At 51.4% G+C, this 51,297-nt stretch carries 48 protein-coding genes (1 of these 48 running past the window's edge); 32 read left to right on the top strand and 16 right to left on the bottom strand.

Annotated features, from left to right (window positions below; all coding sequences use genetic code 11):
• The 5 genes from Q4E40_RS15545 to hisB all read left to right on the top strand — a co-directional run.
• On the top strand, positions 1 to 1,617 hold a 1,617-nt coding region (locus Q4E40_RS15545; protein ID WP_303413449.1), incomplete at its 5' end, for an HYR domain-containing protein.
• A 365-nt stretch (positions 1,618 to 1,982) separates the two neighbouring features.
• Positions 1,983 to 2,834 (top strand): ATP phosphoribosyltransferase, encoded by an 852-nt coding sequence (hisG, locus tag Q4E40_RS15540; RefSeq protein ID WP_303413448.1) that lies wholly within the window; start codon positions 1,983 to 1,985, stop codon positions 2,832 to 2,834.
• Positions 2,834 to 4,123 carry a histidinol dehydrogenase gene (gene hisD / locus Q4E40_RS15535; protein ID WP_303413452.1) on the top strand — a complete coding sequence of 430 codons (1,290 nt, stop codon included), beginning with the start codon at positions 2,834 to 2,836 and terminating at the stop codon, positions 4,121 to 4,123. Before hisG ends, hisD begins: the two co-directional genes overlap by 1 nt.
• A complete protein-coding gene (gene hisC / locus Q4E40_RS15530) occupies positions 4,116 to 5,165 on the top strand; it encodes a histidinol-phosphate transaminase (protein WP_303413447.1) in 1,050 nt (349 codons plus the stop codon). The genes hisD and hisC overlap by 8 nt, the downstream gene beginning before the upstream one ends.
• Before the next feature lie 219 nt (positions 5,166 to 5,384).
• The gene (gene hisB / locus Q4E40_RS15525; RefSeq protein WP_303413446.1) at positions 5,385 to 6,479 is read left to right on the top strand and encodes a bifunctional histidinol-phosphatase/imidazoleglycerol-phosphate dehydratase HisB; all 1,095 of its coding nucleotides are present in this window, start codon (positions 5,385 to 5,387) and stop codon (positions 6,477 to 6,479) included.
• A gap of 75 nt (positions 6,480 to 6,554) precedes the next feature.
• Here the strand turns inward: hisB and Q4E40_RS15520 are convergent, their stop codons facing one another.
• Positions 6,555 to 6,812, bottom strand: a complete 258-nt coding sequence (locus Q4E40_RS15520; protein ID WP_303413444.1) for a hypothetical protein — start codon at positions 6,810 to 6,812, stop codon at positions 6,555 to 6,557.
• 720 nt (positions 6,813 to 7,532) lie between these two features.
• Here Q4E40_RS15520 and Q4E40_RS15515 point away from each other — a divergent pair.
• From Q4E40_RS15515 to Q4E40_RS15480, 8 genes are all read left to right on the top strand, one after another.
• Positions 7,533 to 8,942 (top strand): anthranilate synthase component I family protein, encoded by a 1,410-nt coding sequence (locus tag Q4E40_RS15515; RefSeq protein WP_303413442.1) that lies wholly within the window; start codon positions 7,533 to 7,535, stop codon positions 8,940 to 8,942.
• A 1-nt stretch (position 8,943) separates the two neighbouring features.
• The gene (locus Q4E40_RS15510; RefSeq protein WP_303413441.1) at positions 8,944 to 9,507 is read left to right on the top strand and encodes an anthranilate synthase component II; all 564 of its coding nucleotides are present in this window, start codon (positions 8,944 to 8,946) and stop codon (positions 9,505 to 9,507) included.
• Between the two features lie 43 nt (positions 9,508 to 9,550).
• Positions 9,551 to 10,561 (top strand): anthranilate phosphoribosyltransferase, encoded by a 1,011-nt coding sequence (gene trpD, locus Q4E40_RS15505; protein ID WP_303413440.1) that lies wholly within the window; start codon positions 9,551 to 9,553, stop codon positions 10,559 to 10,561.
• A 45-nt stretch (positions 10,562 to 10,606) separates the two neighbouring features.
• Positions 10,607 to 11,431 (top strand): indole-3-glycerol phosphate synthase TrpC, encoded by an 825-nt coding sequence (gene trpC, locus Q4E40_RS15500; RefSeq protein WP_303413439.1) that lies wholly within the window; start codon positions 10,607 to 10,609, stop codon positions 11,429 to 11,431.
• A gap of 18 nt (positions 11,432 to 11,449) precedes the next feature.
• Complete coding sequence (locus Q4E40_RS15495; RefSeq protein ID WP_303413438.1) at positions 11,450 to 12,091, top strand: phosphoribosylanthranilate isomerase; 642 nt, start codon at positions 11,450 to 11,452, stop codon at positions 12,089 to 12,091.
• 88 nt (positions 12,092 to 12,179) lie between these two features.
• Positions 12,180 to 13,370: a tryptophan synthase subunit beta gene (gene trpB, locus Q4E40_RS15490; protein ID WP_303413436.1), complete on the top strand. Its 1,191-nt coding sequence runs from the start codon at positions 12,180 to 12,182 to the stop codon at positions 13,368 to 13,370.
• On the top strand, positions 13,360 to 14,148 hold the full coding sequence (gene trpA / locus Q4E40_RS15485) for a tryptophan synthase subunit alpha (RefSeq protein WP_303413435.1): 789 nt from the start codon (positions 13,360 to 13,362) through the stop codon (positions 14,146 to 14,148). Before trpB ends, trpA begins: the two co-directional genes overlap by 11 nt.
• Positions 14,145 to 15,155 (top strand): bifunctional 3-deoxy-7-phosphoheptulonate synthase/chorismate mutase, encoded by a 1,011-nt coding sequence (locus Q4E40_RS15480; RefSeq protein ID WP_303413434.1) that lies wholly within the window; start codon positions 14,145 to 14,147, stop codon positions 15,153 to 15,155. Before trpA ends, Q4E40_RS15480 begins: the two co-directional genes overlap by 4 nt.
• 736 nt (positions 15,156 to 15,891) lie before the next feature.
• On the opposite strand, the gene Q4E40_RS15475 is transcribed toward Q4E40_RS15480, so the two are convergent.
• Positions 15,892 to 17,940, bottom strand: coding sequence for a S9 family peptidase (locus tag Q4E40_RS15475; protein WP_303413433.1), 2,049 nt, complete (start codon positions 17,938 to 17,940; stop codon positions 15,892 to 15,894).
• 511 nt (positions 17,941 to 18,451) lie between these two features.
• On the opposite strand from Q4E40_RS15475, the gene hisH reads away from it, so the two are divergent.
• The 4 genes from hisH (at position 18,452) to hisIE (ending at position 21,223) form a co-directional block, all read left to right on the top strand.
• Complete coding sequence (gene hisH / locus Q4E40_RS15470) at positions 18,452 to 19,033, top strand: imidazole glycerol phosphate synthase subunit HisH (protein ID WP_303413431.1); 582 nt, start codon at positions 18,452 to 18,454, stop codon at positions 19,031 to 19,033.
• Entirely contained in the window at positions 19,030 to 19,752 is a 723-nt protein-coding gene (hisA, locus tag Q4E40_RS15465; protein WP_303413429.1) for a 1-(5-phosphoribosyl)-5-[(5-phosphoribosylamino)methylideneamino]imidazole-4-carboxamide isomerase, read from the top strand. Before hisH ends, hisA begins: the two co-directional genes overlap by 4 nt.
• Complete coding sequence (gene hisF / locus Q4E40_RS15460; RefSeq protein WP_303413428.1) at positions 19,746 to 20,504, top strand: imidazole glycerol phosphate synthase subunit HisF; 759 nt, start codon at positions 19,746 to 19,748, stop codon at positions 20,502 to 20,504. The genes hisA and hisF overlap by 7 nt, the downstream gene beginning before the upstream one ends.
• Before the next feature lie 113 nt (positions 20,505 to 20,617).
• Complete coding sequence (gene hisIE / locus Q4E40_RS15455; RefSeq protein WP_303413427.1) at positions 20,618 to 21,223, top strand: bifunctional phosphoribosyl-AMP cyclohydrolase/phosphoribosyl-ATP diphosphatase HisIE; 606 nt, start codon at positions 20,618 to 20,620, stop codon at positions 21,221 to 21,223.
• Positions 21,224 to 21,274: 51 nt separating this feature from the next.
• Here hisIE and Q4E40_RS15450 read toward each other — a convergent pair whose 3' ends face one another.
• The 3 genes from Q4E40_RS15450 to Q4E40_RS15440 all read right to left on the bottom strand — a co-directional run bounded on the left by Q4E40_RS15450 (position 21,275) and on the right by Q4E40_RS15440 (position 23,377).
• Entirely contained in the window at positions 21,275 to 21,874 is a 600-nt protein-coding gene (locus Q4E40_RS15450) for a hypothetical protein (protein ID WP_303413425.1), read from the bottom strand.
• Positions 21,875 to 21,939: 65 nt separating this feature from the next.
• Positions 21,940 to 22,797, bottom strand: a complete 858-nt coding sequence (locus Q4E40_RS15445; protein ID WP_303413423.1) for an alpha/beta fold hydrolase — start codon at positions 22,795 to 22,797, stop codon at positions 21,940 to 21,942.
• A 25-nt stretch (positions 22,798 to 22,822) separates the two neighbouring features.
• A complete protein-coding gene (locus Q4E40_RS15440; RefSeq protein ID WP_303413422.1) occupies positions 22,823 to 23,377 on the bottom strand; it encodes a TetR/AcrR family transcriptional regulator in 555 nt (184 codons plus the stop codon).
• A gap of 309 nt (positions 23,378 to 23,686) precedes the next feature.
• On the opposite strand from Q4E40_RS15440, the gene Q4E40_RS15435 reads away from it, so the two are divergent.
• Both Q4E40_RS15435 and Q4E40_RS15430 read left to right on the top strand, forming a co-directional pair.
• Positions 23,687 to 25,390, top strand: coding sequence for a DUF748 domain-containing protein (locus tag Q4E40_RS15435; RefSeq protein ID WP_303413420.1), 1,704 nt, complete (start codon positions 23,687 to 23,689; stop codon positions 25,388 to 25,390).
• Positions 25,391 to 25,561: 171 nt separating this feature from the next.
• Positions 25,562 to 26,368 (top strand): metallophosphoesterase, encoded by an 807-nt coding sequence (locus Q4E40_RS15430; RefSeq protein ID WP_303413419.1) that lies wholly within the window; start codon positions 25,562 to 25,564, stop codon positions 26,366 to 26,368.
• Positions 26,369 to 26,382: 14 nt separating this feature from the next.
• Here the strand turns inward: Q4E40_RS15430 and mnhG are convergent, their stop codons facing one another.
• The 7 genes from mnhG to Q4E40_RS15395 are packed head-to-tail and all read right to left on the bottom strand — an operon-like array spanning position 26,383 to position 32,292.
• Complete coding sequence (mnhG, locus tag Q4E40_RS15425; protein ID WP_303413418.1) at positions 26,383 to 26,784, bottom strand: monovalent cation/H(+) antiporter subunit G; 402 nt, start codon at positions 26,782 to 26,784, stop codon at positions 26,383 to 26,385.
• A gap of 3 nt (positions 26,785 to 26,787) precedes the next feature.
• A complete protein-coding gene (locus Q4E40_RS15420; protein ID WP_303413416.1) occupies positions 26,788 to 27,057 on the bottom strand; it encodes an MrpF/PhaF family protein in 270 nt (89 codons plus the stop codon).
• Positions 27,054 to 27,551, bottom strand: a complete 498-nt coding sequence (locus tag Q4E40_RS15415) for a Na+/H+ antiporter subunit E (RefSeq protein ID WP_303413414.1) — start codon at positions 27,549 to 27,551, stop codon at positions 27,054 to 27,056. Before Q4E40_RS15415 ends, Q4E40_RS15420 begins: the two co-directional genes overlap by 4 nt.
• A gap of 1 nt (position 27,552) precedes the next feature.
• The gene (locus Q4E40_RS15410; RefSeq protein WP_303413413.1) at positions 27,553 to 29,061 is read right to left on the bottom strand and encodes a proton-conducting transporter transmembrane domain-containing protein; all 1,509 of its coding nucleotides are present in this window, start codon (positions 29,059 to 29,061) and stop codon (positions 27,553 to 27,555) included.
• Positions 29,062 to 29,070: 9 nt separating this feature from the next.
• The gene (locus Q4E40_RS15405) at positions 29,071 to 29,433 is read right to left on the bottom strand and encodes an NADH-quinone oxidoreductase subunit K (protein ID WP_303413411.1); all 363 of its coding nucleotides are present in this window, start codon (positions 29,431 to 29,433) and stop codon (positions 29,071 to 29,073) included.
• A 4-nt stretch (positions 29,434 to 29,437) separates the two neighbouring features.
• Positions 29,438 to 29,980, bottom strand: coding sequence for an MnhB domain-containing protein (locus Q4E40_RS15400; RefSeq protein ID WP_303413410.1), 543 nt, complete (start codon positions 29,978 to 29,980; stop codon positions 29,438 to 29,440).
• Entirely contained in the window at positions 29,977 to 32,292 is a 2,316-nt protein-coding gene (locus Q4E40_RS15395) for a putative monovalent cation/H+ antiporter subunit A (RefSeq protein WP_303413408.1), read from the bottom strand. Before Q4E40_RS15395 ends, Q4E40_RS15400 begins: the two co-directional genes overlap by 4 nt.
• A 143-nt stretch (positions 32,293 to 32,435) precedes the next feature.
• Here Q4E40_RS15395 and Q4E40_RS15390 point away from each other — a divergent pair, with 143 nt between their 5' ends.
• The gene (locus Q4E40_RS15390; protein ID WP_303413406.1) at positions 32,436 to 33,377 is read left to right on the top strand and encodes a universal stress protein; all 942 of its coding nucleotides are present in this window, start codon (positions 32,436 to 32,438) and stop codon (positions 33,375 to 33,377) included.
• Between the two features lie 51 nt (positions 33,378 to 33,428).
• On the opposite strand, the gene Q4E40_RS15385 is transcribed toward Q4E40_RS15390, so the two are convergent.
• The 3 genes from Q4E40_RS15385 to Q4E40_RS15375 all read right to left on the bottom strand — a co-directional run bounded on the left by Q4E40_RS15385 (position 33,429) and on the right by Q4E40_RS15375 (position 37,059).
• Positions 33,429 to 34,775: a Na+/H+ antiporter NhaA gene (locus Q4E40_RS15385; protein WP_303413404.1), complete on the bottom strand. Its 1,347-nt coding sequence runs from the start codon at positions 34,773 to 34,775 to the stop codon at positions 33,429 to 33,431.
• A gap of 753 nt (positions 34,776 to 35,528) precedes the next feature.
• Positions 35,529 to 36,602, bottom strand: coding sequence for an alanine racemase (locus Q4E40_RS15380; protein ID WP_303413403.1), 1,074 nt, complete (start codon positions 36,600 to 36,602; stop codon positions 35,529 to 35,531).
• Between the two features lie 4 nt (positions 36,603 to 36,606).
• Complete coding sequence (locus tag Q4E40_RS15375) at positions 36,607 to 37,059, bottom strand: GNAT family N-acetyltransferase (protein ID WP_303413401.1); 453 nt, start codon at positions 37,057 to 37,059, stop codon at positions 36,607 to 36,609.
• Positions 37,060 to 37,665: 606 nt separating this feature from the next.
• Here Q4E40_RS15375 and Q4E40_RS15370 point away from each other — a divergent pair.
• The 7 genes from Q4E40_RS15370 (at position 37,666) to Q4E40_RS15340 (ending at position 45,700) form a co-directional block, all read left to right on the top strand.
• Positions 37,666 to 38,025 (top strand): DUF4180 domain-containing protein, encoded by a 360-nt coding sequence (locus Q4E40_RS15370; protein ID WP_303413400.1) that lies wholly within the window; start codon positions 37,666 to 37,668, stop codon positions 38,023 to 38,025.
• 36 nt (positions 38,026 to 38,061) lie between these two features.
• Positions 38,062 to 38,790: a hypothetical protein gene (locus tag Q4E40_RS15365; protein WP_303413399.1), complete on the top strand. Its 729-nt coding sequence runs from the start codon at positions 38,062 to 38,064 to the stop codon at positions 38,788 to 38,790.
• Positions 38,733 to 39,296 (top strand): DUF4256 domain-containing protein, encoded by a 564-nt coding sequence (locus Q4E40_RS15360; RefSeq protein ID WP_303413398.1) that lies wholly within the window; start codon positions 38,733 to 38,735, stop codon positions 39,294 to 39,296. Before Q4E40_RS15365 ends, Q4E40_RS15360 begins: the two co-directional genes overlap by 58 nt.
• Before the next feature lie 85 nt (positions 39,297 to 39,381).
• The gene (locus Q4E40_RS15355; RefSeq protein ID WP_303413397.1) at positions 39,382 to 40,449 is read left to right on the top strand and encodes a DUF5700 domain-containing putative Zn-dependent protease; all 1,068 of its coding nucleotides are present in this window, start codon (positions 39,382 to 39,384) and stop codon (positions 40,447 to 40,449) included.
• A 36-nt stretch (positions 40,450 to 40,485) separates the two neighbouring features.
• Positions 40,486 to 41,220, top strand: coding sequence for an acetolactate decarboxylase (locus Q4E40_RS15350; protein ID WP_303413396.1), 735 nt, complete (start codon positions 40,486 to 40,488; stop codon positions 41,218 to 41,220).
• A gap of 329 nt (positions 41,221 to 41,549) precedes the next feature.
• Positions 41,550 to 44,171: a DUF5686 and carboxypeptidase regulatory-like domain-containing protein gene (locus Q4E40_RS15345; RefSeq protein WP_303413394.1), complete on the top strand. Its 2,622-nt coding sequence runs from the start codon at positions 41,550 to 41,552 to the stop codon at positions 44,169 to 44,171.
• Positions 44,172 to 44,452: 281 nt separating this feature from the next.
• Positions 44,453 to 45,700 carry an aspartyl protease family protein gene (locus Q4E40_RS15340; RefSeq protein ID WP_303413392.1) on the top strand — a complete coding sequence of 416 codons (1,248 nt, stop codon included), beginning with the start codon at positions 44,453 to 44,455 and terminating at the stop codon, positions 45,698 to 45,700.
• Here Q4E40_RS15340 and Q4E40_RS15335 read toward each other — a convergent pair.
• Complete coding sequence (locus Q4E40_RS15335) at positions 45,697 to 45,975, bottom strand: hypothetical protein (protein WP_303413390.1); 279 nt, start codon at positions 45,973 to 45,975, stop codon at positions 45,697 to 45,699. The genes Q4E40_RS15340 and Q4E40_RS15335 overlap by 4 nt on opposite strands.
• A 553-nt stretch (positions 45,976 to 46,528) precedes the next feature.
• Between Q4E40_RS15335 and Q4E40_RS15330 the strand changes: the two genes are divergently transcribed.
• The 5 genes from Q4E40_RS15330 to Q4E40_RS15310 form a co-directional block, all read left to right on the top strand.
• A complete protein-coding gene (locus Q4E40_RS15330; RefSeq protein WP_303413388.1) occupies positions 46,529 to 47,197 on the top strand; it encodes a GNAT family N-acetyltransferase in 669 nt (222 codons plus the stop codon).
• Between the two features lie 7 nt (positions 47,198 to 47,204).
• Positions 47,205 to 48,401, top strand: a complete 1,197-nt coding sequence (locus tag Q4E40_RS15325; RefSeq protein ID WP_303413386.1) for an argininosuccinate synthase — start codon at positions 47,205 to 47,207, stop codon at positions 48,399 to 48,401.
• Complete coding sequence (gene argC, locus Q4E40_RS15320; RefSeq protein WP_303413384.1) at positions 48,401 to 49,402, top strand: N-acetyl-gamma-glutamyl-phosphate reductase; 1,002 nt, start codon at positions 48,401 to 48,403, stop codon at positions 49,400 to 49,402. Before Q4E40_RS15325 ends, argC begins: the two co-directional genes overlap by 1 nt.
• 145 nt (positions 49,403 to 49,547) lie before the next feature.
• The gene (locus Q4E40_RS15315; protein WP_303413383.1) at positions 49,548 to 50,696 is read left to right on the top strand and encodes an aspartate aminotransferase family protein; all 1,149 of its coding nucleotides are present in this window, start codon (positions 49,548 to 49,550) and stop codon (positions 50,694 to 50,696) included.
• Positions 50,696 to 51,297, top strand: partial view of an N-acetylornithine carbamoyltransferase gene (locus tag Q4E40_RS15310; protein WP_303413380.1) — the 5' portion only. 349 nt of this gene lie beyond the right edge of the window; only the first 602 of its 951 coding nucleotides appear in the window; the start codon lies at positions 50,696 to 50,698; its stop codon lies beyond the right edge, outside the window. Before Q4E40_RS15315 ends, Q4E40_RS15310 begins: the two co-directional genes overlap by 1 nt.

Below are 51,297 nucleotides of genomic sequence, written 5' to 3'. Positions count from 1 at the left end.
ACTGACGGTGCTGGTCTGACCGCGACCGCGACTCAGACCGTGACGGTCGTTGACGAGACTAATCCAACGATCACGGCAGCCAACGACCAGAGCTTAGGTACCGATAAAGGGTCATGTACTGCTAGCCTTCCAGTTTCTGATGCTACTTTCGATGACAACTGTTCAGGAAGCCAATTAATTTGGGTAATGACAGGTGCAACTACGGGAAGTGGAGATGGTCAGGTTGGAACATATACTTTCAATCAGGGTGAAACCACCATTTCCTATACCGCAACAGACGCTGCTGGTAACACAGCGAAAGATCAGATGAAGGTATCTGTGAAAGACAGTGAAGCTCCAGTTGTTACAGTTCCTGGTAATATAGTAGTTCGAACAGCTACTGATAAATGCGGAGCTGTTGTAAATTATAATGTATCCGCATCTGACAACTGCTCAAATGTATCTCCAGAAATGAAAGTTGGTCTTGCTTCTGGCGCTGTGTTCCCAGTGGGTACAACCACCGTGACCTACACAGCTACTGACGAAGCGGGCAACAAGACAGAAGCTAGCTTCACAGTAACCGTTGAAAATGCTAAGCCATCTAACTTAGTTGTTTCTGGCCCGGCTTCCCCTGTTCAGCAAGGAGCTGAAGTTACGCTGACTGCAACGTTTGACGATGACAACATACGTTCAGCAGTTTGGAATTGGGGAGATGGAGAATCAACGACAACACCTATTAGTGGCACTTCAATAACAGCCACTCACAAATATTCTGAACCTGGAGTATACTCTGTTGTGGTGACAATTGAAGATCATTGTGGAGAGAAAACATCTACCCATTACAACTATGTTGTTATTTTCGATCCAAATGGTGGCTTCGTGACAGGTGGTGGCTGGATTGATTCACCTCCAGGCGCCTATGTAGCTAATCCTTTGATTGTAGGTAAAGCCAATTTTGGATTCAACGCCAAATATAAAAAGGGTTCTAACCTGGTAGATGGTAACACTGAGTTCCATTTCAAAGCTGGTGATCTGGACTTCAAGAGTTCAGCACATGATGCAATGTCTTTAGTTGTAGCTGGGCATAAAGCGATCTATAAAGGTATTGGAACCATCAACAATAGAGGTGATTATGCCTTTATGGTTTCTGTTGTAGATGGTGATTTGAAAGGTAAAGCAGAAGCTGACAGATTCAGGATCAAGATTTGGGATAGAAAAGATGGTGCTATTGTTTATGACAACCAATTAGGTGCAGCTGATAACGCAGATGCTTCCACAGCTATAGGCGGCGGCTCCATCGTAATCCACGAGAACAAAGCACTTACTGCGAGTACCGGCAAGAAGCTTGAAGTAGCTGATCAATTGGAAGGTTTATCAATAGCCCGCTTCGACAACTATCCGAACGCATTCTCTGACAGAACGACGATTCGTTTCGCCTTCGATACGGAGCAGAGCTTTGCGCTGGAGGTATACGATGTGAGAGGCTCGCTAATCAGAAAGGTGGCGACTGGCAAGGCCGATGCAGGACAGGTATACGAGTACGAACTGGATGCCCGTCACCTGGCAGAAGGCGTGTACCTTGCCCGTCTGATCACCGGTTCTAAAGCACAAACCATCAAGATGATTCTCAAAAAGTAAGCTGACGCTTGCAGGGTCTTTTGGCCCTTACCTAAAAAGGCACCTGTCGTAACTGATGGGTGCCTTTTTAGGTAAGGGCCAAATTATGCCTCATACAAAACAATATTGGCGCTTGTTTGTATAAACCAAAATCAACTGTACCTTTGCAACAGCAGATGAGCAAAACCACGCTACATATCATTTCCTTCATTTCTACGGCAGCGCCTGTTGCCTGTGGTTCTGCTGCGCATCACCATCATTTCCATCATTCCTCGTAAGAGGAATCATACAATCATATAGCCCCCGGTAGGGTCTTTGCACCCTTTTTATACTTTGCCTCCGGCAAGGTCATTTGTATTTGTACCCATTTAATACATTCAACATATATGCTACGTTTAGCAATACAGAAATCCGGCAGGCTGAGTGAAGACTCGCTCAAACTGATCCGTGAGTGCGGCATCTCGTTTATCACCAGTTCGCTGAAACTCAAAACCGAATCAACCAACTTCCCGCTCGAAATTCTATACCTGCGCGATGACGATATACCAGGCTATGTGGCCGATGGCGTGGCCGACATAGGTATAGTCGGGGAGAATGTGCTGGTTGAGGAGGGAATGCAGCGCCTGGCAGTCGAGCAGCTCGGTTTTTCCAAATGCCGTTTGTCGCTGGCTGTACCAAAGGGCGACCCATACGAAGACATCAGCGACCTGCAGGGCAAAAACATTGCGACCTCCTATCCCAAATTGTTACAGGCATACCTCGACGAAAAAGGCGTGCAGGCCAACATCCATACCATCAGTGGTTCCGTGGAGATCGCCCCCAGCATCGGACTGGCGGACGCCATATGCGACATCGTGAGTTCGGGCAGTACACTGATCAGTAATGGTTTACGGGAGGTGGAGCGCGTGTTCAAGTCGCAGGCAGTGCTGATCGCGAATGGCCATCTGAATGCTGAGAAGCAAGAGATTCTGAATAAACTTTTGTTCCGCATCCACGCCGTACAGCGCGCTCAAAAAGCCAAGTACATTTTGCTGAACGCACCGAACGAGAAGATTGCTGAAATTAGCCTGCTGCTGCCGGGCGCTAAATCGCCTTCCATCTTACCGCTGGCCGAAGAGGGCTGGAGCTCGTTACATTCGGTTGTGAATGAAGACGATTTTTGGGAGATCATTGAGAAGCTGAAAGAGGCAGGTGCTCAGGGCATTTTAGTTGTACCTATTGAAAAGATGATCATATGATGCGCAAAATAGAATATCCGGCCCAGGCAGACTGGCAGGAGTTGGTGAAGCGGCCCACTCAAAATTATGATGATCTGGAAGCAGGTATAGCCCGGACTTTCCAATTGGTGCAGGAGCAAGGCGATGCTGCTCTGAAGGAGCTAACGCAAAAGTATGACGGTGTGAAACTGACCAGCCTCTTTGATACTCAGGAAGAGATCGCGACGGCAGAAGCGGAACTGTCCGCTGAGCTGAAAGAAGCCATTCTGCAGGCCTATAGCAACATACAGCTTTTTCATGCGCAGCAGGCCGAGCAGCCTAAACAAGTGGAAACCATGCCGGGCGTGACTTGCTGGCGTAAGAGCGTGCCGATCGATCGGGTGGGCTTATACATACCTGGCGGCACAGCGCCTCTGTTCTCTACTTTGCTGATGCTGGGTGTACCCGCCAAACTGGCTGGTTGCCCGGAAGTCATTTTGTGTACGCCACCGGCAAAGGACGGATCCATCCATCCGGCCATACGCTATACGGCCTCACTGCTAGGTATAGATCAGATCGCCAAGGTAGGCGGTGCGCAGGCCATTGCCGCCATGGCCTTTGGCACGGAGTCTATACCTGCCGTGAACAAGATTTTCGGACCGGGAAACCAGTATGTGACCGTGGCTAAGCAGATGCTCAGCAAGACGGGCGTTGCCATTGATCTGCCGGCCGGACCATCGGAGGTGCTGGTAATGGCGGATGATTCAGCTAATCCAGCTTTCGTGGCGGCTGATCTGCTTTCGCAGGCAGAACATGGCGCTGACTCGCAGGTGGTGCTCTTGACCACTTCTGCTCAGCTGCTAAACAGCGTAGCGCAGGAGCTTCAGGCACAACTGGACGTTTTGCCCCGTAAAGAGTTTGCCGCCAAAGCCTTACAAAACAGCTTGGGCATACTGCTTGGCAGCGTAGATGAGATGCTGCGCTTTTCAAACCTATACGCTCCGGAGCACCTGATCCTGTCTATCAGCAATTTTGAAGAGGTGCTGGACGAGATCACCAATGCAGGTTCGGTTTTCCTGGGCAACTACAGTCCGGAATCGGCGGGCGACTATGCTTCAGGCACGAACCACACCTTACCCACTAACGGCTATGCCCGGGCTTACAGTGGCGTGTCGCTCGACAGCTTTGTGAAGAAAATCACGTTTCAACACATCACCCCGGCAGGCTTGCGAAACATCGGTAAAACGATTGAGGTAATGGCTACCGCGGAGGGTTTGGAAGCCCACAAAAATGCCGTAAGTATCAGATTGAAGGAGGTGCAAAATGTTTAACCTGGAGAGAATCGTACGTCCGAACGTACTCAAAATGAAAGCCTATTCTTCAGCTCGGGACGAGTTTAAGGGGGCTGCCAGCGTCTTTGTGGATGCCAACGAGAATAACCTGGGAAGTTTGGCCGGAGAAGGATACAACCGCTACCCTGACCCGCACCAGAAAAAGCTAAAGGAGAAAATTGCAGGTATAAAAGGTATAAAGCCATCCCAGATTTTCCTGGGCAATGGATCTGACGAAGCCATCGATTTGCTATTCCGGATGGTATGCCGACCGGGACAGGACAGCATGCTGCACCTGCCGCCAACTTACGGTATGTATGAAGTGTCGGCCAATCTGAACGAAGTGCAGCTGGACGCGGTGCAGCTGACGCCAAACTTTCAAATTCCGGTGCTGGAAGTGCTGCGTCAGGTAAAGGCTACGACCAAGCTGATCTTCGTCTGCTCACCTAACAACCCGACAGGTAACCTGATCGAAGCGGAAAGTATCGAAACCCTGCTGGATAATTTCGACGGACTGGTGGTAGTAGACGAAGCCTACATCGACTTTGCTGATGCGCCGAGTTGGACTACCCGATTAGCAGACTACCCGAACCTTGTCGTGCTGCAAACTTTCTCCAAAGCCTGGGGTATGGCTGGCCTGCGACTGGGTATGGCCTTTGCCTCGGAAGAGATCGTCGCGCTGCTCGACAAGATCAAACCACCCTATAATATAAACGAAGCCACCCAGGAGCTGGCATTAAAGGCATTGGAACAAACGGAGCAACTGGCCTACATGATCGAGGAGATCGTGCAGGAGAGGGAAATGCTCGTGCAGGCGCTTCCGACTCTCGACGCCGTGGAAAAGGTATACCCATCAGACGCCAACTTCCTGCTGGTGAAGGTAAAAGAGGCCAACCGACTCTATACCTATTTGCTGGAGCAGGGTATTGTGGTGCGCAACCGTTCCAGTTTGCCCGGTTGTGAGGGCTGCCTGCGGATATCCATTGGCACCACAGAAGAGAATCAACAGCTGTTTCAGGCTATAGCAAGTTTTAAAATTTAATAGCAAGACACACGTATCAAGTAACAGGATGCCTTCAGTGATGACCAGATAAAGGACTTAAGACAAGGGAATTAAGGCTTTTGAGTTGCTGCCAGACTGTTTGTTCGGATTTGCAATCTGATGCCTCGTTTGTAAATGATCATTTGTCGGGTAGTCTAAAGTGCAGTTAATTCTGATGATATCGAGATACATGTGTCGCGAAACGTGATACGAAAAAATATGAAAAAAGCATTATTCATAGACCGGGACGGCACCATACTGGTAGAGCCGAAAACGGATTTCCAGGTTGACTCTTTTGAGAAATTCGAGTTCTTGCCAAAAGTGATCCGCAACCTCCACAGGATCTACACGGAACTTGATTACGAGTTGGTCATGGTAACCAACCAGGATGGACTCGGCACCGATTCCTACCCGGAGCACACTTTCTGGCCATATCAAAACAAGATGCTCGATATACTGAAAGGAGAAGGTATAGCATTCGCGGACATCCTGATTGACCGGAGCTTTGAGCATGAAGGTTTGGAGACCAGAAAGCCAGGTATAGGTATGATGAAAAAATACCTGTCGGGGGAGTATGATCTGGCAAACTCTTACGTGATAGGAGACAGGCTGACGGATGTGCGGCTGGCTAAAAACTTGGGAGCTAGGGCTATATTTATAGGTGAGAACACGGTAGAAGAAGCTGCCCTGAGCACCAGCGACTGGGACGAGATCTATACTTTCCTGAAACTACCGGCGCGACGTGCCATGATCAGGCGCCAGACAAATGAGACGGATATTGCCATTGAGCTGAACCTGGATGGAACGGGCAAAATGGACATTCACACCGGCCTTGGTTTCTTTGACCACATGCTGGAGCAGCTTGCCAAGCACGGCAAACTGGACCTGAGCATACAGGTGAAAGGCGACCTGCACATCGATGAGCATCATACCATCGAAGACACCGGCCTAGCCCTGGGAGAAGCCTTCCTGGTAGCCCTGGGTGATAAAAAAGGGATTAGCCGCTATGGGTTCCTGCTGCCGATGGATGATGTGCTGGCCCAGGTGGCCATTGATTTTAGCGGAAGGCCCTGGATAGTTTGGGAGGCTGATTTCAGGCGCGAGAAGGTAGGGGACATGCCGACAGAGATGTTCTTTCACTTTTTCAAGTCGTTCAGCGACGCGGCCAAGTGTAACCTCAACGTGAAAGCCGAGGGGCAGAATGAACACCACAAGATCGAGGCGATCTTCAAGGCGTTCGCCAAAGCGATACAGGTAGCTGTGAAGCGCAATCCGGATGACAACTCTATACCTAGCACCAAGGGGACTTTGTAAATGCACTGTAAATAAAAAGGCTGACTGTAAGTTAACAGTCAGCCTTTTATCTGGTTGTAAGCGGTTGGTTGCTATTCAGCAGGCGCGCAACCAGTCGCTGGCTGCCTCTATGTCATCAAAAGTTCTGATAAAGCTTTGGTCTTCTGTGCAATTGAGTGTTTTGTCAGCAGAAAGTCGGCTAAATGCGCTGGGAGAGTATACCCAGGCAAAGCACTCCAGCCCGGCAGCCTGCATCCTCGGGAGCCAGTCCTGGCCCACCCACCGGGATGCCCCTGACCAGATCCCTTCCACGTTCGTATTGTCGTTTAGTACTTTGGTGCAGTTCAATTCCATCAGAATTTCCAGAATTCTTTCACAGCCAGCCACCACGGTGTCATAATTTTGGTAGCCGCGCCAATTAACATACAGCCAACCCTCTATATGGTTGAATTCAATGAGAATATTACTTTGTCGATGTAAAATTTCGTTTCTAATCAATTTCATAAACTCTCTCAGATACATTCCGCTCTATCCCTGTTTGCTCCATCCAGGTGCCATACTAAACCATTGACCAGGGACAAATACATACAAGTGGAATTGATACTTCTCAAAAACCAGACCCAATCAACGTCAGCTTGGTAAGATGCTCCAAATAACTGGCAAACAAAGGTTAATTGCAGAGGATGCCTCCGGTGAGGATTGCCTTGATTCCCAAATATGGAATACTTTCTCCCAATGCCCGACTCCGTGCACTTGGTCTGGCAACCTACAGTGCTTGTTCAGAGACTCTGGAGGGGTATCCTGGACCATACGATCAGAAAAATATTGCCGAAAGAATTTGTATTCCTCGCTTTAGCCTTTACCTTTGCAACACAGGGTTTTTGTCCCTGCTTTCAAAAAAGCACATGATCCAAAATTTTCTTCATACTGCATGGTGGTGGCACGTTACGCAAAGTTCCGTGAACAGCCCTGCTATGTATATTATGAAGAAATAGTATAGTCTATAGCCAAAGGTATAAAAGCCTGCTGTTCGCCTGAACAGCAGGCTTTTTTGTTTTTAATTCTATCTGAAAGATGACAAAGTATAAGATCACAACGACGCATAAACGCCTTTTGGCCGACACGCTCACACCGGTGAGTGTATACCTGAAGCTGCGCGACCGTTTCCCGAATAGCATTCTGCTGGAGAGTTCAGACTACCACGGGGCGGAGAACAGCTTCTCTTACATCTGCTGCAGTCCAATGGCGAGCATTAAGGCGGAGAATGAAGTCCTGACGGAAGCATTTCCTGATGGCCAGCTCACCTCCACGCCAATCGACAAGGATGTAAACATACCTGCCAGGCTATCGGATTTTGCCTGTAGATTTGAGACCGGCCAAAATAGCTTCAACTTTATCAGCAATGGCTTGTTTGGCTACATGAACTATGATGCCGTGCGCTATTTCGAAGACATCAACCTTGATTTGAGAGCCGACCGTCAGCAGATGCCCGACCTGTACTATGCCGTTTACCGCTACATTATTGCCATCAACCATTTTACCAACGAGGCCTTCATCTTCTCGCATACCTATGGGACGGAAGAAGAGCATGGCATCGCACAGTTGGAGGCATTGCTCAACAGCCGCAACATTCCGAGCTATACCTTTAGGTCGATAGGCGAGGAGGCTTGTAACATCAGTCGGGAAGGTTTTTTGCAGAACATCAAGCGGGCAAAGTCGCATTGTTTCCGAGGCGATGTTTTCCAACTGGTGCTTTCCCGCCGCTTTGAGCAGGCCTTTCAGGGCGATGACTTTAACGTCTACCGGGCGCTCCGCTCTGTTAATCCCTCGCCTTACCTGTTTTATTTTGACTACGGCAGCTTCAAGATATTCGGCTCCTCGCCAGAGGCGCAGCTGGTGATCAAAGACGGCAAGGCCAGTATTTTCCCGATAGCGGGCACTTTTCGCCGGACCGGTGACGATACTGCCGATGCTGCCCTGGCTGAAGAGCTTTTAGCCGACCCGAAAGAGAATGCCGAGCACGTGATGCTGGTGGACCTGGCCCGCAACGACCTGAGCCGAAACGGCCATCAGGTAGAGGTAGAAACTTTCCGGGAGATACAATTTTACTCGCACGTCATTCACCTGGTGTCAAAGGTGTCCGGGCAGCTGCACAAACAGGAAGATTCGCTCCGGATGGTAGCCAGCACTTTCCCGGCAGGTACGCTTTCGGGTGCCCCCAAGTACAAGGCCATGCAACTGATCGATCAGTACGAAACCACCAACCGCTCTTTTTACGGAGGCTGCATCGGTTTCATGGACTTCAACGGCAATTTCAACAGCGCCATCATGATCCGGTCCTTCCTCAGCAAGGACTACAAACTCTTTTACCAGGCCGGAGCCGGTATTGTGGCGGCATCAGACGAAAACAGCGAATTGCAGGAAGTGGACAACAAACTAATGGCTTTGCGAAAAGCCCTCACCTTAGCACAGGAGATCAACTAATATGAATGTTCTGGTAATCGACAACTACGACTCCTTCACCTACAACCTCGTGCACCTTTTGCAGGAACTTGGCGCTGAGGTGACCGTGCGACGAAACGACAGGATTAGCCTGGAGGAAGTGGCTCAATTCGAGAAGATCATGCTCTCACCGGGCCCCGGTATACCGGACGAGGCCGGTTTACTGAAGGAGATCATCCGGGAGTTTGGCCCAAACAAAAGCCTGTTCGGAGTATGTCTCGGGCATCAGGCAATAGGTGAGGTGTACGGCGGCAAATTACTTAACAGCAACCAGGTATGGCACGGCATCGCTACGCCTGTTGAAGTAGTTTGCAAGGAAGAGGCGCTCTTCCAAAACCTCCCTCAACAATTTAACACGGGTCGCTATCATTCCTGGCTGGTTGCGCAAAACCTGCCCGACTGTCTGGTGCCAACGGCTGTGGATGAAGCCGGCAACATCATGGCGCTACGCCACCGCGACTTTGATGTGCGTGGCGTGCAGTTTCACCCGGAATCAGTACTCACAGAATACGGGCGGGAGATGATTGAGAACTGGTTGAATAGTTAAAAGTTAAGAGTTGAAAGTCGAGCTACTTGATAGGCAAAGAAAAATGAAAGAAATACTAAACCACTTATTTGAACATAAAACGCTGAGCCGGGAGCAGGCGCGGGAGGTGCTGAAGAACATTGCCGCGGGCAGGTATAACCAAAGCCAGATATCGAGTTTCCTGACAGTCTACATGATGCGCAGCATTACAGTGGAGGAATTGGAGGGTTTCCGCAATGCCTTGCTGGACCTCTGCCATCGGGTGGAGCTGGACGCCTACGACCCGATTGACCTGTGCGGTACGGGTGGCGATGGCAAGGATACCTTTAACATTTCTACGCTATCTTCCTTTGTGGCAGCGGCCAATGGTGTTGCGGTGGCCAAGCACGGCAACTATGGTGTCTCTTCTTCCTGCGGCTCATCCAACGTGCTGGAGGCCTTGGGTATACAGTTCACCACCGACACCGATAAACTGGAGCGCAGCATTGCCGAGTATAACATTTGCTTTTTGCATGCACCCCTTTTCCATCCGGCCATGAAGAGTGTCGGCCCGATCCGCAAGGACCTCGGCGTGAAGACGTTCTTCAATATGCTTGGTCCGATGGTGAATCCTGCTTTCCCAAAGAAACAGCTGGTGGGCGTGTTCAGTCTGGAGCTGGCCCGCATGTTTGGCTACCTCTACCAGCAACAGCCCGACATCAGGTATAGCATCCTCCATACCCTGGACGGTTATGACGAAATCTCCCTCACAAGTCCCTTCAAAGTGATCGCAGACAGCAAAGAGCAATTGCTTGATGCCAGCGATCTGGGACTTGGCCGTCTGGAGCACAGCCAGATCAAAGGGGGAGCAGGTATAGCAGAGTCCGCTGAGATCTTCCTAAAGGTGCTGAAAGGCGAGGGCACAGCTGCCCAAACCGATGTGGTAGCCGCTAACGCAGGTATGGCCATCAACTGTGCGCGTCCGGAAACAGCTATACCTGATGCCGTAGCGCTGGCTAAAGAAACACTGCAATCAGGCAGGGCCTATACCTTATTTAGCAAGCTGATAAACGACCAAAAGTTGGTGACGGCCTGATCGTTTTAACTTCAATAAATACCCAAATCTGTAAATCTGAAAAACATGAACATACTCGACCAGATAATCGCCCATAAATATAAAGAAGTTGAGGAACGCAAGGCGCTTTACCCGGTGAAATTGCTGGAAAAAAGCCTCTACTTCGAAACACCTTGTCTGTCGCTGGAGCGCTACCTGTTGCGACCGGATAAGAGCGGCATCATTGCCGAGATCAAGCGCAAATCCCCTTCCAAAGGCGATATTAATCCTTACGTGTCAGTGGAGCGCACCTCCATCGGCTACATGCAGGCGGGCGCTTCGGCACTTTCTATCCTGACGGACACCCACTTTTTTGGAGGTAAGAATGAAGATTTGATGATCGCCCGTAAGTATAATTACTGCCCGATCCTAAGAAAAGACTTTACAGTTGACGAGTATCAGATCGTGGAAGCCAAGTCTATCGGCGCCGATGCCATTTTGCTGATCGCGGCGGCACTGGAGCCAACCAGGCTAAAGCAACTGGCCGCCTTCGCACGCTCTTTCGGGCTGGAAGTCTTGTTAGAGGTACATTCCCGGCAGGAGCTGGAGGCTTCTCTGTGTGAAGAGGTGACCATTGTGGGCGTCAACAACCGCAATCTCCAGACTTTCCAGACGGACGTGGCTTTGTCTCTGGAGTTAGCGCAATACATTCCGGCAGGTATGACCAAAGTATCTGAAAGCGGATTGAAGTCGCCGGAAACGTTAATTGAGCTGCAGGAGGCGGGGTACAATGGTTTCCTGATCGGGGAGACCTTTATGGCAGACGGCAGACCGGAACGTGCCGCCGCTGAGTTTATCCGCCAGCTGCGTCAGCTGCAACAGAACGTTTCGCTTGAGCAGGCACAGCAATAGGCTCGTACCACATCCATAATGAAAGACCTGAAAATAAAAGTTTGCGGCATGCGCGACCCGGATAACATCCGGCAGGTAGCCGCGTTGCAACCCGACTACATGGGCTTTATTTTTTATGAAGGCTCCAAACGCTACTGCGAAGGTTCCATAACTCCGGAGCTTTTAACTGAATTGCCGGCAGGTATAGAGAAAGTTGGGGTGTTTGTAAATGAAACGACTGAAGTTATTCGAGATATAGTCCAGAAATATGGTCTGGATCTGGTGCAACTCCACGGTCGTGAAACGCCCGGCCAGTGCCGGGACTTGCAGGAGGCTAGTATACGCCTGATCAAAGCCTTTTCGGTAGACGATCGCTTTTCCTTTGAGAACACCTTGCTCTACGAACGCTACTGCGATTACTTCCTCTTCGACACCCGCGGCAACAACTACGGTGGCAATGGCACTGTCTTCGATTGGGAAATGATGAAGGGCTACTTCTCACCTATACCTTATTTTTTGAGCGGCGGCCTCAATCTGGAAAATCTGCAGAGCAAGGAGTTCGAAAAGCTACGTCCCAAACCTTTCGCCATAGATGTGAACAGTGGCTTTGAACTGGAGCCGGGGCTGAAGGATATGGAGAAGCTGAAGAAGCTGTTTAGCTTAATAAAAGAGAATAACTGAACTAACTGTCATCTCGACGATAGGAGAGATATTGATTTGAAAGGATTCAGATTGATTCCTCAGGTCGAAATGACAAAAAGATAAAAATATGAAATACTCAGTTGACGAAAATGGATTTTATGGCAGGTTCGGCGGGGCTTACGTGCCGGAAATGCTATACCCCAATGTGGAGGAACTGCGTCAGAACTATTTGAAGATCATGGCAGAGCCGGATTTTCAGGAGGAAATGCAGAGTTTGCTCCGGGATTATGTAGGACGGCCGACGCCCCTTTACTTTGCCAGGCGCCTGTCTGAGAAGTACAACACCAATATCTACCTCAAGCGTGAGGACCTGAACCATACCGGGGCGCACAAGATCAACAACACCATCGGGCAAATCTTGCTGGCCAGGCGACTGGGCAAGACCCGCATCATTGCAGAGACAGGGGCGGGGCAGCATGGGGTGGCCACGGCGACTGTTTGTGCGCTGATGAACCTGGAGTGTATCGTGTACATGGGTGAAGTAGACATTCAACGGCAGGCACCTAATGTGGCCCGAATGAAGATGTTGGGTGCTACTGTAGTTCCTGCCACAAGCGGCAGCCGCACCCTAAAAGACGCGACCAACGAAGCCATCCGCGACTGGATCAACAATCCGGAAGACACTTATTACATTATCGGTTCGGTAGTAGGTCCCCATCCATACCCCGACATGGTGGCCCGTTTTCAGGCGGTGATCTCAGAAGAGATGAAAGCGCAGCTGCTTGAGAAGACCGGCAGCGAGAACCCGGACTATGTCGTTGCTTGCGTGGGCGGTGGCAGCAATGCGGCGGGTGCCTTTTACCATTATCTGGATACACCGGAAGTGAAGCTGGTAGCTGTGGAGGCTGCCGGCTTGGGTATAGATTCCGGGGAATCCGCCGCCACCTCCGTGCTAGGCAAAGAAGGCATCATACACGGTAGCCGCACCTTGCTGATGCAGACAGAAGACGGACAGGTAACAGAGCCATACTCCATATCTGCCGGGTTGGATTATCCGGGCGTTGGTCCGCTGCATGCACACCTGCACCAGTCTGGTCGTGCCATATTTGAGAGTATTACTGACGAGGAGGCTTTGCAGGCAGTGCTGGAGTTGACACGACTCGAGGGCATTATACCTGCGCTGGAAACAGCTCATGCCCTGGCTGCAATCGGCAGGTTGGGCGCGAAGCCGAATGACGTGGTGGTGATCAACCTTTCCGGACGCGGTGATAAAGATTTGGCAACTTACTTAGATAGATTCAACTTCGATGGAAAATAGAATTCAGCAACTCTTTGCCCAAAAGCCAGAGGGCCTGCTCTCGGTATACTTTACGGCGGGCTTTCCGAATTTAGAGGATACGGTGCCGATCATAATGGAACTGGAGAAAAACGGCGTAGACCTAATCGAGATTGGCATGCCTTTCTCAGACCCCCTGGCTGACGGCCCGACCATACAACAAAGCAGCGAAGTAGCGATCCGCAACGGGTTGTCCATCCCGAAGCTGTTTGAGCAGCTGCAGGACATCCGCCAGCATACCCAGATTCCGTTGGTGCTGATGGGCTACCTGAACCCGGTGATGCAGTATGGTGTGGAGCGCTTTCTCTGCAAAGCCAGTGAATTAGGTATAGACGGCTTGATTCTGCCGGATCTACCTTTATCAGATTATGTGCGGGAGTACAAAGCACTGTTCGAGCAAAACGGCCTCAGCAACATTTTCCTGATCACGCCGCAGACGCCGGAGCAGCGCATCCGCGAGATCGACACCCACACCAATGGCTTCATCTACATGGTGTCTTCAGCTTCGGTGACGGGCACTACTACAGGTCAGTCGGTGACCAACACGGCCTACTTTGAGCGGGTAAGCGGACTAGGCTTGCGCAATCCGGGCATCATCGGATTTGGCATCCATAACCACGACACGTTCACACAGGCCTGCAACCATGCCAGCGGCGCCATCATCGGCAGTGCCTTTATCAAGGCCTTAACGAAAGCGGGCAGCCTCGAAGAGAACATCAGCACATTTATCCAAAGCATCAGACAGAACGAAATCGCATGATCATACAATTGCAACAAGGTATACCGGCCGAATTACTGGAAGTTATCCTGCAGGAAGTCAAAGGTATAGGCTTCAAGGCCAACGAAGTAAAAACACAGGACGCACATTACATCGTCGGCATCGGCAAGAAAGATTTTGACATCCGCACGCTGGGTCAGCTGCCGGGTGTGGCCGACATTCACCGCGTTTCAGACGAGTACAAGCTGATTTCCCGCAAGTGGCGCGTTAATCCGACACTGATTGATCTGGGTGACGGTGTGGTGATCGGTGAGGGCAACTTCAGCATTATGGCCGGTCCGTGCTCCATAGAGAGTGAGCGGCAGATCGAGCTGGTGGTGGAGCACCTGAAGGCCAACAACGTGAAGATCATGCGGGGTGGCGTGTTCAAGCCGCGCAGTTCGCCTTATGCTTTCAGAGGAATGGGGCTGGAGGGTTTGCGCATGTTCCACCAACTTTGTAGCCAGAACGGCATTAAGATCATCACGGAGGTGATGCAGGTATCGCAGATCGAGGACATGATGGATTTTGTGGACGTGTTTCAGGTGGGAGCCCGCAACAGCCAGAACTTTAATTTGTTGGATGCGCTGGGAGAGGCGCAGAAACCCGTATTGCTGAAACGTGGCATCTCCGGAACGCTGGAGGAGTTGCTGCAGGCTGCCGAGTATATCTTCTCGAACGGAAACGAAAAGATCATGCTTTGCGAGCGCGGTATCCGCTCATACGAAAGCGCCTACCGCAATGTGCTCGACCTGAACGCCGTGCCGGTGCTCAAAGCCAAAACCCACCTGCCGGTGATCGTGGATCCATCGCACGGCATCGGCCTGCGTGATCATGTAGAACCGATGTCGCTGGCTGCCGTGATGGCCGGAGCCGACGGCGTGATCTACGAAACGCACCAGAAACCGGAGGAGGCTTTCTCGGATGGACAGCAGACGGTGAATTTTCAGGAGTCAGAGCGTTTGATTAAACGGATGCGGCAGGCGTACGCTCTGCGGGAGAGCTTTTAAATGATGGCGAGAGTGTCCTCGCTCGTGACGGTTATGGTGGGGCCTCTGGGCCAGGCACAGCTCGGTCTGGTTATACCTGAATCAGTGCCTATATCTGGCGAAGCTACTGTCTTCCTATACCTAACTGTATTGTTTTATAGCTTGCCCTGGCCGGGCGGGCCTCACTTTTTGTCTTGACACAAAAAGTAAGCAAAAAAGTCAAGACTCCCCAAACTCGCTGAACGCTCAAACAGTGGGTAGTCATTTGGTGCACCGGGCTTAGGCTATTTGCATTGTAGCTGGCGGGGCAAGTTACTCTTGCTATACCGGCCAGAGGTACAAAATCGTAACTACAGCGCCTTTACCTGTAAAATAGCAGTGGCTAATTCCACTCTTGAGAGGGGCAGGGGTGGTTGGACCCGGCATTAGCAAAATAACTGCTGTAACGACGAGGCTATACCTGAGAGATAGCAACTACCGAAAAGTCCCTCTTCGTAGGTATGCCTTTAAGTTCTAACGCATTCTCCGCTTGAGGGGAGCGCAGAGGGGTGTTTACATCTGCGAGAAAACTGATGGTTGGCCATTTACTGGCCTTTCGGCTCTGTATTTACACCCCTATAATCCCCTCAAGGGGATAGTTTATAGCAGAACTCAATAGCCCTGCCTTGGGTGCAGGGGGATGACAATCATGCACGAGAATCCTTCAAATCCTGATTCAAACAAAAAGCCCGGCTCTATTCAGACCGGGCTTTCTATCTTAATTTGCTTTTTTATCCAGCGTTTCGTCTAACCACTTGAAGAACTCACGCTGCCAAACGATGGCATTTTGCGGTTGCAGTACCCAGTGGTTTTCTTCTGGCAGGTATAGCAGGCGGCTCTTGAGGCCCTTGAGTTGGGCCAGTTGGAAGGCCTGCAAACCTTGCTCTATACCTACCCGGAAGTCCTGTCCGCCTTGCACGATCAGAATGGGCGTGTCCCATTTGTTGGCATGCTCGATCGGGTTAAACTCCTTGTAGCTTTGCGGTGATTTGGTTTCCCAGTAAGGACCTTTCAGCTCGTTGTTGGCGAAGAACATTTCTTCGGTAGTGCCATACCAGCTGCGCATGTCAAACAGGCCGTCGTGCGCGATGAAGGTTTTGAAGCGCCCTTCGTGCAGGCCAGCCAGCATAAACACGGAATAGCCACCGTAGCTCGCGCCAATGGCACCCAGACGGTCTTTGTCTACATAAGACTCTTTTGCCACATCATCGATGGCAGACAGGTAATCACGGATGGGCTGTCCGCCCCAGTCGCCACTGATCTGGCGGTTCCACTCCTCGCCATGTCCCGGCATGCCGCGGCGGTTAGGCGCCACCACGATGTAGCCCTGTGCCGCGATCAGCTGCATGTTCCAACGGTAAGAATAGAACTGCGTCAGCGCCGACTGCGGTCCGCCCTGGCAGTAGAGGAGCGTTGGGTATTTCTTGTTCGGATCGAAATCCGGCGGGTATATTACCCATGAAAACAGGTCTTTGCCATCGCTTGCTTTGGTGATGCGCGGCTCCACTTTGCTCTTGGCCAGCTTGCCGTATACCTCGTCGTTCACTTTCGTGAGCTGCGTCAGCTGGCCAGACTTGGTGTCCAGGCGGTACAGCTCCGGGGCGCGGTTCATGTCGTTGCGCGATACGATCAGGTTGTTTCCAGCCTGGCCCACGATGCCGTTCACGTCGAACTGGCCTTTGGTTACCTGGCGTATACCTTTGGCGGTGAACTTGTCGAGGTTCTTCGGAAGCGCGACCTCGTATACCTGGATCGTGCCTTTTGTTGGAGCTACAAACCAGATCTTGCTACCGTCGTTGCTCCACTCAAACCCATTGATCGTCTCGTCCCAGTCTTTGGTTAAGTTGTGCTTTTTACCCGATTTCGTGTCCAGCACGATCAGCTCGTTCTGGTCCGCTTCGTTGCCATCTTCGTCCATCGCAAGCCAGGCCAGTTTAGAGCCATCGGCGCTGTAGATCGGGTGGGTGTCGTAGCCTGGGTTGCTCTCGGTCAGGTTCGAGGTTTTGCCGCTGCCGATGTCGTAGCGGTAGATGTCGGTGTTAGTGCTCACGGCGTATTCCTTGCCGAACTTCTTCTTGCTCACATACAGGATGGCTTTGCTGTCAGGGCTCCAGATTGCGTCTTCCTTGCCACCGAACGGCATTTGCGGCGCATCAAATGGCTCGCCCTTCATCAGGTCTACCGGTGTGCCCAGCTGACCGTTGTTGTAGCTGGCAAAGAAAATGTGCTGAAATTTGCCGTCTTCCCAGGTATCCCAGTGGCGGTAGTTCAGGTCATCATATACGTAGGCGTCCGATTTCTTGAGTTCCGGGTAGATGTCGGTGCTGTGCATCTTTTTCACTTCCACCTCACGGGAGAACAGCATATGTTTACCGTCCGGGGAGAGGCGCACATTGCTGAGGCCACCTTCCACGTTGGTCAGCTGCTTCGGCTCGCCCTTGCCGCCTGCCAACTGCCACAGCTGCCCTTTGTGCAGGTATACGATGTTGCCTGTCGCTTTATCAATATGCACAACACTCTCGCCGCCCTTGGTAGAGGTCAGTTGCGTTGCTTGTCCGCCTGTAACAGGTATAGCATAGAGGTTGCGTTCGCTGTTATTTTCCTCCACATTGGGGTAGCTCACGCCATAGATCACGGACTTACCGTCGGGTGTTATGGTCTCGGCAGAAACCCGACCCAGCTTCCAGAGCAGTTCAGGTGTCATGCGCTGCTGTGCCTGCGCCATTGTCACGGCAAACACACCAGCCAGTATCATTATCTTTTTCATGCTCCAAAAATAACCTAAAAGCCGACATTCTGAAAAGACATTCGTATACCTTGTGAAAAAGAATCAGGTATACGCATGGTATTAAGCTGGGTGCAACATATCTTTGCAGCAATGAAAGGCACAATGGCACATCTGCACCATCATCATGCACGAAGCAATCGTTTCGGAGCCGTCTGCCTATGGATATGATTTAGTTTAACTAAGATATATTTTCCAAAAGCCTGACTCCGAAAAGAGTCAGGCTTTTTTTGTTTGTCTGAATCAGGGGTAGTCTGATTCTTTACTTTAAAGGAAAGTAGATTTTATGGGGGACCTGCTTTTTCAGGTTTATAGTCTGAAAGTCAAATTTCCAGTGCCTCCTGGTTGGCTTGACGAGGATTAGGAGATCATCAAAGTGGTTGCGGATCAGTTAATTCCGGGCAGCGAAATAAAATGATAAACAAAGTTACTTTACCAGAGTTAAGCTGTATTCCCAACTTCACTCTTTAACTCATAACTCTAAACTCAATAAATGAACCTCGTTATAGTTGATTACAAAGCCGGCAACGTACAGTCGGTGCTGTTCGCACTGGAGCGATTGGGAGTGCAGGCCACGCTGAGCTCCGATTTCGAGACGATCAGGGCGGCGGATAAGGTGATTTTTCCGGGAGTTGGCGAGGCCTCGTCGGCCATGGCGCAGCTGCGGGCCCGAAATCTAGATAAGCTTCTGCCAACGCTCCAACAGCCCTTTATTGGTGTTTGCCTGGGTATGCAGTTGCTTTGTGAGCATTCTGAAGAAGGCGATACGGAGATGCTCGGCATCATCCCGCTACCCGTCAAGCGATTCCAAACTGAGTTGAAGGTGCCGCACATGGGCTGGAACCAGCTCGAGAAGCTGCAGTCACCCCTGTTCACAGGTATAGCCGAAGGGGAGTACGCCTACTATGTGCACAGCTTTTATGTGCCGATGAGCGACTACACCATCGCGCAAACTTCTTACCCGGAGCCGTTTTCTGCCGCTTTGCAGTACAAAAACTTTTACGCAGCGCAGTTTCACCCCGAGAAAAGCGGTGCTGCCGGTTCCCAGATACTTGAAAATTTCTTAGCCATATGATGGATATAATACCGGCCATAGACTTGATCGACGGCCAATGTGTGCGCCTCACCGAGGGCGACTTCGCCCAGCAAACGACCTACGACAGCAATCCCCTGGAAGTAGCCAAGCGCTTTGAAGCGAACGGTATCAAGCGACTGCACCTGGTGGACCTGGATGGCGCCCGTGCCCGCAAACCGGTAAACCTAAACGTGCTCGAGAGTATTGCCGCCAACACCAGCCTCACCATTGACTTTGGCGGTGGCTTGCAGTCCGATGAAGCGGTGCAACAGGCTTTTGATGCCGGGGCCGCGCAGATCACGGCGGGTAGTATTGCGGTGCGGGAGCCGGAGAAAGTTAAAAACTGGTTGCTTGAGTACGGTGCTGACAAGATCATTATAGGAGCCGATTTCAAAGGTACGAACATCGCTATTAGTGCCTGGACCGAGGAGAGTAAGTATCCGCTTCAGGATTTTATGTCAGGCTACCTTACAACCGGGGCCAAACTTTTCATCTGCACCGATGTGAGTAAGGACGGCAAACTGCAGGGGCCTTCCATCAATACCTACCGTCATCTGAAACTCACTTTGCCCGAGGCGCAGTTGATTGCCAGCGGTGGCGTAACGACCGTGCAGGATCTGGAGGAGCTGCAGGAGATCGGCGTAAAGGGTGCCATCATCGGCAAGGCGATCTACGAAGGAACAATTACACTAAAGGATTTAGCGCGATTTTTATGTTAACCAAACGCATTATACCTTGTCTGGATATCAAAAATGGCCGCACCGTAAAAGGGGTCCGATTTGAAAACATCCGCGATGCCGGCGACCCGGTGGAGCTGGCCAAATGGTACGCCGAGCAAGGCGCCGACGAACTGGTGTTTCTGGATATCACGGCCACCAACGAAGAGCGCAAAACCTTCGCTGAACTTGTGCGCGACATTGCCCGCCACATCGATATTCCTTTCACTGTGGGGGGTGGCATTAGTGCTGTGGCCGATGTGGAGGTGCTCTTAATGGCAGGGGCCGATAAAGTTTCCATCAACTCGGCTGCCATCCGCAACCCGCAGCTAATAGAGGATTTAGCCAAACGCTTTGGCAGTCAGTGCGTGACTGTTGCCGTCGACACCAAGTATACCGAAGTCACCGGTTGGAAGGTATACGCCAGGGCTGGTACTGTAGAAACCGAGCATACCACTGTTGACTGGACCAGACAGGTTGTAGACTTAGGAGCAGGCGAGATTCTGCTCACCAGCATGAACAACGACGGCACCAAAGCGGGCTTTGCGCTGGATATCACTAGGTCTGTTTCAGAAGCTGTTGCTGTTCCCGTGGTCGCTTCGGGAGGCGCCGGCACCATGCAGCATTTTGCCGATGCTTTCCAGATAGCCCATGCCGACGCCGCCCTTGCCGCCAGTCTTTTCCACTTCCGCGAACTGTCTATACCTGACCTGAAGCAGTTCCTGAAGGCGGAAGGTATAGCCGTAAGGTATTAGTAATTGAGTGAATGGTTAAATGAAACTTTGCAGGGACAGGTTGTTACCAACCCGAATCGTGTACCAAACAACAATTTAACCATCAACAATTTAACAATTTTTAAACTGTTCCTATGTTGGATTTCGATAAAATGGGTGGGCTTATACCTGCTGTAATACAGGATGCTGATACCAGCCAGGTGCTGATGCTGGGCTACATGAACCGGGAGGCATTTGACAAAACCCAAAAAGAGGGGCTGGTGACATTTTTCTCCCGCTCCAAAAACCGCCTCTGGACCAAGGGCGAAACCTCAGGCCATACCCTGCAGGTGGTTACCATTGCCGAAGACTGTGACAATGACTCCCTGTTGATCAAGGTGAAGCCAAACGGGCCAACCTGCCACACCGGCGACACCAGTTGTTTTGGGGAAGATGCAACAGCCAAACGCATGGCGGCGATTCAATTTATCGCCAGGCTTGAGGAGGTGATACAGCAGCGCAAAGCAAACCCGACGGAAGCATCCTATACCAATTTCCTGTTCGACAAAGGCGTGAACAAGATTGCCCAGAAAGTAGGGGAAGAGGCTGTTGAAACCGTAATCGATGCGGTGGCCGGCAAACTGGATACCATGAAGGGAGAGGCCGCCGACCTGCTTTACCACTTACTGGTGCTGTTAGCGGCCACAGGCCTGGAACTGGCGGATGTGGTGACTGTGCTGCAGGAGCGGCATAAAAAATAAAGACCAGCCGCAAACGCGGCTGGTCCATACCTTATGGATAGGCTGAAGCGCCTAGTGAGTGTTTACCAGTTTCAGGTTGTTGAAACTACCTTTTAAGGTAATGTCGCATTTGCGGGGTTTCGCAGGGTTGCTTTCATAAGCCGTAGGATCTGAAACGCCACTGATCCTCACTTCAAAACTGCCGCTTGCCAGTCCGGTCGTGGCATTGTATGCCTTTATCTCAATATTGCCCTCCATCCGGTTGCCACTGCTAAAAAGAGCGCTTTTGCTGGTCTTGTTGTAGTAGTGGTAATAGGTGATGTCGGCGCGCCCCTTTTTGTTGTTCGAAAGCGAACGGATTGGATAATTGCCGATGTAGCCGTTCAAAAGCTCCGCTTGCCTGATGCTAAAAACCACTGCGTCATTGCCTGTCGGACGTGACGGCGCAAAATCTATCTGCAGCTTTTCTTCATCCGCTAAGAGTTGCATTTCCCTCAGGCTAAGGCTGTAAACGGCTTTTTCCTCCTCCTCGGATTCCAGGTAATTAAAAGACCTTTCCATGGTAGCCTCCACTTTCGGCACGATCGTGGTGCTTTCTTCATCCTGCTTGTCGCATGAAAATGTGAGAAAAGCGATGACTAAAAGCCATGTAGAAGGTATGATCTTTTTCATAGTTTTAATTTGACTATAAAAGTATGAAAAAGAATACTATATCTGCAATAAATATTACATATTCTTTATATAAAATGTTTAATACTATCAGCGATTTCTCCTCCTTTTTCTTCCTGCACGAAATGCCCGGCCTCAAAACGCTTCACGTGCGCTTCCGGGAAGGCTTGCTGCCATTTGTCAAGCAGATGTAAGGGGAGCAGCTTGTCTTTTTCGCCCCAAAGTATCAGTTTAGGTATAGCGCGCAGTTTTTCTCGCTGTTCCCAAAGGCTGTCAAACCATGGACCTGCTTCCTTTAGCGCAACTGCAAAGTGCCAGGTGCCTATCCGGTTGCGGCTGTTGTTGAGCGGCTTCAGATAATGCTGGTGCACGTCCTTGCTGAGGTGGCGTTTTTGGTGATAACCCTTCGGCAGGAGCATGCGGGCTGAAAAACCCAGGTTCAGGTATAGAAACTGCCCGACACTGCCATTGAGAAAACCACTGACCTTCATCATCTGCGCTTCGTTTTCGAGCGACCACATCCAGGTATTCAAAATAACGAGCCGCTTCACATTTTCCGGGTGCTTCAGGGCATAACTCAAACCAATGGGCCCACCAAAATCATGTACTACCAGCGTAATGTCTTTCAATTGCAGATGATTGATGAGTTGCTCCAGGTTGTGTGCATGCGCTTCGGGCGTATAGGCAAAGTCAACCGGCTTTTCCGACAGGCCGAAACCCAGGTGATCGGGCGCTATGCAGCGGTGGGTGCGGCTGAGGGCCTTGATCTGCTGCCGCCAGACGAAAGACCAGGTGGGCGTACCGTGCACAAACACAATGGGTTCGCCCTGGCCTTCATCTACAAAATGCATTTGACCGGTTTGCAACTGCAGCGTGTGGTGCGCAAACGGGTATAGAATACGGTCAAGCCATTTAGGTGAGTTCATAGAATTTTGATATAACAATCAACAATCACTTCTTATACTTCATGATCAGGAGCGAAGCCACGTCATCGATGGGATAATGGTCGTAGAGCAGAAAATGGCTTGACATACCGTCGATGGAGGCGAACAGGAGTTTGGCTTCGAGGTCAGGGAAGGGGATGCCCGCCTCAATCAGGTTTTGTCGGATACGGTCTTCTATGTAGGCTGTCTGTTCCTGCATTTCGGTCATCAGTTGCCTCACTACTTCGGACTGTATCCTGATGCCATGCAGCAATTTCCAGAAATCCTGTTTCTCTTTCAGCAGCTTTACCGTTTGCCGGATGTGCTGTTCTATTCCGGAGCCACCTTGTTCGGGGGATTGCACAAAGGAGGCATGTATGTCTTCCACGCTGCGCCGGAAAATCTCTTCCAGCAACTCGTCTTTGCTTTTGAAATAATTATAAAGGAGCCCGAGCGACATACCTGCCTCACCGGCAATGTTCCGGATCGAGGTGGCTTCGTAGCCCTTCGATGCAAAAAGTCTTAAGGCGACTTCAACCAACTTATTGATGCTGAGTTCTCTTTTTTCCTGAAACCGGGGCATAGTATAGGGAGCGTAAGCTTAAATATACTATGATTGAACGTTCGTTCATAATTAAAGTTGAGATTTTAGCTGTTTTTGCTCTAGCTGACGCGGCTTCAGGCTTGGGGACGAGTCTTATGACTGTTCAATCCTTATAACGGCTGCTCCTTTTGCCAGCGTATACCTGATGAGCGATTATTATGCAGAGCGCTCTGGAATTGCCATAAAATTTGGGCTGTGAAGGTTAATGGAAAATATAGCAAGTGTCAGGGTGCCGTGTTATAAACACATCAGGCTTGTGTTCGTATTCATCTGAAACTAACCCGAAACGTGGAAATAAAAACGCTCTTCCAGAAATGGTGGGTATGGCTACTCCTCATTCTTGCACTTCTCTTCATCCTCATTGGCATTCTCACCTCCCTGTATTTTAACCCCTGGCTAAAGCGGGAACTTGAGTCGCGTGTAAAAACCGAATCAAACGGGCTCTATACCTTAAAACTGCACGGCCTTGAGGCTTCACTACTAAGCGGGCGCATTACAGCAGACTCCATCCAGCTGCTGCCTGACTTTCAGGTATGGAAACAGCACCACGAGACAACTCAGCAAGACACGGCAGCCGTGAAAGCGCCCCGCACCCTGATCGATCTAAAAACTAACAAACTGGTACTGGCGGGTATAAATTTCATTGGTGTTTTGCGTGGCAAACCACTAGATCTGAGCAGACTGCAGATTAGTCAGCCCAACCTGCTGGTCACCGAAATGCGGCAGGACACAACAGAGAGCCACGAGCCGCTGCACAAATCGGTGGACGGGATAATGAAAGGCCTGCGGATCGGGAGCATGGAGATAGAGGACGCTATACTTCGCATCAGGGAAGGCCAGGATGCTAAAGCAGACCGGATCGCTCTGGAGGATTTCACAATCACGGTGAAAGACTTTCAACTGGACAGCACCTCTTTCCTGGACAAGGAACGCGCCTATTACGCCAGCCGCATTGCCTTAGAATCGGGTAAAGCCGAGTTCAGGTTTCCGGACGGAACTTACAAACTTCAGGCGACTGCCCTTAAAGCCAACACGGCAGACGGTACGCTCAACATCGGCAACCTGAAACTGTTTCCACTGCTGGATAACGCAGCGCTGGCACGGTTGAAAGGCAAAGCTGTTTCGACGATGCAACTGGAAGTTCCTGAAATTAACCTCAACGGGGTCGACTATAGGGTGCATTCGCAATACAATAACCTGGTTGCCGGCAACGTGGTGATCAAGAACCCTTCCTTAAGCGCCTACATGGATCGGAAAAATTTCAATGCGAAAGGAAACAAACCGCTCCCGCATGATTTCATCCAGGAGTTAAAAACCGGTCTGACCATTCAAAAAGTAGAGGTGCAAGGTATGCACATCCATTATGAAGAGCATGCTGAGAAATCCAAAGAAAAGGGCACGATCACCTTCGAGAATATTGATGCCACGATCAGCAATGTGACCAACGACAAAAACCGCATGTCCGCTAAGAATCCCGCTGTTATTGATGCCAGAGCAGCGCTATACGGAAAAGCGCCGCTGGCTGTCACCATCAGGCTGAACCTGCTGGACCCCGATGGCTACCATACCATAGAGGGTACAGCCGGCCCCGCTGATCCGGCCATCTTAAACGACATCCTGGAGCCGACCGCTTTTATTAGTGTGAAAGAAGGCAGTCTGCAGAAAAGTGATTTCAAGATAGAACTCTACCGCAACAAGGCCCGCGGCAACCTGAATGTGCGCTATCAAAATTTCAAAGTGGATTTGCTAACCAAAGATGAAGGCGAACGTCAGTCAACTGGCAAGAAAATACTCTCGAAAGTGGCCAACAAATTTGTGATAGTATCCCACAACCCCAAAGAGGGAGAAGCGCTACGGGCTGGTGCTATTGAGGTGGTGCGCGCCAAAAGACGCTCGGTCTTTAATTACTGGAAAGACTGCCTCGTGAGCGGATTTCAAACGGCTGCAGGTATAGAGGGCGTCGGTGCCAACCTCCAGGACCCCAATAGGTAATGAGAATAAGCAGCAGGGGCCACCTTAAAGCTTAGAACCAGAAAACACTGTCTGAAAAAGTATAATTATTGGAGACTTAAAAAAAAATAACACTGGAAATCTAACCCGTAGGGCCATTTGTTAGTTATTATATTGGTTAAGACCGGACCAGAATCGATACAATAAAAGAATATGCACCACGAGCCAGACAGAAGTGGAAACCTGATACTGAAAGACCTGCACGGCCATTTCCATGTCATTGGAGATGTGCACGGCTGTTTTGATGAATTACTGGCACTGCTTCAAAAGCTGGGTTATGAGGTACAAGACGACCAGGAAGCTGGCAGGTACCGCGTGACGCCACCAGCAGGTTGCATTGCCGTATTTGTAGGCGATCTGGTGGACCGCGGTCCGAACTCACCCGAGGTGCTGCGCCTGGTCATGGACATGGTAGAGCAGGATGTGGCCCTCTGCGTCAGTGGCAACCACGACGACAAGCTATACCGCAAGCTGATGGGGCGCAACGTGCAGGTACGCCACGGGCTGGAGCTGACCATGGCCCAGCTCGAAAATTACGATCAAGCCTTTATACTCAGGGTGCGGGAATTTCTGGGACACCTGCCACACCACATCATACTGGATGAAGGTCGCCTGGTGGTAGCGCACGCCGGCCTGGAGGAGCGCCTGCACGGACGGCACAGCAAATCGGTGCGCGATCTTTGCCTGTATGGGCCTACCACCGGGGAGGTGGATGCCCATGGCCTGCCTGTTCGCCTCGACTGGGCCGCGGAATACTCCGGTGTGGCGGTAGTGGTTTACGGGCACACACCTGTTCGGGAGCCGCGCTGGAAGAACAACACCATCAACATTGACACGGGCTGCGTTTTTGGGGGTAAACTCACCGCACTCACCTATCCCGATCACATTTTAACCACAGTCGAGGCCTTCGACACCTACGCCGACTCCATACGGCCTTTTCTACATCATCCCACGCACTGATCCCGCTATACCTGCTACAAATGCTTGTTGTCCCGCTCATGGTCGCGGTGGGTGCTATGCTCTTTGCGCAGGTAGTCTTTAAACTCCTCAAGGTCAGTGGGACCCCAAAACGGGATCTTGTTGCGCACAGCGGTTCGCCCGATCACGTGTGCCGCCACTGGCGTGGTCAGGAACGTGAAGCCGATGATCAATAGCACTTTCAAAAGCATGTCGGCCTCGTTAAAGTACGTTCCCATACCTGTCAGAATTAGACCAAGCCCCAGCGTCGACCCTTTGGTGATGGCTGACATGCGGATGTAGAAGTCAGGGAAGCGCAAAAGGCCGATGGCGGCGATCAGCATGAAGATGACCCCTATGATAATGAGGATCGAACTGATGATTTCGCGGATGAGCAGAAAATTAATGTTTTCGAACATAGGCTAACGGGATGATTTCAGGAGGTAATAAGCGAAGGAGATGGAGCCAAGGAAACCGAACAGGGACAGAATAATGGCCACGTCTATAAAGTCCTTGTTGCCTGTAAGCTCCGTGTAGATGGCCACAATACCAATGATGTTGGCCACGAACAAATCAAAGCACGTAATGCGGTCAGGCAATGAAGGGCCCAACGCAAATCGTATACCGATCAGGACGAGGCAAATGCTGAGGGCGGCCATGGCAAATATGAGAGTGAAGGAAAATAGGCTCATCGGGTCAGTTTCAATATTCTTGTTTCAAATCCGTCTTTAACTTCCTGTTTTGCTGATTCCACATCGTTGTCCTTTACATAAAGGGTGTGCATGTAGATAAACCGGCGGTCGGCGCTTACATCGATCATAAGCGAGCCCGGCGTCAGGGTGATCATGGTAGCCAGCAGCGTAATTTCCAGGTCGGTCGTAACAGTCAGCGGCACAGCCAGCACGGCAGGATTCATATGGTAATTGGGTGTCAGGATGTCGTAGGCAACCCGAAAGTTGGCCACAACCAGCTCTTTCAGGAAAAAAACAAACAGACTGATCGCCCTCGGCAGTTTATGAAAGTAGGAGCGGTGGTAAGTAGGTGAGGTCAGCCAGAGCAGAAACATGATAAAGGATGCCACCAGCACCGCCCAGATCGCATTGTAAGGCACGAAGGGATCACCGTATTTGAAATACAGGTAACTGCCGACGAAAGCGATCAGGAAATGGACGATAAATGTTTTCATGCTACCTTTTCAATACGGCGTTAATGTATAATTCGCTGTTCAGAAGTTGCTCGGCCGCCAATTGTGCCATTGCCACCACCGGCTCAGCATAAAGCCCGACAAAGAGAATGAACCCCGTCATCAAAACGACCGGCAGGTGGAGCAGCCGGAGGTCGCGCTGCTGCTGCTGCGTCATCACTTCCGACAACGGGTCCACGTCGGGTTTTTTTTTCCAGAACACTTCGTTCCAGATCTTGGTCATCGAGAAAAGGGTCATTAGGCTGACGGCCAGCGAAACCAGTACGATGGCAAAACTGTCGATTTCGAAACCGGCCCTGGCCAGCATGAATTTGCCCCAGAACCCGGAGAGGGGTGGTATACCCGCCAGCGAGAAGGCCGAAATGAAAAACAACACCGACAGGAGGGGCTGCTGCAGGTATATGCCGCCAAGTTTTTTAAGTGCGAAGGTACCGTGCCGGCGCGCCACCACACCACTGATCAGAAAGAGATTGGTCTTGACCAGGATGTTGTGGATGATGAAGTAGATGCTCCCCGCAATGGCCAGTGGCGTGAACAGCGCCAGCCCCATCAGCATATACCCGATCTGGCTCACGATGTGAAAGGACAGGATCTTGCGAAAATCGTTTTGCGAAGCGGCCCCCAGCACCCCGATCACCATGGTAAAGCCCGCCAGCACCGTGAAGAGTGGTATGGTCAGGTCCTGGTCGGTGACAAAGATCAGCGTGAAAAGACGAATAAGCGCATACATACCCACCTTGGTGATGATGCCTGCTATAAAAGCCGAAATGGCAATAGGCGGTGTGTGGTAGGAGGCCGGGAGCCAGAAGAACAGCGGGAAAATGGCAGCCTTGATGCCGAATGCGATCAGGAAAAACATGCCCGCCATGGTAATGAGGGCCGGGTGCGCGACCGGCATGCGCACCAGCACCGCCAGTTCAGCCAGGTTGAGCGAACCCAGCGTGCCGTATACCACTCCTATACCTGTCAGCAGAAAATTGGTAGCCAGAAAGTTGATGGTCACGTACTTGATCGCCCCCTCTAACTGCGGTTTGGTGCCGCCCAGCGCAATGAGTACAAAGCAGCAGATCAGCAGCACTTCGAACCAGACAAAGAGGTTGAACAGGTCGCCCGTCAGGCAGGCACCCGACACGCCCAGCTGCAGGATGAGGAGCACCGGGTAGTAGCCAAACGATTGCCGTGCCTTGTCGAGCCCCTTGATGGAGAACAGGTAAATGGCCGTGCCGGTGATGGAGCTGGTGATCACCATCATTGCACTGAATAAATCCGCCACGAGCGTAATGCCGAAGGGTGCGGGCCAGCTACCGATCTGAGTGGTCCGGATGCCGTTTTCATTGATGTCGAAGAGCAGCAGAAAAGTAGCGACCAGCAGACAGACCTGTGCCAGGATGCCGATAAACTGTTGCACGCGCACAGACCGCCAGAAAAAGAGGCTCAGGATAGCCCCATACAGCGGAATGAGTATAGGCAACATGATCAGCAGGTGGTTCATACAGGGTGCTTAGTGGTTTTCATCGATCTGGTCGGTGGTGTTCATGTCGTCGAGGTCAGTGGTGCCGAACGACTGGTATACCCGTTTGATGAGCACAATGGTAAAGGACTGGATGCCGAAGCCGATCACGATGGCCGTGAGCAGCAGCGCCTGCGGCACCGGGTCGGCAAAAGGCTCCACGGCTACGCTTTCGTCCTGCCCGATAATGGCCGAGCCCCCGCGTGTCAGCCGGCCGATGACGAACAGAAAGAGGTTAGTGGCCAGCCCCGACAGGATCAGCCCAAGTATCAGCCGGAAGAAATGCCGGTGCAGAATCAGGTATAGGCTCGCCGAAAAAAGTATTCCGATGATAAAAGGCAGTATAAATTCCATGGTCTTATTCTTCTGACATCACAAAGGTTATTTTAAGCACCACCCCGATCACGAGCAGGTATACGCCAACATCAAACAGGATCGGCGTGCCCGGCTTACCCAGCACAGGTATGTAAAAGTCAGTCCAGTAGGCGTGCATGTAAGGTTGGCCGGAAAGCAGGCCGAGCATTCCGCTGGTGGCCGCCAGAAAAAGCCCTGTGGCGATAATGTAAACAGACTCGATGCGGATCATGCGGTGCCTTATTTCCGGATGCCGGGCCATTTTTCTCCGCCTCCACACATTCACGCGCATCATCCGCATCAGGTAGAGCGAGCGGCTTTGGTTCGGCTGCCGTGGGTAGCCGTAGAGGTTGAGCTTCAGGAAGGTGTCCACGGTGTGCTGCGGGCCATGCGTCATGGTATGGAAAACGAAAGCGATGGACCCGATCAGCCCCCCGATGAAGCCCCCGCCCGGGTGGTTGTGGCCCCGGAACAAGGTATAGACCGAGAAGATGATGAAGAGTGGGATGAGGATGCGAATGGCAGTCGCGAGTATAATGGTTTTCATGGTTTGTCTCCTTTCTGCATGCGTAGTTTCAGCATGGCCATGATACCGATGGCTGCCACGGCCAGCACCACGATCTCGCCAAGCGTGTCGAAGGCCCTGAAATCCACCAAAATCACATTGACGATGTTACGCCCCTGCCCGAGCAGGTAGCTGTTTTCGCCGTAATAGGCTTTTATCTCCGAATCGAGGGGATACTGCTTCACGATCAGGATAACGTATGTCATCACGGCTCCGAAAGCGAGCGAGAGCAGTATGTATTTGTAGCGCTCTGCGGCGTGCGAGAGGTATCCGAACGTTGGGAGTTTGTGCAAAATCAACACGAAAATCACGACCGTGAGCGTTTCGATGAGCAACTGCGTGGCCGCTACATCAGGCGCCCCGAACAGGATGTAAAGGAGCGCTGCCGAGTAACCGACAATGCCCATGATGGCAATGGAGGTTAGGCGGGACTGGGACTTAAACAGGAAGACGAGCGCCGATACAAGCATCAGCAGCAGCACCACTTCATACAAACGCAGCTGGGAGAGTTGATCCAGGCGGTTAGTCAGCTCCAGCCGCGGGCCGTTTTCCCAGAGTGCGAGCACGATCAGGGATATGTGCGCCGTGACGATGGCCGCAATGTAACTGCGAAGATAGCCGTTCTGTATGGTAGCTGTAATTTTGGTGGCCCCGGCAAGAAAGCCCTTGAGGGTGAGTTGGTAAAGGTTGGCTGGTCCGAAGAGGTACAGATCGTTAAAGCGGCTGGCGTAGCTCAGCAGTCGGTTGGCCTTACGGTACAACACATAGCCCAGCAGAACAGTAATTACACTAAGACCCAGCGCCAGCGTAAAACCGTGCCACAGGGCCAGCTCAAACACCTGCTCCACACCCAGCATGGACTCTGCGGCGCGGCGCAACAACGGGGTCACAAAAAAGCCCTGCAGCAGTCCGAACACAAGTCCAGTACCAGCCAGTATAACGGGTGGCAGGTATAGCAGAGGTTTGTCGGGGTGCTGCAGCGCAGTGGGGCTCTCGCTGCGACGCCAGAAGACGCCAAAGCCCAACGCGATCGCAACGGACACAAACACCATCCCGGAGAAGAAGCTCACCGCAAAGAGCATCCACCGGAACGGACTTTCCTGGAGTGAGGCCTCGTAGAGCAGCTCTTTGCCGATGAACCCAAAAAAAGGCAGGATGCCGGCCATGGACATACCGGCCAGCAAAGCCGCAATGGCGGTGTAGCGCATGGAGCCTGACAAGCCTGTGAGTTGTGTCAGGTCGCGGGTGCCGGTGGCGTGATCCACGTTGCCGGCCACCAGAAACAAGGTGCCTTTGTAGAGGGCGTGTGCCAGCAGGAAAACCACCATCGCCTCCATGGCTGGAGCGGTTCCTATACCTGTCATGGTCACCAGCAGGCCCAGTGCGCTGATGGTAGTGTAGGCCAGTATGGCTTTCAGGTCGACGTGCTGCGTGGCCAAAAACGCGCCCAGCACGGTGGTGATGCCGCCCACCAGCATCAGGGTATACTGCCACTCGTCGGTCCCTCCCATGACGGGGGTAAGCCGGGCCAGCAGGTAGACGCCGGCCTTCACCATGGTGGCCGAGTGCAGGTAGGCGCTGACAGGCGTGGGTGCTTCCATGGCGTTGGGGAGCCAGAAGTGAAAGGGGAACTGCGCAGACTTTGTAAAAGCACCCAGCAGGAGCAACACGAGTGCGGGCAGGTATAGCGCGTGGTTCGTTACCACATCACCCCGCTGCAGCAACTCGCTCAAAGTATAGCTTCCGCCTGCCATCCCCAGCAGAATGAGGCCGCCCATCAGGGCCATGCCGCCGAGCCCGGTAACGAGCAGAGCCTGCAGGGCTGAGCTGCGTGATTTTTCCTTGTCCTGGTTGAAACCGATGAGCAGGTATGAGCTGATGCTGGTAAGCTCCCAGAATACAAAAATGGAAATTATATTGCCTGCCAACACAAGCCCGAGCATCGCCGTCATAAACAGGGTCAGGTATAGGTAGAACCGCCCCAGCAAGGGATGACCTTTGAGGTAGCCGACAGCGTAAAGCATGATAAGGGTGCCAAAGCCCGTGATCAGCAAGGCGAAGAGCAGGCTGAGTCCGTCAAGGAAAAAGTGCAGGTTGATGTTGAGAGAAGGAGCCCATGTATGGAGTTCGCCCAAATTTTCGCCGCCAAGCACAGCGGGTGCAAGCGTCAGCAGGTATACGAAGATGGAAAAGGGCAGCAAGGCCATAGGCGCGTACACCCACTTGCCGAGCCAGCGGTAGAGCAGAGGCGCGGCAAGTGCCAACAGGAAACCTGCGAGTATAGCTAAAAACATCAAAAATGCTTAGTTTGTAGAAGTATCCTTATTAAATTCGTAGCTGATTCAACATTTAGTACCAATCTGCGCATTTTATGTTACGTCAGGGGCGAAATAGAGGGGGTGAGGACGTATAAGACAAGCACAACAAACGTTAACCCATGAACCAAAACACTAGCGCCAACTCGCTGAAACGAATTATGGTGGGGCTCGACCTGACGGAGATGGACGATACCCTCATCCGCTATTCCGCCTTTCTCTGCTCCATTTCTGAAATAGAGCGTGTGTACTTCATCCACGCCGCCAAGAGCCTGGACCTACCGGACGAGGTGATCGAAGGCATACCGAACGGGATGCCAGACGCCGAAAAACTGCGTACCTCGCTTGTCGGTAAAGTAGAAAGCCATTTCGGCCCCGATAGCCGGGCGCAGGTGGAGGTGCAGGTAGTCGAAGGATCGCCGCTGAAAGAACTTCTTCGTCTGTCTAAAGTGAACCAGATTGACCTGGTGGTGGTTGGACGAAAGTTCAAAATGCGTGGAAGTGGCGTGCTGGCCCAGAAAATTCTGCGTAATGGCCGCGTGAGCGTTCTGTTCGTGCCTGAAAACGAGGATACTGTTTTGAGCCACATCATGGTCAGCGTGGATTTCTCGGATTACTCCCTGATGGCGCTTGAGCGTATGCTGAACTCAGCGCTCGCAAGACCCGAAGTGCGCATCACCTGCCTGCACGTTTACCAGGTACCTACCGGTTACATTACACTGGGCATCAGCTACCAGGATTTTGATGCACGCATGCAAGGCTTCGCACACAATAAGTTTGAGCAGGTGCTGGAGCGTTTCCCTGCGTTGAAAGAGCGTGCCACCCTTCGACTTGTAAAACAGGAAAACGATGATGATGTGGGCGAATTGATTATGGTGGAGGCCAAGCGCGCGAAAGCCGATATGCTGGTGATCGGCGCCAAAGGCAAATCAGCCGCCGCCCTGTTTGTGCTGGGAAGCGTGACCGAGAAGATCCTGCGCTATAACGACGACATCCCGATGATTGTGTACAAGAAAGAGAAAGAGGAGATCGGTTTCCTGGACGCCCTGCTGGGTAATGACTAAAGTGTAATGAATAATGACTAGTGAATACTCATTATTCATTAAAAAGACCTGCTATACCTGCGTGTGTGGCAGGTCTTTTGTTTTGCCCGCCATTGCCAGCACCAGCAGGCCAAGCAGACCTGCAACAGCCGAAGCGGCGTAAATGCTGATCTTCACCAGGGTAAGTTGCTCTGTGGCAGCAAAAACCTGCTGCGCCTGAAAGAGCGACAGCATAAAGCCGGCACTCACGAGCAGCGTGCCTCCCGTTAGTTGCCCCCAGTGCACAGTGGCAGGTTTACGCGCTATACCTGTCAGCGAGGCCAGCCAGGCAAACAGCAGCATGCCAAGTGGTTTGCCGAGCACCAGTGCCATGAAAATTCCCAACGGTACCGGGCCGAGCAGGTCGCGCCAGGCAAAGCTGTTGTAGGCAAAGGGCACAAACGCCAGCGCGAACAGGGGCAGTGCCAGGTACGCTGCCCATGGCAAAAGCCTTTGTTGCAGGCGCCGCAGCGGTGACAGCGCCTTTGTGCAGTTTATGCGTAGGGTATGGGCGGCGGCTTGGAAATCTTCTTCTATCTCCTCATCAGGCTCGGGGCGCTTCATCATACGCAGGGCGTGGAGCTGTCCCATTACGGTATCGGTGGTCGTTACGAAATCTTCCTCATTTACCCTTGAATGGATCGGGGTGACGAGTGCCAGCAGTACGCCAGCTACGGCACCCTGCACACCGGCCAGCAGAAAGCTCACCAGCATCACCAGTCCCAGCAGCAGGTATAGCCACATCGTGCGGTTACGCAACGCCCGCAACACCACTAGCAAACCAAACACGCCGGTGGCAATGGAGAGCGCCAGCAGGTTTTGGATAGCTGTATAGAGGAGCACGCTCAGAAGCAAACTTGCAATGCCCTGCATGATAGCGCTGGAGGACAAAAACACGCGCAGGGGCAGAGGCAGTGAATTGCTGGCCAGTGCCAGTAGCGCCAGCACCGCCGACGCATCAGCAGTGACCACCACAGGCCAACCTGCCTGAGCAGCTAGTGGTGCCAGGTATAGGTATAGCCCAGCAGGTATGGCCATTCCACCAAAAGCAGCAGCTATCGCGAACAGCATGTCGGGTCTTTCCTTCAGCTCGCCCACGCGGAGCACCCGTTTCAACTCCAGGCCCAATACCATGTAGAATAGCGCCAGCAAAACCTGCTGCACCCAGAAGCCGATCGGTTTGGCGATACTGTAAGTTCCGAAGGTGATGGTCAGGGGAGTATCCCAAAGGTATAGCCAGGAGGCTCCCCAGGGAGAGTTAAGCCACGAAAGGGCCAGCAAAGCGACTACAATAGTAAGTGTGCCTCCGCGCGCCAGCACCTGCTCGAATAGCTCGAAGGAGTAGACAATGCGGTTGATCAGGGATGGTTTAGCAGCCAAGGTATAAGTAGATAGCCATATTCAGATACACCTTAGAGACGTAGCAAGCCCTGAAAAGTTTTGGCCGGCCTTTACCTGCATTTAAAAAACAGCTGAAAGCAGTAACGCCCTCACTCAGGTATGTTTTGGTATGAGGGCGTTAGGGTAAGAAGCAGGTATAGGTTAGCTGTCCGCTTCTTCCATGTCTGGAAGTATTTCTGCCAGGGTCATTCCTGACACCGTATACCTGCAAAACCTACACACGGGGATTAGAAAATCCACTACCGTTTGTTTCGGGATTGATAAATCCCGAAAAGCCATGTAGCAGAGCATCTTCAGAACGTGACCACCTGTAGGGACACGTCGTGACCTGCCCAAATCTTGCACCGTTCCTCCTTTCACCCTCGCTAGCGTCCCGCGATTGTGAGGTATAAGGCGGACTCTGGCCGCTTTTCCAAATGTTCTTTCGGACATCCATATCCGAAAGCCATCTGCTGGGGATGGCCACATCCCCGCATGTCGCTCTTGTTTTCAGTGCTAGGGGACAAGGATGTCCTTAGCAGAAATACTTTCAGACACAGATGTCCGAAAGAGCGCTAATACAGGTCGCGACCTGCCCACTCGTGCACCTCTATGCCTTTCTAAATCATGTATTGGCAGTCCTGCCCAAATCATACATGAAAATTTCCTCTGTGATAGAGGACCTCGATAAAAGGAGAGGCAGGCGTGCATTAATCGCGCACCCAACAATTTAACCATCAACAATATAACAATTTAACTAACCACCTGCTTGGCGATATACCTGGAGTTCATGATGCTGAGCGCGCCCATGTACCGGAGGTTGAAGCTGAGCACGTCGCCCACCTTGTAGTTTTGCTCGTTCTCACCCAACTCCACCACCAGCATGTCGGAACTGGCACCTACCACACTCAGGCCTTTGTCTTTTGGGAGCAGGTATTTGGGGTTGATGTCGAGTAGGCCTACATCCAGGATAGCGCGGTGCGAGGTTTTGCCATAGAGGCTCACGTCAATCTCGAAGCTCTCGCCACTGGGGTTTTCGGCCAGCATGCCGATCGGGATCATGGGCTTCTGGTTCAATTCGATGATTTCGGCGCAAAACTCAAACACATCGTCGTACATGCCCTCAAAGGTCTCGCCGGTAAAGAGGTTGAGCCCGAAAAACAAGGCCTCCCCAATCCGGAAGTGATTGACGCCACGCGGCATCTGGTGGTTGAAGAGCAGCGGAATCGTAACTGAAGTGCCGCCGGATACCCAGGGAATTTCGATGTTGAACTTGGCGTCGATGATCTGCTTGTACAGGCTGAGCTGGATCAGTTTGTCCTGCGTGGGCATCACGCCGTGCAGGCAGTTAAAATTAGCCCCGAGCCCAATCACAGAGATGCCGGGCAGTTTGAAGATCTGGGCATAGAAATCCACCAAATCATCGCCCATCACGCCTTCCCGCAGGTCGCCCATCTCGATCATGATGATGATCTTATGCGTTATGTTTTGCCTGACAGCCTCTTCGGACAAAAGCCGGATGATGTCGAGCTCAGTCTCAAAGCTCACATCGGCATAGCGGATAATGTCGGGTATGCTTTGCTTCGGGGCAGGTTTGATGTATACGGTCTGTACATCGGGCGCCATTTTTTTGATGGCGATCAGGTTCGAGACGCGCGAGTCGTGGACTTCCTTGACACCGAGGTCGAGCACTTCTTTCAAAAAGGTCTCCTCGCCGCAAAGCAATTTAGTGACAATGCCCCAGTCGATGCCCTTTTGGCGGAATATCTGATCGAGGTGGTTGTAGTTGTGTCTGAGTTTACTGCGGCACAGTTTTAAGACGGCCATGCTGTTATCGGATAAGTCTGTATTCTAAATATTTATTCGTGAAGCCCATTTTCTCGTACAGGTGGCGGGCCGGGTTGTCAGCCTCCACGTGCAGGGCAATGCTGCCTTCGCTTGTCTCGGTGGCCAGCTGCACCAGTTTTTTGCCTACGCCCTTGCCGCGCTGGCTGCCATGCACGGCTACGTAAACGAGTATGTTCTCCGGTATGTAGCCGCTCATACCTGTATTGTTCAGGATAAGCGCCCCCACCACTTTGCCTGCCTCGCGGGCTACAATCACCGAACCGCCTTTGCCCTCTGCCGCCGACAGCGCATAGTCCATGCACTTGGCAATGTCCGCGCGGGCGTCGCCGTACTGGTCCAGGTGCTGGAAAAGGAAGTCAAGCACCTCGTCGCGGTTCAGTTGCTGATGGTTGGCTGGGGTATGGATCTCGTATTGGACCGGGATATTTTCTGCCATTTCTATTTTTCAGTTTTATTGGGGTTTAGTATAGTTAACGTAATCACAGCGCCTCTGGTCGACGAAGTTGCTCGTGAGCCTAGTCCAGCATGAATATTCTAAACTACCATGTTCTGCCTGGTGGTATGTATTAGAATAGTGTAAATTACTGATCGTGCTATTTGTATCGCTAAATTTGAATATACTCAAAATTTTACTGGGAAGCCCGTTTTTCTTGCGATATGAGGTTGCAGAGGCAGGAATCAGCTAAATTAAAGTGTAATTTTTGTGCAAATTTGACGAATAGCTGTAAAGGCAGACAAGGGAATGAAAACGGGGCAAAGAGAGAGGTTTTGTTAGGATAATAATATTTCGAACGGACTGTACGAAAGCAAAGCGGGAGCAGGGATGTAGGCATTCAATCGGAATACTATCACATATATTTATCAGGATCCTGGAATTGAAAATTTGGAGAAATGCTTATATTGGATGGGCACTATATAAAGGTGTAATAGTAAGGAGGAGAGCTTGAAGGAGGTTTAGCTGGAAATAGTGCAGCGAGTAAGAGCCGGTTCTTTTATCAGCAGATCGCTTGCGGGAATTGTATCCTGCAAAACAATCGACAAAATGAAAATAGAAACCCATACTGTACATGATACTGAAATAGCCGAGGTGATTTCGGAAGATACGATCATAAACAGCATTGAAGACGGATTGGACTTGTTAGGTAACCTTTATTATCAGGGCTATGATAGAATCATACTCCACGAGAAGAACATCACGCCTGCTTTCTTTGAACTGAAGAACGGAATGGCAGGCGAAATTCTTCAGAAGTTTTCCAATTACCGCGTCCGTCTAGCTATCGTCGGCGACTTCTCAAGATATACCCGCAAAAGTATGCAGGACTTCATGTACGAAAGCAACAAAGGGAGCCAAGTCAATTTCGTGAGCTCTTTGGAAGAAGGGTTAATTAGACTTTCACGATAATTGAAAACCAGTAAGGAGCAGCTAACCAAAACAAGAATGAAAAGAAATTTAACCCCAATTCTTTTTCTTATACCTGTTGCCATGCTGTCTTATTTATACAGCCTGACAAGTTTCCTGTTACTAGCGGTCATGGCCTTTTGCGTGGCGGCTTTGCTCGTGGTAGGTATGGTAAAAGCCTTTCGCTCAAACCTTCCTCAAAAGTGGGTGAGAATACCTTTAACTATAGCGGCTGTCTGCACTCTGGGTGTGCTGATAGGCTTGTTGCGTCCTTTAGATCCTGCTGTGATAAACTCGGGTGAGGCGAGTGATATGTTAGCCTATGCTTATGAAACGGACCAGGCCGACCGCATGACCATTGGCGCATACCTTGGCCTGTTCGAAAACAACATGGCGAAGCGCGACAGTATCAGGCTCGCGCAGGTCAGGCAACTCTACCAGGATAATCAGATCAGCTTGCCGAAAGATAAGTTTTACGCCGCTTTTGTGTTCCATCACAGCAAGAAGAGCGCATTCTTTGAGATAGCGCAGAAGCTGGCTGGCGAAGCAGCTGCTGTCAGCGAACTAAAGGATGACTATGTGGTGCAATGGCTGGCCAGGGCAACCTACGACAGGTGGATGGTCTCTTTAGGTAAACCTGAGAAGTATGGCACGCAGGATAAGTTTAGCATTAGTGTCGAGTTGCTAATTTTAAATCAAAAGAGATTACCATGGGAAATACAAACGAACTTTCTCCGGCTCAAGCAAATGAGTTCTTCCAAACGCTGAAATCCCGCTTCGAGAAAAACATGCACCGCCACGCAGGTATAGCCTGGCCCGATGTGCAAGCCCGACTGGAAGCGAGCCCTGCCAAACTGTGGTCGCTGCTCGAGATGGAGCGCACGGAAGGAGAACCGGATGTGGTCGGGCAGGACCCGGAAACAGGTGAATTCCTTTTCTTTGATTGCGCAGCCGAAAGCCCCAAGGGTCGGCGGAGCGTTTGCTACGATCGCGAAGGACTTGAATCCAGAAAAGAGCACAGGCCCGCAAATAGTGCCCTCGATATGGCCGCTGCTATGGGTATTGAGCTTTTGTCGGAGGATGAGTACCGGGAACTGCAAAAACTCGGTCAGTTCGACCAGAAAACCTCGAGCTGGATCAAAACGCCAGCCGACATCAGAAAGCTGGGAGGCGCCTTGTTTTGCGATCGCCGCTACGATCATGTGTTTGTATACCACAACGGGGCGCAATCCTATTATGCCGCTAGGGCTTTCCGTGGAGTCCTGAGGGTCTGAGTTTCTACAGGCTATTGGCTATACCTTGAATTCAGGCCTAGCCAGTGGCAGTTTAAATGGATCAATCAAACAAACTTATACCTACATGAAAAAACTTTTTACCCTTTTGCTTTTAGCTGTTTCCGGCTTCACGGCACAGGCGCAGGTCGTGGATGTGTCTGCAGCCGAACGCTACTTTGAGCTGGTGGATACCCTGAAATCGGGCAAGCGGCTGCACGACGCTACCTGGGAGCAGTTTCTGTCCATGGAAGGAAACCAACAGTATATCCAGAACCAGGGTTACGGAGAGTCTTACCTGAAGAACTTTCGCAAAACAATGGAAGTGGTCTACCTGCCTGAGCATGACAGCCTTCTGCAGGTTCGGCTAAAAGACATCCAGGCCAATTACCTGACCTACAGCATTCACGTGTACAAGGCCCATGAAGCGGAGCTTCGGCAATACCTGGCGCAATTAAAAGCCGATAAAGAAGGTTATGTGAATACCATGTACCAAACCTGTTACAGCATGCTGCCCAAGCGCATGCAGGGTAAAAGTCCTGAAGCAGGTGTATATTTGATCGCACTGAGTAACGACGCGGTTGCTCATAAAGGAAACATGGTGCTGAACCTGTGGTCCGAGCTTAAGTTCAACCAGGTGAAACCCGGCGCTGTGGGTGGACACGAGCTGCACCATTTGCTTAACAAACAGAAACAATACGAAGTGGCTGAAAAAGACAAGAGCCTTTTGCTGATGCTGCAAATGTTGATGAACGAGGGCGTTCCGGATCTGATCGACAAGAAATATGCGGTCGCGCCCAACATGCCGGGCGACATGCAGTGGGGGACCTACCTGCTGGACCTGGGCAAACAGAACCTCCCGAGAGTAGAGGCCGCTATCAAGGAAATAGCCTCCGGCGAAAAGCAGTATACGAGCAAAGAGATCAGAAACCAGGTGATCGGGATGAGTGGGCACGTGCCCGGCTTTTACATGACCGATGTGATTGAGCGTAACGGGCTGAAAAAGAAGCTGGTGTCGAACCTGGACAACCCGTTTCAGATCATCCACCTCTACAACAAAGCCGCCAAAAAAGACAAGTCGAAGCCTTTTGTTTTCTCTGACGAAGCCATCGCCTACCTCAAAAAAGTAGAGGCTGAGGCGAAGACAATAGACTAAAGCTCAATCCTGAATCCATTAAACTTAAGATCCCACATGAAGCTAATATTGCGTGCCGCTTTCCCGCTACTTTCTGCTGCCATGCTGAGCAGCTGTACGACAGAAGAAACACAGACTGCCAGTGCTGCAGAAAGCGAAGTGCAGGTAGTCGGTGCCATGCGCAACGTAATGTGGAAGGGCGAGCTGGCCGGAACGATCGATCTGGATACGATTGCAGGCAAAGAGCAGCTGTATGGTTTGGGACCTGTGGAGTACCTGGCGGGCGAACTCCTGATCCTGGATGGCAATTCCCACAAATCGGTGGTGATTAATGACTCTACCATGCGGGTTGAGGAGACCTTTGCCTCCAAAGCCCCTTTCTTCGTTTACGCCCGCGTATCCAACTGGACAGCCCAGGCGCTACCCGACTCAATCCGTAGCCTTCCGCAACTGGAGCTATACCTGGACAGCGTGACGCAAAACAGCAAACGGCCATTCCCTTTTAAAGTGAGCGGGAAAGTAGCGCAGGCTACCATCCACATTGTCAATCTGCCGGCTGGCTCGAAGGTCAGTTCGCCTGACGAAGCCCATCGGGGACAGGTGAACTATGCGCTGCGTGACGAGGCGGTTGATATTTTAGGTTTCTTCTCCACCGAGCACAAAGCCGTATTCACGCACCACGACACCTTCATGCACCTGCACCTGATCACGCGGGACCGCTCTAAAATGGGACACCTGGATGAGGCAACCTTTCAACCGGGCACCCTGACGCTATACCTGCCGGCACAATAGCTTCTTGTTTTGCTGAGCAGTCCATAACAGCTGCTATACCTGGAGAGAAGCCTCAGGTATAGCAGCTGTTTTTATTTAGGCGTCCTTCGATTTTTTTCATAATACATGCAACCGGTTGAGGATAAATTGCATCTTAACTATATATTGCAGGCATTATACTATTGCTTGCCGCTTTTATCTAAACCCATTTTATGAAAACTGACTTAGCTTCCATCCTGTGCCTGGCACACCTCCCTGCTTGTGATCGAACCGACCCAGGTATACGCTCAACATGCTAATTTTCTGTCTGTTACCCCAAGTTCAAATCTACTAATTTGCCGGTCTTACTTATGCGTTTATTTTCCTCCCTGCTTACCCTTTTGCTGGTTCTGCTACAGCTTTCACTTTCTGCCCAAGGTATACGCGGCAGCATCAAAAACCAGAAAGGCGAAGCGCTGCCATTTGCCTCGGTTTACATCACCAACCTCAACAACGGTTCGTCGAGCAACGCCAACGGTGATTTTGAAATAAAGCTCCCGGCCGGAAAGCATACGGTGGTGGTGAAATACATCGGCTATGAAGCGCAGCAGGTGCAGGTCGAGATTACGGATAGCTGGGTGCAGCGCGATTTCAAATTGGGAGAGCAGTCTTTTGCCCTCAAAGAAGTGCAGGTGAAAGGAAAAGGGGAGGACCCGGCCTATACCATCATGCGCAAGGCCATCGCCAAAAAGAAATACCACCTGCTGCAGTACGACAGCTACCAGATGAAGGTATACGTGAAAGGCACCGGCGAACTGACCAACGCACCTTTTTTCCTGAAGAACAAGCTCAAGGAGGAAGGCGTGAAGCTGAACGAAGCCTATACCGTGGAATCGGTAAGTGAGATCAAGTTTGCGCAGCCCAACAAGTTTGAGGAAAAAGTGATCTCCATCCGCACTTCCGGTGACAACAAAGGCACGATCTCGCCAATGTCTTTTGTGAGCGCGAGCTTCTACAACGATAAGGTGGTGGAAATGGTATCGCCGCTGTCGCGGTCTGCCTTTGCCTATTACAAGTTCCAGTACGAGGGCAGTTTCCAGGAAGGAAACGTCGACGTGAACAAGATCAAGGTAACGCCGCGCTCTCGTGGCGACAATGTGTTTGAAGGCTACATTTACATCATCGAGGGCTATTGGGCCATTCACAGCCTCGACCTTAAAACCAGCATGATGGGTTTCCCAATCCGGGTGAAGCAGAATTATGCCGAAGTGGCACCGACCGTCTGGATGCCGACCACACACCAGTTTCATTTCTCGGGCAAGGTGATGGGCTTTGGCGGCGAGTTCCGTTACCTGGCTTCCAGCTCAGATTACCAGGTGGTGCTCAACAAGAAACTGGTAGCTCCCAAAGAGATCATTGATGAGAAAGTAGAAGAAGTGCCGGAGGCGATTGCCGCCATCAAGTCGAGCAACAAAAACCCGAACCTGGAGGCGCTGGCCAACCAGGACAAGCTGACGCGCAAGCAATTCCGCCAGCTGATCCTAGAGCAGGAGAAGGAAGCGCTGAAGGAACGCAAAGACCCGGATGTGGTGTCGGAGCGCACCTATACAGTAGACAAACTGGCCACTAAACGTGACTCCGCCTATTGGGATTCGGTGCGCCCCGTGCCGCTGAGTGACAAAGAGCTCAAGGGCTACCAGCGCGACGACTCTCTGGCACAAATCAAGTCGGCTGAACTGACGGGCAAAGACTCTACCAAGGTCATCAAAAAGAGAAAGTTCAAGCCGCAGGACCTGGTGATGGGCGCGGGTTACAGACTTTCGCCACTTACCCGCGTGACCATTGACCCCACATTCACGAACGTGTACTACAACACGGTAGAGGGCTGGAACGTGAACCTGAGCGGCAAGCTGCGCCACCAATACGACAGTTTGCGCCGCAGTTTTGAAGTAGCACCCACTTTCCGGTATGGCTTCGAGAGTGAGACTTTCTATGCCAAGGCCCGCATGACGCACACGGTCAGGAGCAAGGGCAAATCGCACCTGCTATACCTGGATGGCGGCAAGTTTGTGGAGCAGTTCAACAGCGACAACCCGATCCACCCGCATATCAACACGCTCAGCACACTGTTGTTCCGCCGCAATTACATGAAGATCTATGAAAAGAGCTTTGTCGAGACCGGTTTTGAATATAAGCCATCGGTATGGCTGAAGCTGAGCGGCAACCTGGAGTGGTCGCAGCGCAACCAACTCTACAACAACACCGACCGCAGTTTCTTCTACTCCGATGAAGACAGAACCTTTACCAGCAGCACGCCCGAAAACGTGGAGCTGGAGAGCACCGAGTTTCCAAAGCATGAGGCACTGGTGCTGCAGGCCAATGTGAGTTACCGCCCGGTGCAACGCTACAGGATGTACAACGGCCGCAAAATTCCGATCATGGAGCGGTCGCCGGAACTGTTGCTGATGTACCGCAAAGGTGTGTCGGGTGTACTGGGGAGCGATGTGAACTTCGATCAGGTGCAGTTGGGCATCAACCATGCGCTGGCCTTTGGGGTGCGGGGCAAGCTGGAGTTTGAGCTGCGCGGCGGCACGTTCCTGAACAGCAAAAGCATGTATTTCATGGATTACAACCACTTCGACGGCAACCGCACCATCCTGAGCAGCCTGAAACCGGCCGGCTCCTTCCGACTGCTCGACTATTACCAGTACAGCACTAACGGCAGCTACTTTTCAGCACACACGCACTACCAGTTTCGCAAGTTCCTGCTCACCCAGATTCCGGAGGTACGCTTTACAGGTATAAAGGAGAACGTTTTCCTCAACTACCTCAAAACCGAGCACTCACCGCATTATTACGAAGTTGGCTATTCCCTCGACAACGTGTTCCGGGTATTCCGCATCGAAACGGCCGCTTCTTTCCACGATCGCAGTTTCCAGGAGATGGGCTTTCGGGTAGGTATAGCGACGCTTTTGAAGTTTAATCAGAGATAGCATTTTAGTGGCAAACCAAACCGTTATTTTAAGCAATGCTTGTCCTAGCAACTGAGGATAGCAGGGGATGCATTGAATTGCTCCGGACGATACAAGCCCGGCCGGTACGGCAATGGGCTTGTATCGTCCGGGTGGCAGCTGTTGGACAGTAGTTTACTTGCCATACTGTCAGGTTTCTTCTTATTGTACTCAAACAATATAATTCAGTATCCATACCATCTTGTCCGAAAACATACGTATACTAATAAGACTGATTATCTGTGTCTTATGTAGGTTTTTCCATGGCAAGGTTATCGCCCTTTATTCTGCTTTGTCTTTGCTTCTGTCTGTCATTTTCCGAAGCGGCGGGGCAGGCTTTTGCCGGCGATACGGTCTTCTTTACCACCAAACGCAAAAGCATCACGTTCCCCTTCAAGCTGGTCCATAACCTGATCATCATTCCGGTGCAGATCAACGACTCGCAACCCCTCAACTTCATACTAGACTCGGGTGTGAAAAACACCCTGATCACCCGCCTGAATTTTTCTGACTCGCTTAGTTTGAACGAAGCCGGTCGCATTTCTTTACAGGGCCTGGGCACAGGGCACGAACTCGAGGCGATCTACTCCAAAGGAAACTACATGCGCATGCCAGGTATAGTGGGGGTAAACCACCAGGTATACGTGCTGATGGAGGATGTCTTCAATCTGTCGATGCGCATGGGTATGCCCATTCACGGCATCATCGGCTACGACATCTTCCGCAATTTCATTGTCAAGATCAATTACAGCAACAAAACCCTCACGCTCTACCGGCCGGACATGAAGCTCAAGGTTCCGAAAAAAGGGGAGGTATACCCGCTACACATCGAGAACACCAAGGCCTATGTAGAGGGGGATGTTCGGCAATTCAACGGAGATTCCATTAAAGTGAAGCTTGTGATCGATACGGGAGCGAGCCACTCCATTTCGCTCTACCTGCCGACGGACGAGCGTTTGCAGTTGCCGCCTGTTGTGATGGAAGCCTACCTGGGACGGGGGTTGAATGGAGACATCAGGGGCAAGATAGGGCGCATCAATAGCTTTTCGCTGGGCAAATACGAACTGTTGAATCTGCCGGCTTCTTATCCGGACGAGGAGTCGATCAAGGCGGCACTCAACCTGGCCAACCGCAACGGTAACATAGGCTCCGATATTCTGAAACGCTTTACCGTGATCTTTGACTATCCCCATGAGCGCATGATACTGATGCCCAACAGCAAGTACAGCGATCCGTTTTACTATAACATGACGGGTTTTGAGATTAGCACGCCGCTGCCCGGAGCCAACTTCTACATTGTGTCGCATGTGATAGACGACTCACCTGCCAAAGCCAGCGGCCTGTTGCCCGGCGATCAGCTCATCAACATCAATGGCCGCGATTGTACAGAACTGGCCCTGGACGAATTGCTGGAACTCTTCGAGAGCAAGCCGGGCCGCAAGGTACGGTTGAAGCTGAAGCGCGACTCGAAACTGGTAAACGTAGAAATGGTTTTGCAGAGCAGGATCTAGGCCTGCTGTATATCCGTGAATACCTGTACGCCCAAGAGCACCACCGCCATCACGATCAGGCTTATGCCGACATAGAACCTTATTTTAGGTACAGGAGCAGCTACCAGATTGCCGCCTGCATCGGGCTTGCTGAAACGCAGGTTGGATAGGATAAGGCCATTTCCGAAGCTCATCCAAATGGCCGCCATAAGCGGGTCGCGGGTCAGGAACAGGGAGGCGGTGCCGATGGCGGAAAAGATGAGGCCGATGATGACGCTAAGGGATAAATTCTTCATTGCGCTGCAAGATACGCAAAGCCGCTAAAATTTTGATCAGTCGCTTCGTTTACAGCCCGGCTTTTGGATGCTAATTTTTAAGAATCGAAGAGATTTTAAACTATATGTTGTAACATTTTGTAGTAAGGTGTAATTATTAGTATAATTTACAACCAATTGTTGTAGATGCCGATATTAATTGCAAATCTTTGCTTTGTGGAACAGGCAAAGACCTGTTTTTATAAAATTTGAACCAACCAATTGAAATGAAAAAAAAGCCGACTTTATCATCTGCGATGGTAAATCACCTTTCTCTGAAGGGTGCGTCTTTTTCTATCCTGTCTGCCAGGATAGTTTTGAGGGCTATTAATGCCGTGGTCCGTTACAGGCCCTAGGCCGACATGCTTCCCGACTACTCACGTAGTAGTCCTTCTTCCCAAATTTTTATGTGAGTGATTGTTGCCTGATGAGGGTGTGCGTAGCTGCATATCCAATCCAGAGCGTTGTTTCAATTATTTCTAATTCTGTATCAGCTGGTTATGCACAGGCATAGCCCCGGTATATAATTTCTATAATGAATCCATCTCCTTTTATCATTACCGTTGCCACTGTGCAACACACCAGCTATGCGCAGCAGATCTGCGATGAAATGGAGTCTTCGGCGAAGGCCAGAGGGACAGGTATAGCCAAGCGCACGCCCGAGTACATAGCCCAGAAAATGCTGGAAGGCAAGGCCGTGATCGCGCTGGACGTCAATGGCGTTTGGGCGGGCTTCTGCTACATCGAGACCTGGAGCCATGGCAAGTACGTGGCTAACTCAGGCCTCATTGTATCACCGGATCTCCGTAAGAGCGGCCTGGCCAAGCTGATCAAAAACAAAATTTTTGAGCTGTCACGCACCAAATACCCGGACTCCAAAATCTTTGGTCTGACCACTGGTTTGGCCGTGATGAAGATCAACTCTGACCTAGGCTATCGTCCGGTTACTTACTCCGAGTTGACCGACGACGACGCTTTCTGGAATGGTTGTAAAAGCTGCATCAATTACGAGATACTGGTGATGAAGAACCGTAGCAACTGCCTCTGCACCGCCATGCTTTACGATCCGGCCCGTGAGCAAAAGCCGATTGCCCGCGAGCAGCTCCAAATCCTGACTCCTGTGGAAGAACCGTCTATACCTGTTGACTATGGCACCTTTGCTCAAAGCCACGGAAACCAAAATACGAACCCGACAAGCATCTAAAAATATCATGAAGAAGAAAGTTGTTTTAGCCTTCAGCGGCGGCCTCGATACCTCATACTGTGTAAAATACCTGAAAGAAGAAAAAGGACTCGAAGTACATTCTGTTTTGGTAAACACGGGTGGTTTCTCAGCAGAGGAACTGCAGCAGACGGAGCAGCGTGCCTATGACTTGGGTGTAACGCAGCACACGAATCTGGACGAAACGGAGTACTACTACCAGAGCTGTATCAAGTACCTGATCTTCGGGAATGTGCTGAAGAACAACACTTATCCGCTGTCCGTGAGTGCGGAGCGCGTGACACAGGCCATGGCCATCGCCCGCCATGCAAAAGCCCTGAGTGCCGATTATGTGGCCCACGGCAGCACGGGTGCCGGCAACGACCAGGTACGCTTCGACATGATCTTTCACGTGATGATTCCGGAAATCGAGATCATCACGCCGATCCGCGACATGAAACTTTCGCGTGAAGAGGAAATTGAATACCTGAAGCAGCACGGCGTGGAATACGATTTCGTGAAAGCGCAGTACTCCATCAACAAAGGCATCTGGGGCACCTCTGTAGGTGGCAAAGAAACCCTGACTTCGCACCAGCCATTGCCGGAATCAGCTTACCCAACGCAGCTGACCAAAGAACAACCCGAGAGCGTGACACTACATTTCGTGAAAGGCGAACTGACAGGTATAAACGAGCAGGTATACGAGAGCCCGGTGCAGGCCATTCAGGCACTGCAAGGTATAGCCGGTCCATTTGCCATCGGCCGCGACATCCACGTGGGCGATACGATCATTGGCATCAAGGGACGTGTTGGTTTTGAAGCAGCTGCCCCGATGGTGATCATCAAGGCGCACCATACCCTGGAGAAGCATGTGCTCACCAAGTGGCAGCTTTACTGGAAAGACCAACTGGCAACCTGGTACGGCAACTGGCTGCACGAAGGGCAGTTCATTGACCCGACCATGCGCAACATTGAGACCTTCCTGCAGGATACGCAGGAGAATGTGACCGGTAAAGTACACGTTTTGCTGGCACCATACCGTTTCCAGGTAGAAGGGATTGAGTCGGAGCACGACCTGATGTCGTCGAAGTTCGGCAGCTACGGCGAAATGAACAATGCCTGGTCAGGTGAGGATGTGAAAGGCTTTTCGAAGATTTTCGGCAACCAGGCCATGATGTACCACAAGATCAACAACACCGAACTATAATGACAGCTAAGATAAAAGCAGGTATAGTAGGCGGAGCGGGCTACGCCGGCGGCGAGCTGTTGCGTCTGCTTTTGCTGCACCCCAACGTAGAGCTGCTGTTTGTGCAAAGCCGCAGCCAGGCAGGCAAACCGGTCTACGCCGCGCACCCAGACCTGCTGGGCGAAACCGAAATGCATTTTTCAGCCGATGCGGCTGTACCCGTGGATGTGCTCTTCTTGTGCGCTGGTCATGGGGAAGCGGCTAAGTTTTTAGCTGAGAATGAATTGTCGGCTGAAACCAAGATCATCGACCTGAGCCAGGATTTCCGTTGGAACGAAGGTACAGCAACTACTACAGTTGAAGCTGGTGGTAGAAGCTTCGTGTATGGTTTGTCGGAATTGCAGCGTGAGCAGATCCAGCAGGCGCAGCACATCGCCAACCCCGGTTGCTTTGCCACAGGTATACAACTCGCTTTGCTACCTCTTGCCAAGCAAAACCTGCTGAATGCCGACGTGCACCTAAGCGGCATTACCGGCTCGACCGGTGCAGGCCAAAGCCTGAGCGCTACTTCGCATTTCAGCTGGCGCACTGAGAATGTATCGACCTACAAAGTAATGGAGCACCAGCACCTGCGTGAGATCAAGCGCAGTTTGCGAAGCTTACAACCAGAAGGGCAGCCGGACATTCATTTTATACCTTACCGCGGACCTTTTGCACGGGGCATTTTCATTACGGCCTACTTGCAAACTGACTTGTCGCTGGAGGAGGCGCAGGAACTGTACAAAAGCTTCTATGAAAGTCATCCGTTTACGGTGGTGAGTGACCAGAACCCGGACCTCAAGCAGGTGGTGAACTCTAATAAATGTGTGCTATACCTGCAGAAGCACGGCAACATGCTCGTCATCACCAGCCTGATCGACAACCTGCTGAAAGGAGCTGCCGGCCAGGCCGTGCAAAACATGAACCTGGTTTTCGGGCTGGAAGAAACGACCGGACTGAAACTAAAAGCTGCGGCGTTTTAAAAGTTTTATGACGTGAGCGAGGACACTCGTGCCGTAAATAAAACAATTAACAATTAGCAATCAACAATTAAACAAACAATGCTCACATACCCAAGAACACTGTTCTACATCTATTTTCTAACCTCTTACATCTAATTCCATAGCCATGAACCTCTTTGATGTATACCCGCTCTTCGATATCGAACCTGTAAGAGCAGCCGGTCTGTCTGTTTGGGACAAGGAAGGCAGAAAATACCTTGACCTCTACGGCGGCCACGCCGTTATTTCGATCGGTCACTCTCACCCACACTATGTGAAGCGCATCGCGAGGCAGCTATACGACATCGGTTTCTACTCCAACGCGGTGCAAATGCCGATGCAGCAGGAACTGGCCGAAAAACTGGGCAAACTCAGTGGCTACGAGACCTACAACTTTTTCCTTTGCAACTCCGGTGCTGAGGCCAACGAGAACGCCCTGAAACTGGCTTCCTTCCAGACCGGCCGTAAAAAGGTCATCTCTTTCAAAGCATCGTTTCATGGCCGTACTTCTGCCGCTGTGGCCGCTACCGACGACCCGAGCATCGTGGCACCGATCAACCAGACAGACAACATTATTTTCCTGCCATTTAACGATGTGGCCGCTTTTGAACAGGCGCTGCAGGAGCTTGGACAGGAGTTGGCCGCTGTCATCGTAGAGGGTATACAGGGTGTAGGAGGGGTAAACATCCCGTCAGTTAACTTCCTTAAAGCACTGGAAGCGGGCTGTAAGAAAGCAGGTGCTTTACTTATCCTGGATGAGGTGCAGTCGGGCTATGGTCGCTCGGGTAAATTCTTTGCACACCAGCATGCGGGCATCAAACCGGATATGATTACAGTGGCCAAAGGAATGGGCAATGGCTTCCCGGTGGGCGGTGTGCTGATCAGTCCGGGGATAGAGGCGCGCCACGGAATGCTGGGCACTACCTTTGGTGGCAATTACCTGGCCTGCGCCGCGTCGCTGGCGGTGCTGGAGGTGATGGAAAATGAAAACCTGCTGGAGAACGCTACCATCATGGGGCACTACCTGAAAGAGCAGCTCGAAGGGATGCCGGGTATAAAAGAAGTGCGCGGACAGGGACTGATGATCGGGATCGAACTACACGAACCCTGCGCTGCCATCCGCAAAGAACTGCTGAACCAGTATGGTGTCTTCACGGGCAGTTCTTCCAACAAAAACACATTACGTCTACTGCCTGCTCTGACGATCAGCAAAGCAGAAATCGACCAGTTTTTGAAAGCATTTTCATCCATCCTTACCAAAAAAGTAACCGCCTGATGAAGCAATTCACTTCCGTACACGATGTGCAGGACGTAGCCGCCCTGGTAAACGAAGCACTTGAACTAAAAAAAAACCCATACGCGCATAAATCGCTCGGACAGAACAAAACATTGGGCTTGATCTTCATGAATCCGAGTCTGCGTACACGTTTGAGCACACAAAAAGCAGGTATGAACCTGGGCATGAATGTGATGGTGATGAACCTCGACAAAGAAGGCTGGGCGTTGGAAACGCGCGATGGCGTGATCATGGATGGCACCACGGTGGAGCACATCCGGGAAGCAGCGGCCGTGATGGGCCAATACTGCGACATCATCGGCATCCGCTCTTTCCCAAAGCTGCAGGACAGAGACGAGGATTACAGTGAAGACTTGCTGAACAAATTCATTGAGCTGACAGGAGTGCCGGTTGTAAGCCTGGAATCAGCGACACGCCATCCGCTTCAGAGTCTGGCCGACCTGGTGACGATCAAAGAGCAGGCTGCTGCGGGCAAACGACCCAAAGTAGTACTGAGCTGGGCACCGCACATCAAGCCGATCCCGCATTGTGTGGCCAATTCATTCGCCGAATGGATGCAGCAGGCCGATGTGGAGCTGGT

The sequence above is a fragment of the Pontibacter coccineus genome (assembly GCF_030546575.1).
GTDB lineage: Bacteria > Bacteroidota > Bacteroidia > Cytophagales > Hymenobacteraceae > Pontibacter > Pontibacter coccineus.
Note: the sequence above shows the minus strand (reverse complement) of the source record. Positions and strands in the feature narration are given on the sequence as shown.

What these genes read in the sequence shown, in the direction of transcription:
- Q4E40_RS15355 (WP_303413397.1), top strand. Translation starts at nt 39,382, where the DNA reads ATGAAAAAACTTTTTACCCTTTTGCTTTTAGCTGTTTCCGGCTTCACG.
- Q4E40_RS15325 (WP_303413386.1), top strand. Translation starts at nt 47,205, where the DNA reads ATGAAGAAGAAAGTTGTTTTAGCCTTCAGCGGCGGCCTCGATACCTCA.
- Q4E40_RS15430 (WP_303413419.1), top strand. Translation starts at nt 25,562, where the DNA reads ATGCACCACGAGCCAGACAGAAGTGGAAACCTGATACTGAAAGACCTG.
- Q4E40_RS15360 (WP_303413398.1), top strand. Translation starts at nt 38,733, where the DNA reads ATGGGAAATACAAACGAACTTTCTCCGGCTCAAGCAAATGAGTTCTTC.
- Q4E40_RS15330 (WP_303413388.1), top strand. Translation starts at nt 46,529, where the DNA reads ATGAATCCATCTCCTTTTATCATTACCGTTGCCACTGTGCAACACACC.
- trpA (WP_303413435.1), top strand. Translation starts at nt 13,360, where the DNA reads ATGGAAAATAGAATTCAGCAACTCTTTGCCCAAAAGCCAGAGGGCCTG.
- hisF (WP_303413428.1), top strand. Translation starts at nt 19,746, where the DNA reads ATGTTAACCAAACGCATTATACCTTGTCTGGATATCAAAAATGGCCGC.
- hisIE (WP_303413427.1), top strand. Translation starts at nt 20,618, where the DNA reads ATGTTGGATTTCGATAAAATGGGTGGGCTTATACCTGCTGTAATACAG.
- Q4E40_RS15315 (WP_303413383.1), top strand. Translation starts at nt 49,548, where the DNA reads ATGAACCTCTTTGATGTATACCCGCTCTTCGATATCGAACCTGTAAGA.
- Q4E40_RS15395 (WP_303413408.1), bottom strand. Translation starts at nt 32,292, where the DNA reads ATGTTTTTAGCTATACTCGCAGGTTTCCTGTTGGCACTTGCCGCGCCT.
- Q4E40_RS15340 (WP_303413392.1), top strand. Translation starts at nt 44,453, where the DNA reads ATGGCAAGGTTATCGCCCTTTATTCTGCTTTGTCTTTGCTTCTGTCTG.
- hisA (WP_303413429.1), top strand. Translation starts at nt 19,030, where the DNA reads ATGATGGATATAATACCGGCCATAGACTTGATCGACGGCCAATGTGTG.
- Q4E40_RS15335 (WP_303413390.1), bottom strand. Translation starts at nt 45,975, where the DNA reads ATGAAGAATTTATCCCTTAGCGTCATCATCGGCCTCATCTTTTCCGCC.
- Q4E40_RS15480 (WP_303413434.1), top strand. Translation starts at nt 14,145, where the DNA reads ATGATCATACAATTGCAACAAGGTATACCGGCCGAATTACTGGAAGTT.
- Q4E40_RS15440 (WP_303413422.1), bottom strand. Translation starts at nt 23,377, where the DNA reads ATGCCCCGGTTTCAGGAAAAAAGAGAACTCAGCATCAATAAGTTGGTT.
- trpD (WP_303413440.1), top strand. Translation starts at nt 9,551, where the DNA reads ATGAAAGAAATACTAAACCACTTATTTGAACATAAAACGCTGAGCCGG.
- Q4E40_RS15370 (WP_303413400.1), top strand. Translation starts at nt 37,666, where the DNA reads ATGAAAATAGAAACCCATACTGTACATGATACTGAAATAGCCGAGGTG.
- Q4E40_RS15405 (WP_303413411.1), bottom strand. Translation starts at nt 29,433, where the DNA reads ATGGAATTTATACTGCCTTTTATCATCGGAATACTTTTTTCGGCGAGC.
- Q4E40_RS15420 (WP_303413416.1), bottom strand. Translation starts at nt 27,057, where the DNA reads ATGAGCCTATTTTCCTTCACTCTCATATTTGCCATGGCCGCCCTCAGC.
- Q4E40_RS15495 (WP_303413438.1), top strand. Translation starts at nt 11,450, where the DNA reads ATGAAAGACCTGAAAATAAAAGTTTGCGGCATGCGCGACCCGGATAAC.
- Q4E40_RS15390 (WP_303413406.1), top strand. Translation starts at nt 32,436, where the DNA reads ATGAACCAAAACACTAGCGCCAACTCGCTGAAACGAATTATGGTGGGG.
- Q4E40_RS15415 (WP_303413414.1), bottom strand. Translation starts at nt 27,551, where the DNA reads ATGAAAACATTTATCGTCCATTTCCTGATCGCTTTCGTCGGCAGTTAC.
- hisH (WP_303413431.1), top strand. Translation starts at nt 18,452, where the DNA reads ATGAACCTCGTTATAGTTGATTACAAAGCCGGCAACGTACAGTCGGTG.
- Q4E40_RS15515 (WP_303413442.1), top strand. Translation starts at nt 7,533, where the DNA reads ATGACAAAGTATAAGATCACAACGACGCATAAACGCCTTTTGGCCGAC.
- Q4E40_RS15345 (WP_303413394.1), top strand. Translation starts at nt 41,550, where the DNA reads ATGCGTTTATTTTCCTCCCTGCTTACCCTTTTGCTGGTTCTGCTACAG.
- Q4E40_RS15520 (WP_303413444.1), bottom strand. Translation starts at nt 6,812, where the DNA reads ATGGAATTGAACTGCACCAAAGTACTAAACGACAATACGAACGTGGAA.
- Q4E40_RS15410 (WP_303413413.1), bottom strand. Translation starts at nt 29,061, where the DNA reads ATGAACCACCTGCTGATCATGTTGCCTATACTCATTCCGCTGTATGGG.
- argC (WP_303413384.1), top strand. Translation starts at nt 48,401, where the DNA reads ATGACAGCTAAGATAAAAGCAGGTATAGTAGGCGGAGCGGGCTACGCC.
- Q4E40_RS15475 (WP_303413433.1), bottom strand. Translation starts at nt 17,940, where the DNA reads ATGAAAAAGATAATGATACTGGCTGGTGTGTTTGCCGTGACAATGGCG.
- Q4E40_RS15380 (WP_303413403.1), bottom strand. Translation starts at nt 36,602, where the DNA reads ATGGCCGTCTTAAAACTGTGCCGCAGTAAACTCAGACACAACTACAAC.
- trpC (WP_303413439.1), top strand. Translation starts at nt 10,607, where the DNA reads ATGAACATACTCGACCAGATAATCGCCCATAAATATAAAGAAGTTGAG.
- hisD (WP_303413452.1), top strand. Translation starts at nt 2,834, where the DNA reads ATGCGCAAAATAGAATATCCGGCCCAGGCAGACTGGCAGGAGTTGGTG.
- Q4E40_RS15510 (WP_303413441.1), top strand. Translation starts at nt 8,944, where the DNA reads ATGAATGTTCTGGTAATCGACAACTACGACTCCTTCACCTACAACCTC.
- Q4E40_RS15365 (WP_303413399.1), top strand. Translation starts at nt 38,062, where the DNA reads ATGAAAAGAAATTTAACCCCAATTCTTTTTCTTATACCTGTTGCCATG.
- trpB (WP_303413436.1), top strand. Translation starts at nt 12,180, where the DNA reads ATGAAATACTCAGTTGACGAAAATGGATTTTATGGCAGGTTCGGCGGG.
- mnhG (WP_303413418.1), bottom strand. Translation starts at nt 26,784, where the DNA reads ATGTTCGAAAACATTAATTTTCTGCTCATCCGCGAAATCATCAGTTCG.
- Q4E40_RS15400 (WP_303413410.1), bottom strand. Translation starts at nt 29,980, where the DNA reads ATGAAAACCATTATACTCGCGACTGCCATTCGCATCCTCATCCCACTC.
- Q4E40_RS15375 (WP_303413401.1), bottom strand. Translation starts at nt 37,059, where the DNA reads ATGGCAGAAAATATCCCGGTCCAATACGAGATCCATACCCCAGCCAAC.
- Q4E40_RS15450 (WP_303413425.1), bottom strand. Translation starts at nt 21,874, where the DNA reads ATGAAAAAGATCATACCTTCTACATGGCTTTTAGTCATCGCTTTTCTC.
- Q4E40_RS15445 (WP_303413423.1), bottom strand. Translation starts at nt 22,797, where the DNA reads ATGAACTCACCTAAATGGCTTGACCGTATTCTATACCCGTTTGCGCAC.
- hisC (WP_303413447.1), top strand. Translation starts at nt 4,116, where the DNA reads ATGTTTAACCTGGAGAGAATCGTACGTCCGAACGTACTCAAAATGAAA.
- hisG (WP_303413448.1), top strand. Translation starts at nt 1,983, where the DNA reads ATGCTACGTTTAGCAATACAGAAATCCGGCAGGCTGAGTGAAGACTCG.
- Q4E40_RS15350 (WP_303413396.1), top strand. Translation starts at nt 40,486, where the DNA reads ATGAAGCTAATATTGCGTGCCGCTTTCCCGCTACTTTCTGCTGCCATG.
- hisB (WP_303413446.1), top strand. Translation starts at nt 5,385, where the DNA reads ATGAAAAAAGCATTATTCATAGACCGGGACGGCACCATACTGGTAGAG.